This window comes from Paraburkholderia sp. Clong3, assembly GCF_050436485.1.
GTDB lineage: Bacteria > Pseudomonadota > Gammaproteobacteria > Burkholderiales > Burkholderiaceae > Paraburkholderia > Paraburkholderia tuberum.
Genome location: NZ_JBNDMH010000002.1, coordinates 3,325,749 through 3,381,682, shown reverse-complemented (window position 1 = coordinate 3,381,682; position 55,934 = coordinate 3,325,749). Strand labels below are relative to the sequence as shown.

53 protein-coding genes and 1 pseudogene (2 of these 54 cut by a window edge) are annotated in these 55,934 nt (G+C 64.8%); 20 read left to right on the top strand and 34 right to left on the bottom strand.

The window, feature by feature from the left end; genetic code table 11:
• On the top strand, positions 1-8 hold the final stretch of the coding sequence (gene hppD, locus OKW30_RS19660; RefSeq protein WP_429347415.1) for a 4-hydroxyphenylpyruvate dioxygenase. Its footprint begins 1,090 nt before the window's first position; 8 of the gene's 1,098 nt are visible here — the last part of the coding sequence; its start codon lies off the left edge, out of view; its stop codon occupies positions 6-8.
• A gap of 138 nt (positions 9-146) precedes the next feature.
• On the opposite strand, the gene OKW30_RS19655 is transcribed toward hppD, so the two are convergent.
• Positions 147-332, bottom strand: a complete 186-nt coding sequence (locus OKW30_RS19655) for a hypothetical protein (RefSeq protein ID WP_184056361.1) — start codon at positions 330-332, stop codon at positions 147-149.
• A 388-nt stretch (positions 333-720) separates the two neighbouring features.
• Here OKW30_RS19655 and OKW30_RS19650 point away from each other — a divergent pair, with 388 nt between their 5' ends.
• The gene (locus OKW30_RS19650; RefSeq protein ID WP_429347414.1) at positions 721-4,317 is read left to right on the top strand and encodes an indolepyruvate ferredoxin oxidoreductase family protein; all 3,597 of its coding nucleotides are present in this window, start codon (positions 721-723) and stop codon (positions 4,315-4,317) included.
• A gap of 159 nt (positions 4,318-4,476) precedes the next feature.
• Here OKW30_RS19650 and OKW30_RS19645 read toward each other — a convergent pair whose 3' ends face one another.
• Positions 4,477-6,759, bottom strand: coding sequence for an NADP-dependent malic enzyme (locus tag OKW30_RS19645; RefSeq protein ID WP_184073528.1), 2,283 nt, complete (start codon positions 6,757-6,759; stop codon positions 4,477-4,479).
• A gap of 360 nt (positions 6,760-7,119) precedes the next feature.
• Entirely contained in the window at positions 7,120-8,364 is a 1,245-nt protein-coding gene (locus tag OKW30_RS19640) for an MFS transporter (protein ID WP_429347413.1), read from the bottom strand.
• 312 nt (positions 8,365-8,676) lie between these two features.
• Between OKW30_RS19640 and OKW30_RS19635 the strand changes: the two genes are divergently transcribed.
• Positions 8,677-9,363: an orotate phosphoribosyltransferase gene (locus tag OKW30_RS19635; protein WP_184073530.1), complete on the top strand. Its 687-nt coding sequence runs from the start codon at positions 8,677-8,679 to the stop codon at positions 9,361-9,363.
• 144 nt (positions 9,364-9,507) lie between these two features.
• On the opposite strand, the gene OKW30_RS19630 is transcribed toward OKW30_RS19635, so the two are convergent.
• Positions 9,508-10,197: a response regulator gene (locus OKW30_RS19630; RefSeq protein WP_187630271.1), complete on the bottom strand. Its 690-nt coding sequence runs from the start codon at positions 10,195-10,197 to the stop codon at positions 9,508-9,510.
• 269 nt (positions 10,198-10,466) lie between these two features.
• Between OKW30_RS19630 and OKW30_RS19625 the strand changes: the two genes are divergently transcribed.
• The 5 genes and pseudogenes from OKW30_RS19625 to OKW30_RS19605 all read left to right on the top strand — a co-directional run.
• Positions 10,467-11,063: a YbhB/YbcL family Raf kinase inhibitor-like protein gene (locus OKW30_RS19625; protein ID WP_429347412.1), complete on the top strand. Its 597-nt coding sequence runs from the start codon at positions 10,467-10,469 to the stop codon at positions 11,061-11,063.
• Between the two features lie 91 nt (positions 11,064-11,154).
• Positions 11,155-11,727, top strand: coding sequence for a flavodoxin family protein (locus OKW30_RS19620; RefSeq protein WP_026225500.1), 573 nt, complete (start codon positions 11,155-11,157; stop codon positions 11,725-11,727).
• A 250-nt stretch (positions 11,728-11,977) separates the two neighbouring features.
• Positions 11,978-12,925, top strand: a complete 948-nt coding sequence (argC, locus tag OKW30_RS19615; protein ID WP_184034699.1) for an N-acetyl-gamma-glutamyl-phosphate reductase — start codon at positions 11,978-11,980, stop codon at positions 12,923-12,925.
• 133 nt (positions 12,926-13,058) lie between these two features.
• Entirely contained in the window at positions 13,059-14,084 is a 1,026-nt protein-coding gene (locus OKW30_RS19610; protein ID WP_184074570.1) for an IS110 family transposase, read from the top strand.
• 318 nt (positions 14,085-14,402) lie between these two features.
• Positions 14,403-14,678: pseudogene (locus OKW30_RS19605) on the top strand (OmpW family outer membrane protein); the annotation flags it as partial.
• Positions 14,679-14,920: 242 nt separating this feature from the next.
• On the opposite strand, the gene OKW30_RS19600 reads toward OKW30_RS19605, so the two are convergent.
• A complete protein-coding gene (locus OKW30_RS19600) occupies positions 14,921-15,556 on the bottom strand; it encodes a LysE family translocator (protein ID WP_429347411.1) in 636 nt (211 codons plus the stop codon).
• A gap of 106 nt (positions 15,557-15,662) precedes the next feature.
• Positions 15,663-16,532 (bottom strand): NAD(P)-dependent oxidoreductase, encoded by an 870-nt coding sequence (locus OKW30_RS19595; protein WP_184034705.1) that lies wholly within the window; start codon positions 16,530-16,532, stop codon positions 15,663-15,665.
• A 93-nt stretch (positions 16,533-16,625) separates the two neighbouring features.
• Here OKW30_RS19595 and OKW30_RS19590 point away from each other — a divergent pair, with 93 nt between their 5' ends.
• Both OKW30_RS19590 and OKW30_RS19585 read left to right on the top strand, forming a co-directional pair.
• Positions 16,626-17,384 (top strand): Mut7-C RNAse domain-containing protein, encoded by a 759-nt coding sequence (locus tag OKW30_RS19590; RefSeq protein ID WP_429347771.1) that lies wholly within the window; start codon positions 16,626-16,628, stop codon positions 17,382-17,384.
• Positions 17,385-17,437: 53 nt separating this feature from the next.
• Entirely contained in the window at positions 17,438-17,713 is a 276-nt protein-coding gene (locus tag OKW30_RS19585) for a hypothetical protein (protein WP_018418694.1), read from the top strand.
• A gap of 151 nt (positions 17,714-17,864) precedes the next feature.
• On the opposite strand, the gene OKW30_RS19580 is transcribed toward OKW30_RS19585, so the two are convergent.
• Positions 17,865-18,074 (bottom strand): hypothetical protein, encoded by a 210-nt coding sequence (locus OKW30_RS19580; protein ID WP_184056380.1) that lies wholly within the window; start codon positions 18,072-18,074, stop codon positions 17,865-17,867.
• A gap of 265 nt (positions 18,075-18,339) precedes the next feature.
• Positions 18,340-19,092, bottom strand: coding sequence for an IclR family transcriptional regulator domain-containing protein (locus tag OKW30_RS19575; protein WP_018418696.1), 753 nt, complete (start codon positions 19,090-19,092; stop codon positions 18,340-18,342).
• Between the two features lie 236 nt (positions 19,093-19,328).
• Between OKW30_RS19575 and OKW30_RS19570 the strand changes: the two genes are divergently transcribed.
• Positions 19,329-20,258, top strand: a complete 930-nt coding sequence (locus OKW30_RS19570; protein WP_429347410.1) for a DMT family transporter — start codon at positions 19,329-19,331, stop codon at positions 20,256-20,258.
• A gap of 79 nt (positions 20,259-20,337) precedes the next feature.
• Here OKW30_RS19570 and OKW30_RS19565 read toward each other — a convergent pair whose 3' ends face one another.
• The 5 genes from OKW30_RS19565 to OKW30_RS19545 form a co-directional block, all read right to left on the bottom strand.
• The gene (locus OKW30_RS19565; RefSeq protein WP_184034717.1) at positions 20,338-20,589 is read right to left on the bottom strand and encodes a hypothetical protein; all 252 of its coding nucleotides are present in this window, start codon (positions 20,587-20,589) and stop codon (positions 20,338-20,340) included.
• Positions 20,590-21,367: 778 nt separating this feature from the next.
• Positions 21,368-22,285, bottom strand: coding sequence for a DUF2242 domain-containing protein (locus OKW30_RS19560; protein WP_429347409.1), 918 nt, complete (start codon positions 22,283-22,285; stop codon positions 21,368-21,370).
• A gap of 195 nt (positions 22,286-22,480) precedes the next feature.
• Entirely contained in the window at positions 22,481-23,173 is a 693-nt protein-coding gene (locus tag OKW30_RS19555; protein ID WP_429347408.1) for a lytic transglycosylase domain-containing protein, read from the bottom strand.
• A 125-nt stretch (positions 23,174-23,298) separates the two neighbouring features.
• On the bottom strand, positions 23,299-24,570 hold the full coding sequence (locus tag OKW30_RS19550) for a cytochrome-c peroxidase (RefSeq protein ID WP_184073589.1): 1,272 nt from the start codon (positions 24,568-24,570) through the stop codon (positions 23,299-23,301).
• Positions 24,571-24,593: 23 nt separating this feature from the next.
• The gene (locus OKW30_RS19545) at positions 24,594-25,829 is read right to left on the bottom strand and encodes an alkaline phosphatase family protein (protein ID WP_184034723.1); all 1,236 of its coding nucleotides are present in this window, start codon (positions 25,827-25,829) and stop codon (positions 24,594-24,596) included.
• 240 nt (positions 25,830-26,069) lie between these two features.
• Between OKW30_RS19545 and OKW30_RS19540 the strand changes: the two genes are divergently transcribed.
• The gene (locus OKW30_RS19540) at positions 26,070-26,330 is read left to right on the top strand and encodes a DUF6723 family protein (protein ID WP_184035068.1); all 261 of its coding nucleotides are present in this window, start codon (positions 26,070-26,072) and stop codon (positions 26,328-26,330) included.
• Positions 26,331-26,381: 51 nt separating this feature from the next.
• Here OKW30_RS19540 and OKW30_RS19535 read toward each other — a convergent pair whose 3' ends face one another.
• From OKW30_RS19535 to OKW30_RS19510, 6 genes are all read right to left on the bottom strand, one after another.
• The gene (locus OKW30_RS19535) at positions 26,382-26,981 is read right to left on the bottom strand and encodes a rhomboid family intramembrane serine protease (protein WP_429347407.1); all 600 of its coding nucleotides are present in this window, start codon (positions 26,979-26,981) and stop codon (positions 26,382-26,384) included.
• Between the two features lie 162 nt (positions 26,982-27,143).
• Positions 27,144-28,961 (bottom strand): glutamine--fructose-6-phosphate transaminase (isomerizing), encoded by a 1,818-nt coding sequence (gene glmS, locus OKW30_RS19530; protein WP_429347406.1) that lies wholly within the window; start codon positions 28,959-28,961, stop codon positions 27,144-27,146.
• Between the two features lie 59 nt (positions 28,962-29,020).
• Positions 29,021-30,382, bottom strand: a complete 1,362-nt coding sequence (gene glmU / locus OKW30_RS19525; RefSeq protein ID WP_429347405.1) for a bifunctional UDP-N-acetylglucosamine diphosphorylase/glucosamine-1-phosphate N-acetyltransferase GlmU — start codon at positions 30,380-30,382, stop codon at positions 29,021-29,023.
• A 141-nt stretch (positions 30,383-30,523) separates the two neighbouring features.
• Entirely contained in the window at positions 30,524-31,525 is a 1,002-nt protein-coding gene (ttcA, locus tag OKW30_RS19520; RefSeq protein ID WP_429347404.1) for a tRNA 2-thiocytidine(32) synthetase TtcA, read from the bottom strand.
• A 3-nt stretch (positions 31,526-31,528) separates the two neighbouring features.
• A complete protein-coding gene (locus OKW30_RS19515) occupies positions 31,529-31,924 on the bottom strand; it encodes a dihydroneopterin aldolase (RefSeq protein ID WP_090802589.1) in 396 nt (131 codons plus the stop codon).
• Between the two features lie 91 nt (positions 31,925-32,015).
• Positions 32,016-32,843 (bottom strand): SDR family oxidoreductase, encoded by an 828-nt coding sequence (locus OKW30_RS19510; protein ID WP_184065800.1) that lies wholly within the window; start codon positions 32,841-32,843, stop codon positions 32,016-32,018.
• A 13-nt stretch (positions 32,844-32,856) separates the two neighbouring features.
• On the opposite strand from OKW30_RS19510, the gene OKW30_RS19505 reads away from it, so the two are divergent.
• Positions 32,857-34,059, top strand: a complete 1,203-nt coding sequence (locus tag OKW30_RS19505) for a class I SAM-dependent methyltransferase (RefSeq protein ID WP_090805533.1) — start codon at positions 32,857-32,859, stop codon at positions 34,057-34,059.
• 31 nt (positions 34,060-34,090) lie between these two features.
• A complete protein-coding gene (locus tag OKW30_RS19500; protein WP_018418711.1) occupies positions 34,091-34,285 on the top strand; it encodes a DUF2905 domain-containing protein in 195 nt (64 codons plus the stop codon).
• Positions 34,286-34,335: 50 nt separating this feature from the next.
• Here the strand turns inward: OKW30_RS19500 and OKW30_RS19495 are convergent, their stop codons facing one another.
• The 4 genes from OKW30_RS19495 to OKW30_RS19480 all read right to left on the bottom strand — a co-directional run bounded on the left by OKW30_RS19495 (position 34,336) and on the right by OKW30_RS19480 (position 39,249).
• Positions 34,336-35,568, bottom strand: a complete 1,233-nt coding sequence (locus OKW30_RS19495; protein WP_429347403.1) for a multifunctional CCA addition/repair protein — start codon at positions 35,566-35,568, stop codon at positions 34,336-34,338.
• Positions 35,565-36,218 carry a glutathione S-transferase family protein gene (locus OKW30_RS19490; RefSeq protein ID WP_429347402.1) on the bottom strand — a complete coding sequence of 218 codons (654 nt, stop codon included), beginning with the start codon at positions 36,216-36,218 and terminating at the stop codon, positions 35,565-35,567. The genes OKW30_RS19495 and OKW30_RS19490 overlap by 4 nt, the downstream gene beginning before the upstream one ends.
• A 27-nt stretch (positions 36,219-36,245) precedes the next feature.
• Positions 36,246-37,199, bottom strand: a complete 954-nt coding sequence (locus OKW30_RS19485) for a complex I NDUFA9 subunit family protein (RefSeq protein ID WP_429347401.1) — start codon at positions 37,197-37,199, stop codon at positions 36,246-36,248.
• Between the two features lie 82 nt (positions 37,200-37,281).
• Positions 37,282-39,249, bottom strand: a complete 1,968-nt coding sequence (locus OKW30_RS19480; protein ID WP_429347400.1) for a transglycosylase SLT domain-containing protein — start codon at positions 39,247-39,249, stop codon at positions 37,282-37,284.
• A gap of 77 nt (positions 39,250-39,326) precedes the next feature.
• Between OKW30_RS19480 and OKW30_RS19475 the strand changes: the two genes are divergently transcribed.
• The gene (locus OKW30_RS19475) at positions 39,327-39,869 is read left to right on the top strand and encodes a 5-formyltetrahydrofolate cyclo-ligase (RefSeq protein ID WP_262421584.1); all 543 of its coding nucleotides are present in this window, start codon (positions 39,327-39,329) and stop codon (positions 39,867-39,869) included.
• A 51-nt stretch (positions 39,870-39,920) separates the two neighbouring features.
• On the opposite strand, the gene OKW30_RS19470 is transcribed toward OKW30_RS19475, so the two are convergent.
• The gene (locus OKW30_RS19470; RefSeq protein ID WP_184073558.1) at positions 39,921-40,433 is read right to left on the bottom strand and encodes a winged helix DNA-binding protein; all 513 of its coding nucleotides are present in this window, start codon (positions 40,431-40,433) and stop codon (positions 39,921-39,923) included.
• Positions 40,434-40,643: 210 nt separating this feature from the next.
• On the opposite strand from OKW30_RS19470, the gene pxpB reads away from it, so the two are divergent.
• From pxpB to OKW30_RS19445, 5 genes are all read left to right on the top strand, one after another.
• Positions 40,644-41,297, top strand: a complete 654-nt coding sequence (gene pxpB / locus OKW30_RS19465) for a 5-oxoprolinase subunit PxpB (RefSeq protein ID WP_184073560.1) — start codon at positions 40,644-40,646, stop codon at positions 41,295-41,297.
• Complete coding sequence (locus OKW30_RS19460) at positions 41,294-42,346, top strand: biotin-dependent carboxyltransferase family protein (RefSeq protein WP_090802578.1); 1,053 nt, start codon at positions 41,294-41,296, stop codon at positions 42,344-42,346. Before pxpB ends, OKW30_RS19460 begins: the two co-directional genes overlap by 4 nt.
• A gap of 20 nt (positions 42,347-42,366) precedes the next feature.
• A complete protein-coding gene (pxpA, locus tag OKW30_RS19455; RefSeq protein ID WP_429347399.1) occupies positions 42,367-43,119 on the top strand; it encodes a 5-oxoprolinase subunit PxpA in 753 nt (250 codons plus the stop codon).
• A 278-nt stretch (positions 43,120-43,397) separates the two neighbouring features.
• A complete protein-coding gene (locus OKW30_RS19450) occupies positions 43,398-44,165 on the top strand; it encodes a DUF969 domain-containing protein (RefSeq protein WP_184065840.1) in 768 nt (255 codons plus the stop codon).
• Positions 44,162-45,118, top strand: coding sequence for a DUF979 domain-containing protein (locus OKW30_RS19445; RefSeq protein ID WP_429347398.1), 957 nt, complete (start codon positions 44,162-44,164; stop codon positions 45,116-45,118). Before OKW30_RS19450 ends, OKW30_RS19445 begins: the two co-directional genes overlap by 4 nt.
• Positions 45,119-45,183: 65 nt before the next feature.
• Here the strand turns inward: OKW30_RS19445 and OKW30_RS19440 are convergent, their stop codons facing one another.
• The 10 genes from OKW30_RS19440 to ahcY form a co-directional block, all read right to left on the bottom strand.
• Positions 45,184-46,434, bottom strand: a complete 1,251-nt coding sequence (locus tag OKW30_RS19440; RefSeq protein WP_184073596.1) for a TraB/GumN family protein — start codon at positions 46,432-46,434, stop codon at positions 45,184-45,186.
• Positions 46,427-47,446, bottom strand: coding sequence for a peptide ABC transporter ATP-binding protein (locus OKW30_RS19435; RefSeq protein WP_090802569.1), 1,020 nt, complete (start codon positions 47,444-47,446; stop codon positions 46,427-46,429). The genes OKW30_RS19440 and OKW30_RS19435 overlap by 8 nt, the downstream gene beginning before the upstream one ends.
• Complete coding sequence (locus tag OKW30_RS19430) at positions 47,443-48,447, bottom strand: ABC transporter ATP-binding protein (RefSeq protein WP_429347397.1); 1,005 nt, start codon at positions 48,445-48,447, stop codon at positions 47,443-47,445. Before OKW30_RS19430 ends, OKW30_RS19435 begins: the two co-directional genes overlap by 4 nt.
• Before the next feature lie 2 nt (positions 48,448-48,449).
• Positions 48,450-49,367 carry an ABC transporter permease subunit gene (locus tag OKW30_RS19425; protein ID WP_429294098.1) on the bottom strand — a complete coding sequence of 306 codons (918 nt, stop codon included), beginning with the start codon at positions 49,365-49,367 and terminating at the stop codon, positions 48,450-48,452.
• 6 nt (positions 49,368-49,373) lie between these two features.
• The gene (locus OKW30_RS19420) at positions 49,374-50,384 is read right to left on the bottom strand and encodes an ABC transporter permease subunit (RefSeq protein ID WP_184073570.1); all 1,011 of its coding nucleotides are present in this window, start codon (positions 50,382-50,384) and stop codon (positions 49,374-49,376) included.
• 155 nt (positions 50,385-50,539) lie between these two features.
• Positions 50,540-52,171 carry an ABC transporter substrate-binding protein gene (locus OKW30_RS19415; RefSeq protein WP_184073572.1) on the bottom strand — a complete coding sequence of 544 codons (1,632 nt, stop codon included), beginning with the start codon at positions 52,169-52,171 and terminating at the stop codon, positions 50,540-50,542.
• Positions 52,172-52,376: 205 nt separating this feature from the next.
• Positions 52,377-54,035: an ABC transporter substrate-binding protein gene (locus OKW30_RS19410; protein WP_260336672.1), complete on the bottom strand. Its 1,659-nt coding sequence runs from the start codon at positions 54,033-54,035 to the stop codon at positions 52,377-52,379.
• Between the two features lie 166 nt (positions 54,036-54,201).
• A complete protein-coding gene (gene metF, locus OKW30_RS19405; protein ID WP_184073600.1) occupies positions 54,202-55,032 on the bottom strand; it encodes a methylenetetrahydrofolate reductase [NAD(P)H] in 831 nt (276 codons plus the stop codon).
• A gap of 11 nt (positions 55,033-55,043) precedes the next feature.
• A complete protein-coding gene (locus tag OKW30_RS19400) occupies positions 55,044-55,397 on the bottom strand; it encodes a phage holin family protein (RefSeq protein WP_090805530.1) in 354 nt (117 codons plus the stop codon).
• A 173-nt stretch (positions 55,398-55,570) separates the two neighbouring features.
• Positions 55,571-55,934: the final stretch of an adenosylhomocysteinase gene (gene ahcY, locus OKW30_RS19395; protein WP_184073574.1), read on the bottom strand. It continues 1,055 nt past the right edge of the window; only the last 364 of its 1,419 coding nucleotides appear in the window; its start codon lies off the right edge, out of view; its stop codon occupies positions 55,571-55,573.

The following is a 55,934-nucleotide window of genomic DNA, read 5'->3' as shown; positions in this document are numbered from 1 at the left end:
AGACCTGACCACGGAGACTCGCGCCTGATCGGCGCGCAGAAGAAAAAAGGGCGCGGATCGCAGGATCCTCGCCCTTTTGCGTTGCAACGCCGCCGCTCTCTTCGGAACGGCGGCCGGTCGTCACTAGACGCGCGCGATGCGGTGCGTCATGAATTCTGCCTGTACAGATCGCTGCCGATCGCACCGTCGACCCGCGCCGGCGCCACCTGCGCCGTGCGGATGATCGCGTTCGACAGTGCCCCCGTGCTGCCCGGATTCGAGCGCACCGGCGCGCTCATTGCGAAGAAAGCGGCGGAAACCATCAGGAAGGTCTGGATGTTTCTTGTGTTCATGCGTACTCCTTTTCTAACTGCCCTGCTGTCCAGAAGCTGCACAGAATGCGCGGCGTTCGGCATTGCTCGCAGGTCGGGGTTAGACAGTCGTTTTCACTGCGGTTCCGCAAATTTGTAGGTTTTACAGCTTGTTACACGCGCAGGCGCAACACAACTCCATTCCGGCGGAAATCCGCGACAACTGCTGACAACACGTCGGCAACTCGTCGCGAAACCGGCCGAAATCAGATCGTGCGCGGGGCGATTTTTGATCCGCTGCGGCGGGTTTCCACCAGTGCTACCATCGCTTAAAACCCGTCAATATGACGACCCCGGCCCCAGCATTCACGAGATGCCGGGGGCCAGAAAAGTTTTGGTGATCCCAAGCTGAAGTGGAGGAGTACACATAATGAATGCCCCGCTAGACGCAGGTCAGCGAGCCTCGCTCGAAGCCGCGTTGTCTTCCGTCACGCTCGACGACAAATACACCCTCGATCGCGGCCGCGCGTACATGAGCGGCATCCAGGCGCTGGTGCGTCTGCCGATGCTGCAGCAGGAACGCGACCGCGCCGCCGGCCTCAACACGGCCGGCTTCATCTCCGGCTACCGCGGATCGCCGCTCGGCGGCCTCGACCAGTCGCTGTGGAAAGCGAAAAAGCATCTGTCCGCGCATCAGGTGGTGTTCCAGCCCGGCGTCAACGAAGACCTCGCGGCCACCGCCGTGTGGGGTTCGCAGCAAGTTAATCTGTACCCGAGTGCCAAATACGACGGCGTGTTTTCGATGTGGTACGGCAAGGGCCCCGGCGTCGACCGGTCCGGTGACGTCTTCAAGCACGGCAACTCGGCCGGCTCGTCGCGGCACGGCGGCGTTCTCGTGCTCGCCGGCGACGATCACGCGGCCAAATCCTCGACACTCGCGCATCAGTCCGAACACATCTTCAAGGCATGCGGGCTGCCGGTGCTGTTTCCGTCGAACGTGCAGGAATATCTGGACTTCGGCCTGCACGGCTGGGCGATGAGCCGCTACTCGGGCCTCTGGGTCGCGATGAAGTGCGTGACCGACGTGGTCGAATCGTCCGCATCGGTCGATATCGATCCGCACCGCACCAACATCATCCTGCCGGAAGACTTCGTGATGCCCGACGGTGGGCTGAACATCCGCTGGCCCGATCCGCCGCTCGTGCAGGAAGCGCGTCTGCTCGACTACAAGTGGTACGCGGGCCTCGCCTACGTGCGAGCGAACAAACTCGACCGCGTCGAAATCGATTCGCCGCATGCGCGCTTCGGCATCATGACCGGCGGCAAAGCTTATCTAGACGTGCGCCAGGCGCTGACCGACCTCGGTCTCGACGACGAAACCTGCTCGCGCATCGGCATCCGGCTGTACAAGGTCGGCTGCGTGTGGCCGCTCGAAGCGCAAGGTGCGCAGGCCTTCGCACGCGGTCTCGACGAAATTCTGGTGGTCGAGGAAAAGCGCCAGATCCTCGAATACGCGATCAAGGAAGAGCTGTACAACTGGCCCGACGCGCAGCGCCCGCGCGTATTCGGCAAGTTCGACGAGAAGGACGGCGCGGGCGGCGAATGGTCGGTGCCGATGGGCAACTGGCTGCTGCCGGCGCACTACGAGCTGTCGCCCGCGATCATCGCGAAGGCGATCGCCACGCGGCTCGACAAGTTCGATCTGCCATCGGACGTGCGCGCCCGCATTGCCGCGCGCATCGCGGTGATCGAGGCGAAGGAAAAGGCGCTCGCGCGGCCGCGCGTCGAAGTCGAGCGCAAGCCGTGGTTCTGCTCGGGCTGCCCGCACAACACGTCGACCAACGTGCCGGAAGGCTCGCGCGCGATGGCCGGCATCGGCTGTCATTACATGACGGTCTGGATGGATCGCAGCACCAGCACGTTCAGCCAGATGGGCGGCGAAGGTGTCGCGTGGATCGGCCAGGCGCCGTTCACGAACGACAAGCACGTGTTCGCCAATCTCGGCGACGGCACCTACTTCCACTCGGGGCTGCTCGCGATTCGCGCGGCGATCGCGTCGAAGGCGAACATCACCTACAAGCTGCTGTACAACGACGCGGTCGCGATGACGGGCGGCCAGCCGGTCGACGGCGTGCTGAGCGTGCCGCAGATCACGCATCAGCTCGCCGCCGAAGGCGCGGCGAAGATCGTCATCGTCACCGATGAGCCGGAGAAGTACGCGGCAAACGTCGGCCTCGCGCCCGGCGTCGACATTCACCACCGCGACCAGCTCGACGACGTGCAACGTCAGCTGCGCGAGGTTCCGGGCACCACGATCCTGATCTACGACCAGACCTGCGCGACCGAAAAGCGCCGTCGCAGGAAACGCGGCGCGTATCCCGATCCAGCACGGCGCGTCGTGATCAACGAAGCGGTGTGCGAAGGCTGCGGCGACTGCTCGGTGAAGTCGAACTGCCTGTCGGTCGAACCGCTCGATACTGAGTACGGCACGAAGCGCCAGATCAACCAGTCGACCTGCAACAAGGACTTCTCGTGCGTGAACGGCTTCTGCCCGAGCTTCGTCTCCGTTGAAGGCGGCCAGTTGCGCAAGCCGAAGGCGGCGTCGGGCGCCGGCGCCGAAATGCCGCCGGTGCCGGATCCCGAGTTGCCGTCCATCGACCGTCCGTACGGCGTTCTGGTGACGGGCGTCGGCGGCACGGGCGTCGTCACGATCGGCGCGCTGCTCGGCATGGCCGCGCATCTCGAGAACAAGGGCGTCACGGTGCTCGATGTCACCGGCCTCGCGCAGAAAGGCGGCGCCGTGATGAGCCACGTGCAAATCGCGAAGCAGCCCGCCGACATCCACGCGACCCGCATCGCAATGGGCGAAGCGAGCCTCGTGATCGGCTGCGACGCGATCGTCACCGCCAGCGACGAATGCGTGTCGCGGATGCACGCGGATCGCACGCGCGTCGTGCTGAACAGCGCGCACACGCCGACGGCCGAGCTGATCAGGAACCCGAACTGGCGCTTCCCCGGCAGCAGCACCGAAGCCGACGTGCGCGCCGCGGCCGGCGATGACAATGTCTCGACCGTCGACGCGAATCACTTCGCCGTCGCGCTGCTCGGCGACGCGATCTACACGAACCCGTTCGTGCTCGGCTATGCGTGGCAGCGCGGCTGGGTACCGCTCACGCACGAGTCTCTGATTCGCGCGATCGAGCTGAACAACGTGCAGGTGGACAAGAACCGCGCGGCGTTCGAATGGGGCCGGCGTGCCGCGCACGATCTGGCTGCGGTACGCAAGCTCGCGCAAACGCAGGGACGCGGCGATCCGGCCGACAGCGCGGACGGCAAGATCATCGCGCTGCATACGCCGAAGGCGCTCGACACGCTGATCGACAAGCGCGCCGACTATCTGACCGCCTGGCAGAACCGTGCGTACGCGGAGCGCTATCGCGCGCTGGTGTCGCAGGTGCGAGCCGCGGAAGAAGCGCTCGATTCCGCCGACGGCCAAATGCCGCTGACCGAGGCGGTCGCGAAGAACCTGCACAAGCTGATGGCGTACAAGGACGAATACGAAGTCGCACGTCTGTACAGCGACCCGGCGTTCATCGAAAAACTGAACGCGACGTTCGAAGGCGACTGGAAGCTGCACCTGCATCTCGCTCCGCCTACGCTATCGAAGAAGGACGCGCACGGCCATCTGGTGAAGAAGAAGTACGGCCCGTGGATGTTCCGCGCGATGCACGTGCTCGCGAAGCTCAAGTTCCTGCGCGGCACCGCGTTCGACGTGTTCGGCAACACCGGGGAGCGTCGCACCGAGCGCGCGCTGATCGGCGAATACGAGGCATTGGTGCGTGAGCTGATCGGCGGGCTGACTTCTCAGAAACGCGATCTCGCGGTCGAGCTCGCGAATCTGCCCGACGGCATCCGCGGCTATGGGCATGTGAAGGAAAACAACCTGAAAGGCGTGCGCATCAAGTGGAACGAGCTGCTCGCGCGTTGGCGTTCGCCGGATGCGGGCAAGACGCAGCACGCGGCTTGATCGACTCTCCCAGCTGAACCGAAAAGCGGCGGTCTGCACGGACCGCCGCTTTTTTTCAGGCGCAAAAAAGCGCTACGGAACCGGGGTTCCGTAGCGCTTCTGCCCAGGCCGCCGCGCGCGCGTTACTGCTGCGCCCACGCCAACCTCACGTGATACACGTTACTTCGCGTTCACCGACTCGCGCGCGTTCGCCGAGGCAACCGCCGTCATGTTGATGATCCGGCGCACGGTCGCGGCCGGCGTCAGGATATGCACCGGCTTTTCCGCACCCAGCAGGAACGGCCCGACCGTCACACCCTCGCCGCCCACGACCTTCAGCAGGTTGTACGCGATGTTCGCCGCTTCGACGTTCGGCATGATCAGCAGATTCGCTTCGCCGGCGAGCGTCGTGCCCGGGAACGCGGCCTTGCGGACCGCCTCCGACAGCGCCGCGTCGCCGTGCATTTCCCCGTCGATTTCGAGCGACGGCGCGCGTTGCGTGATCAGCTTGCGCGCCGCGGCCATGCGCTGCGACGACGACGACGGCGCGCTGCCGAAGTTCGAGTTCGACAGCAGCGCGACCTTCGGCGTGATGCCGAACTTCTCGATTTCGCGCGTGGCGAGCATCGTCATGTCGGCAAGCTGCTCGGCGGTCGGCACTTCGTTGACGTACGTGTCGCAGATGAACAGGTTACGGCCCGGCAGCATCAGCAGATTCATCGCGGCGAAGTTCTCGACGTCGTCGGCCTTGCCGAGCACCTGCTCGATGAAGTTCAGATGCGTGTGGTACTGGCCGATCATGCCGCAGATCATGCCGTCCGCTTCGCCAAGGCGCACGAGGATCGCGCCGATCAGCGTGTTGAACTTGCGCATCGCGGCCTTCGCGACGTCCGGCGTCACGCCTTCGCGCGCGCCGAGTTCGTGATACGCCTGCCAGCACTTGTGATAGCGCGGATCGTCTTCCGGATCGACGATCTCGACGTCTTCACCGCACTTGAGCTTCGAGCCCATCTTCTTCAGACGCATCTCGATCACCGACGGACGGCCGACCAGGATCGGCTTGGCGATCTTTTCGAGCAGCACGAACTGCGCGGCGCGCAGCACGCGCTCGTCTTCGCCTTCCGCGAACACGATGCGCGCCGGTGCCGACTTCGCCGCCGCGAACACCGGCCGCATCACCATGCCCGAGCGATAGACGGTCGCGCCGAGCTGTTCGCGGTACGCATCCATGTCCTGGATCGGGCGGGTCGCGACGCCCGAATCCATTGCGGCCTGCGCGACGGCCGGCGCGATCTTGATGATCAGGCGCGGATCGAACGGCTTCGGAATCAGGTATTCGGGACCGAATTCGAGCGAATGGCCTTCGTAGGCCTTCGCGACTTCATCGCCCTGGTCGGTTTCCTCGGCCAGTTCGGCAATCGCGCGCACGCACGCGAGCTTCATTTCTTCGGTGATCGTCGTCGCGCCGACGTCGAGCGCGCCGCGGAAGATGAACGGGAAACACAGCACGTTGTTGACCTGGTTCGGATAGTCCGACCGGCCGGTCGCGATGATGCAGTCCGGGCGCACCTTGCGCGCTTCTTCCGGACGGATTTCCGGCTCGGGGTTCGCGAGCGCGAGAATCAGCGGCTGCGAGCCCATTTCGGCGACCATCTCCGGCTTCAGCACGCCGGCGCTCGAGCAGCCGAGGAACACGTCCGCGCCGCGGATCGCATCGGCGAGCGAGCGCGCTTCGGTGTGCGCGGCATAGCGCTCCTTCGACGGATCGAGGTTGCCGCGCCCTTCGTAGATCACGCCCTTCGAGTCGGCGACGAGAATGTTCTGCTTCGACAGACCGAGATTGACGAGCAGATCCAGACACGCAATGGCCGCCGCGCCCGCGCCCGAACAGACCAGCTTCACTTCGTCGAGCCTCTTGCCGACCACCTTGAGGCCGTTCAGGATCGCCGCCGACGCGATGATCGCGGTGCCGTGCTGATCGTCGTGGAAGACCGGAATCTTCATACGTTCGCGCAGCTTCTTCTCGATGTAGAAGCACTCGGGCGCCTTGATGTCCTCGAGGTTGATGCCGCCCAGCGTGGGCTCGAGCATCGCGATCGCCTCGACGAGCTTGTCCGGATCGGATTCGCTCAGCTCGATGTCGAACACGTCGATGTCCGCGAACTTCTTGAACAGACACCCCTTGCCTTCCATCACCGGCTTCGCGGCAAGCGGGCCGATGTTGCCGAGGCCGAGCACAGCGGTGCCGTTCGTGATCACGCCGACGAGGTTGCCGCGCGACGTGTACTTCTGCGCGTCGAGCGGTTCCTCGTGAATTGCCATACAGGCTGCCGCCACACCCGGCGAATACGCGAGCGACAAATCCAGCTGGTTCGACAGTGCCTTGGTAGGCGTCACCGAAATCTTGCCAGGTTTCGGATTCTGGTGATATGCGAGAGCGCTTTGCTTGAGTTGTTCGTCCATTTCTAGGCCTGCGAGACGTAAGTGATTGGGCCCGGCGACACACATCGTTGCAGCGCTTTCATCTGTCGGACGGATAGACGACCGAGGCGGTTTTCGCACGCGCCCGGTCAGGCGCGACGGCTTACCTCGACGAACACGGGACGATGTGGAGTGCTTCGCGGGTCGATCAGTGTACACCCCGGACGTGTCGATGCACTGAGTGGTTAACAGGACTCGCCATTAGCGAAACAGGCGCTCAGGACGCTGCGTCGCCACGACCCGGCCGTGCTTTTCCGCCACGCGGCGAGGCGCCATGCGGGCCGCATGGTCCACGCATTCGCAGTATTCGAAGCGATTGAAGGACGCGCTTCGTCGACGCGGTCAGTCGAGTTCGGCGCCGCGTCGCTCAGGTATCAGAACCAGGGTCGCGAGGATGTCGAGCAGGTAAATCGACGCCAGTAGCGCGAGCGCCGCGCCGAACGAGTAGCGCGCCGCCAGCGCGCCCACGACGACCGGCCCAAAGCCGCCCACCGCGCGACCCGCGTTGAACAGCACGTTTTGCGCGGTGGCGCGCGCATCGGTTGGATAGAGCTCCGAAATCAGCGCGCCGTAGCCGCCGATCATGCCGTTGACGAACACCCCCATCGCCGCGCCGCCGATCAGCAACGCCATCGGCGTCGTCAGTTGCGCATAGACGAACACCATGACGACGGCGCCCGCCTGGTAGAACAGGAACGTCGGCTTGCGGCCGAAGCGGTCGGCGGCGATGCCGAATAGCCAGATGCCGGCCGCCATGCCGAGAATCGTCGCGGCGGTCCACAGCCCCGATTTGGTCAGCGAGTAGCCGAAGGTCTTCGACAGATAGCTGGGTAGCCAGATCATCAGCCCGTAATAGCCGAAGTTCTGCACCGAGCACAGGATCGTGACGCCGAGGCTCGCGCGCGTCGTGCGTCCATCGACGAACAGCAGTTTCAGCGGCAGCTTGCGCATGCCGCGCGCGACGCGTTGGTTGAAAATCGCCGGCTCCTCGACGCGGCGCCGCACGAAGAACGACACGACCGCCGGCAGCAGCCCGAGCGCGAACATGCCGCGCCAGCCGATCACCGGCAGCAGCAGCGGCGTCAGCAACGCGGCCGCCAGCACGCCAAGCTGCCAGCCGAGCCCGACATACGACGACACCCGCGCCCGCTGCGACGCCGGCCACGCTTCGGCGACCAGCGTCATACCGATGCCGAATTCGCCGCCCAGCCCGATCCCGGCGATGGTCCGATAGATCAGCAGGTCCGTGTAGCCTTGCGCGAGCGCGCACAGGCCGGTGAACACCGCGAAGATCAGGATCGTCCACGTCAGCATGCGCACGCGGCCGAAATAATCGCTGAGCACGCCGAAGAGCACGCCGCCCGCCACCGCACCGATGAGCGTCCATGTGACCAGCGCACCGGCCTGCGAGGAACTCAGATGCAGGTCGGCGGCGATCACCGGCAGCATGAAGCCGAGAATCAGCAGATCGAAGCCGTCCATCGCATAGCCCAGCACCGACGCAAGCAGCGCGCGGCCCGCATAGCCCGGTTCGACGGCGGAGCGGGTTTCGGTGGCGGAGGCGGAGGCGGGTGGAGCGGCGTTCATTGAAAGCATTCCGTAGGTCTGAAGGCGGCTGGGTGGGAAGCGTCCCGGGAAAGTCGCGTGAGTGTAAAGGCGGCCTCACCCGGTCACAAGACGATGCGCGCGCCAAAGCGCCCGCCGGCTGCGCCGCCGCGCACGACGGCCTCCTCGGTGCGACCCATTTCAGGTAAAATAGCGGCCCACGCGCGCAGCAAAAGCCGGTCTGTGCTCTTCCCCCGGCCGCGTATCCCGCCCAGCATGGCGCGGCATACCCCGCTTGCTGCGCCACCGGGCCCAGCGCCCGCTTCTCCCCCGCTCACTCCGAAGGATCCGCCCATGACAGGCTTCGATCGCCAGACGATCTCCGACACCACCGCCAAGATGCTGCTCGAAGTGCAAGCAGTGCATTTCAATGCGGAGAAACCGTATATTTTCACGTCCGGCTGGGCGAGCCCGGTGTACATCGACTGCCGCAAGCTGATCTCGTATCCGCGTGTGCGCCGCGGCCTGATGGAAATGGCCGAAGCGACGATCCTGCGCGACGTCGGCTATGAGCAGATCGACGCGGTCGCCGGCGGCGAAACCGCGGGCATCCCGTTCGCGGCATGGCTGTCCGACCGCCTGATGGTGCCGATGCAGTACGTGCGCAAGAAGCCGAAGGGTTTCGGCCGCAACGCGCAGATCGAAGGTCTGCTGACCGAAGGCCAGCGCGTGTTGCTCGTCGAAGACCTGACAACCGACAGCCGCAGCAAGATCAACTTCATCAACGCGCTGCGCGCCGCCGGCGCGACGGTGAACCACTGCTTCGTGCTGTTCCACTACAACATCTTCAAGGAAAGCGTGTCGGTGCTGAAAGACATCGACGTCGATCTGCACGCGCTCGCCACGTGGTGGGACGTGCTGCGCGTCGCGAAGCAGAACAACTACTTCGACACGAAGACGATCGACGAAGTGGAAAAATTCCTGCACGCGCCGGCCGAGTGGTCCGCTGCACATGGCGGTGCGACGTCTACGCCGCAATAAAGCCATCGCGCTAAGGCAGTGACAATAAAAACGTAGCCGCTTTATGCGGATTGAATGAAAAAGCCGCCTGTTTCGCAACAGGCGGCTTTTTTTATCGCCGATTGTTTATCGCCGATTACCAGGCGGACGAAACGAGGCCCGATATCAGGACTGGTTCGCGATGTCCTTACTCGAGTTTGACGAAAGATTCAGCAAACCATTGCTCTGCGCATACTGGAATAGTTGGGAGTCGCGATCGATTCCGAGCTTGCGCATGGCCGCGTTTTTTTGTGTGCTGATCGTCTTGATGCTGCGATTCAAACGCTCCGATATTTCCTTGATCGTCATACCCGATACGAACAGGCGCACGACTTCGAGTTCGCGCCGCGACAGCTTCGAGTCGTCGCGCTTGCCGGCTGAATTGACCCGCAACCCATCGAGCACCGTTTTCACCGACGGACTCATATAGGTCATACGACGGCCCACGTGTTGTACCGCAAGCGCAATATGGCTGAGGTCGTCCGATTTGTTCACGACCGACGTCACGCCAAGTTCCTTGAGCCGTTTGAGCAATGCGGCGTTCTCGAGCATGGTGAGCACGACGATCGGCAGATTCGGGAAATTGCGGCGCAAATAGTCGATGAGTTGCAAGCCGTCGCCGTACTGACCGCCCGGCATGGCCAGGTCGGTGACGAGCACGTCGCATTCGGTGGATTGCAACATTTTGATAAGTTCAGTCGACTGCCTTGCGCGCCCAACGACTTGCATACCGGGAAATTTGAGCAGCGCATTTTCAGCGCCAAACAGAATAACCGGATGATCGTCTGCCACCATGACCCTGAGTGAAACTTGCATCGTCCTCCTCTGGACGGATAAACCGGTCTCCACAACTTCTAACACTGCTTTTGACGCTCGCTATTTAAACGAGTCAAATGCAGTAAGGGTCGCGCGACAACCCCCTTACTATAGCTGATTTCCTGTCTGCGAATTCCGCGGCACGCGAACATATTGCGTCGCAGAGCTAATCAGCGCTGATGTTAGACTTGATTCGACCGTGGGGCACAATTCAGGACAACGACAGTCGCGAGCACCCGCGCCTCGCGCCCTTACAGGAGAACCGGCATATGCGCGTGCGTTGCCTGGTTGTTTCGCTGGCTTCATCTTGGCGGCATCGATCGCTCGCCGTCGGCGCGATGCTCGCGCTATTCGCAGCGCATAGTGCCGGTGCGCGGGCCGACGAGCCGTTCACGCTGACGAGCGCGAGCGTACGCGCGGGCGGCACCGTGCAGAATGCGCAGGTGTTCGACCGGAACGACTGCAAGGGCGGCAACCGTTCACCGCAGCTCTCATGGCGCGACGCGCCGGCCGGTACGCGCGGCTTCGCGATCACGATGTTCGACGAGGACGCGCCGGGGCGCGGCTGGTGGCACTGGGCGGTCGCGGGCATCCCCGCCACGGTCGACAGCCTGCCCGAGAATGCGAGCTCGTCCGGTTTCCTGGGCAAGCTCGGCGCGGTCGAAGCGCGCAACGACTTCGATACCGACGGCTATGGCGGCCCGTGCCCGCCGCCCGGCAAACCGCATCGCTATATCATCACCGTGTACGCGCTGAACTCGGCCGATCTGCGTCTCGCGCAAGGACGTCCCGCGTTGATGTTCGATCACGAGATCGGCACGGCCGCGATCGGCAGCGCGCGGCTCGAGGTCAATTACGGGCGCTAGTGGCGGCCGTCGCGGTCGTGATGGGGCGCCGCCGCGCCGCATCGCCTGGCTTGCGCCGTTCGCCTTCCCGATCGCTTTGCTGGAGCACTTCATGTCGAAGATCGTCATCGTTTATCACAGTGGCTACGGCCACACGAAGAAGGTCGCCGAAGCCGTGCTCGCGGGCGCGCTGGAAGCCGGTGCGCAGGCGAAGATGATGCCGGTCGGCGACCTCGACGACGCCTCGTGGGACGAACTCGCCGCCGCCGACGCGCTGATCTTCGGCGCGCCGACCTACATGGGCGGCCCGTCGGCCGACTTCAAGAAGTTCGCCGACGCCAGTTCGAAACCGTGGTTCGCGCAGGCGTGGAAAGACAAGATCGCAGCCGGCTTCACGAACTCGGCGACGATGAACGGCGACAAGTTCTCGACCATCCAGTACTTCGTCACGCTGGCGATGCAGCACAGCATGATCTGGGCCGGCACCGGCATGATGCCGTCGAACACGAAGGCCGCGACGCGCAACGATCTGAACTTCGTCGGCGGCTTTACCGGACTGCTTACGCAATCGGCGGCCGATGCGTCGCCCGACGAAGCGCCGCCGCCGGGCGATCTCGAAACCGCGCGCCTGTTCGGCGCGCGCATTGCGGGCGTCACCGCGCGCTGGATCGCGCCGCGCGGGTAGCGCCGCGCGGGTAGCGCCGCGCGGGTAGCGGCGCGCGGCTAATGGCTGAACGGCGCCGAAACGACGTCGCGGCTCATCGGCGGTTCATCTTCGGTCATCAGCCCGCATTCGCCGCGCAACGGGTCACGCCAACATCACGTTGTGCGCGCATCGTCGTTTTTTCGCGCTGCACCGCACGGTCGCGGCGATGACGTCTTAAAATAACGTTCCGGCGCGGCGTCGCGCCCCGTTTCCAGCGAGTGAGATCGAGATGAGCACGAAAGTTTTTGTCGACGGACAGGAAGGCACGACCGGCCTGAAAATTTTTGAATACCTGTCGCAGCGCGCCGACGTCGAAATCCTGCGTATCGAAGAAGCGAAGCGCAAGGACCTGGACGAGCGCCGTCGTCTCATCAACGCGTCGGACGTCACGTTCCTGTGTCTGCCCGATGTCGCCTCGCGCGAGTCGGCCTCGCTCGTCGAGAACGACCGCACGGTGCTGATCGACGCGAGCACCGCGTTCCGCACCTCGCCCGACTGGGCCTACGGCCTGCCCGAGCTGGCTCGCTCGCAGCGCGAGCGCCTGCGCACCGCCAAACGCATCGCCGTGCCGGGCTGCCACGCCTCGGCGTTCGTGCTCGCGATGCGCCCGCTCGTCGAAGGCGGCGTCGTCGCGCCCGAGTTCGCCGCGCACGCCTATTCGATCACTGGCTACAGCGGCGGCGGCAAGAAGATGATTGCCGACTACGAAGCCGGCGGCAACGACAGACTCAAGAGCCCGCGCCCGTACGCGCTCGGCCTCACGCACAAGCACCTGCCGGAAATGGCCACGCATACGGGCCTGAAGTCGGCGCCGATCTTCACGCCGATCGTCGGCGACTTCTACAAGGGCCTCGCGGTCACCACGTACTTCTCGCCGGGCCAGCTCGCGAAGAAGACGACGCCGCAGGACGTGCAGGCTCAGTTCGCCGAATACTACGCGGGCGAAGCGTTCGTGCACGTCGCGCCGTTCAACGCCGACGCGAGTCTCGACAACGGCTTCTTCGATGTGCAGGCGAACAACGACACCAACCGCGTCGACCTGTTCGTGTTCGGCAACGAAGAGCGCTTCGTGACCGTCGCGCGGCTGGACAATCTCGGTAAGGGCGCGTCGGGTGCGGCGATCCAGTGCATGAATCTCGCGATCGGCGCGGCCGAAGACACCGGTTTGAAACGCTAGGCGAGTCGACCCGCATCCGCGGTGCCACGAAAAAAGCCGGTCTTTGCAGACCGGCTTTAATGAGATGGTCAGCCTGACCGAAACAGCCCGATCGGCTTACGCTGATCGGGCTGTTTCCTTATGGGAGATCGTCATGGACACCATCTCGTTGATTGGAATCGATCTTGGCAAGCATTGCTTTCACCTGCACGCACAGTCCGCATCGGGCCACATGGTGTTGCGCAAGAAGCTGACGCGCAACCAGATGTTCACACTGCTTGCCCGTGTTCCGAGCTGCACGGTGGTCATGGAAGCCTGTGCCGGCGCTCACTGGGTCGCCCGTCGCCTCCAGGAACTTGGGCACCACCCGAAGCTGATATCCCCGCAGTTCGTCAAACCTTTCGTGCAAGGCAACAAGAATGACTTCGCCGACGCGCAAGCGATCTGCGAGGCCGCGTCACGTCCCAGCATGCGGTTCGTCAGTCCGCGCAACGAGGTGCAGCAGACGATCTCAGCGCTGCATCGGGTACGCGAAGCGCTGGTGCGCGACCGTACCGGCACGGTCAACCAGATTCATGCCTTTCTACTCGAGTTCGGCGTGAGCCTGCCCAAGGGGATGGGCGTCATCCGCCGACTTCCTGCCGTGCTGGCCTCGCATGATCTGCCGCCGCGACTAGTCGCGCTGCTCGAGCGTCTGCAGGCACATTTCAAGTACCTCGACGAACAAGTCGCGCAACTCGAAAGCGAATTGATCCGGCAACTGCGGGAGGACGAACGCAGCCAGCGCCTGTTGGAAATTCCCGGCATCGGCCCAATCACGGCCAGCGTGCTGGCAACCGAATTGGGCGACGCCCACCAGTTCGCTTGCGCTCGCCAGTTCGCCGCATCCATCGGGCTGGTTCCACGCCAATACAGTACCGGCGGCAAGCCCACGCTGCTGGGAATCAGCAAGCGCGGCGATAAGAATTTGAGGCGACTGTTAGTCCAGTGCGCGAGAGCGCTCATGCTGCACATCGAGCGGCACGCCGATCGCCTGGGGGCCTGGGTCCGCGACCTGCTGGCCCGACGGCATTCCAACGTGGTCGCTTGTGCGTTGGCCAACAAATTGGCGAGGATCGCCTGGGCCATCCTCGCCCGCGGAACACACTACCAAAGTGCTCAGGCTGTGGCCGCAGCCTGACTGTGCGCCGCCTACGTTACTCCTTCTGACCCAAGTCACTTCCTGGTTTTGCGACGCGAGATACGTGAAGACATAAACGGCTCAACGGCCGAGCAAGCAACCTGGCAAAGCAAATAGTATTCCGATACTGCGGCTTTTTTAAGGTTTGCCCGGCGCGGCTCTCATCATGGGGCGGGAACCTGTTCCCACAACGACCCCGGATAGATTTGCGCAAGCCCAATTTACGTCAACACCACCTCGCTTGCAAAAGTCAGGCTGACCATAGATTTTGTTTTAAAGCCCGCTCATTAAAATTGATACAAGACATTTCTGCCTGGTAGCCTCGGCGCCATACTCGCCGCCGGTGCGGGCAAGCCGGGGCTGACGCAGGTGTCGGCGAAGGCGTCGTCGTCGTGGGCGCCGGTGTTCAACGCGGGCCTTGCGTACAACATCACCGAGCACTGGGGGCTCGTTGCGTCGGTCACGTATATCGCGCTGAAGACGACGTCGTCGGTCATCATCAAGGCGGCCGATGGGACGGAGCTTGGCGTGTCGAAGGCGGATCTGGGCGCAAACCCGATCATTTCCTTCCTGGCCGTGTCGTATAAGTTCTGAATTTGATTTTCCGCGGTCGCGGCGCCGCTTTGGGCGCGCGGCGAATTCCGGGCAAAAAAAAGCCCACCTAGGTTGGCGGGCTGAATCCATATCAGAGGAGACATGGAGGAGACAAGACGAACTATAGCAGACCGCTTGGTGCGTTGCAACATGAAAATTAGGGTTGACCCTCAATGTTGCAGACATACAACGGTCACATGGGTACGGCTCAGTTTTCCCTTGTCTGCCGACACGCGCGGTGCTTAGTGCCTCACCAGCGCCATCATCGCGCCGAAACCGACGAACACACCGCCCGTCAGCCGGTTGAACATCCGCGCGACGCTGCGGCTCTTCAACCTGGCGCCGATGCGCGTGCCAAAACCCGCATACACGAGATACCAGCTGACCTCGATCGACGCGAACGTCGCGAGCAGCACGCCGAACTGCGGCAACTTCGGCTGGGTTGCATCGATGAATTGCGGCAGCAGCGCGGCCGCGAACAGGATCGCCTTCGGATTGCTGCTCGCGACCAGAAAGCCGTTGCGAAATAGCGCGAAGCGCGAGCGCGCGGGCCGGGCTGTCAGGTCGTCGACGTTGTGCGCGGCGGTTTCGTCGGCCGGCGCGCGCCATGCCTTGATGCCCAGATATACGAGGTAGGCCGCGCCGATCATGCGCAGTGTATTGAACATGGTCGGCCATGCCGCCAGAAACACGCCGAGCCCCGCCGCCGATACCGCCAGCATCAGCACCAGCGCCGACAGACAACCGGCCATCGTCGCGCTCGCGCGACGCAGGCCGTGCTGGGCGCCGTGCGTCATCACGAGCAGCATGTTGGGACCGGGAATCGCGGAAACGACGAAAACGGTGGCGGCGAACAGCCACCAGGTATGCAGAGTCATCGAAATCGGGTGTAGGGGGATCGGGCGGCTATTATGCCTTGCCGCCCAGCGTGACTCATGCGGCCACGCTGCGTCGATCGCTCGCGTCGGGCGATCGACAGCGCCGTCAGCGGCCGGCCCGGCGCGTCGCGACCTGACCCAGCACCGCGAAATCCTTCTCGCCGTCGCCGTGCGCGATCGCCTCGATCAGGCTGTCGCGAACCACGCTCGCGACCGGCATCGGCGTCGTCACCGCATCGGCGGCGGCGAGCGCGAGGCGCACGTCCTTCAGTCCCAGACGCGCCTTGAACAGCGCCGGCTCGAAGCGCTGCTCGGCGATCAGCTTGCCGTAGCCCGAGTACACCGGTCCCGGGAACAGACCGCTCGTGATCACGTCGAGAAAGTCCTGCATCGCGAGGCCGTGGCCCGTCACGAGCGCGGCCGCTTCGCCGAGCGTCTCGATCGCCGCGCCGAGCATGAAGTTCGCGGCCAGCTTCATCACGTTCGCCTGCTGCGGCAGCGAGCCGATGCGCCAGGTCTTCTGGCCGAGTGCGTCGAAAATCGGCTGGATCCGGTCGATCGATTCGGCCGGGCCGCCGGCGACGATCGTCAGCTTGCCCGCGGCCGCGACGTCGGGCCGCCCGAGCACCGGTGCGGCGACGTAATGCACGCCGCGCGACGCGTGCGCGGTCGCCAGTTCCTCGGCGAGCGCCACGGAAATCGTCGCCATATTCGCGTGGATCAGCCCGCGCGGCGCATGTTCGAGCAACGACGCGGTGATGACTTCGCGCAGCGCGGCATCGTCGGCGAGCATCGAGAACACGGCGTCGCCCGCAAACGCTTCAGCCGGCGTCGCGACGACTTGCGCGCCCAGCCCGGCCAGCGGCTGAGCCTTTTCCGGTGAGCGGTTCCACACGCGCACCTGGTGCCCGGCTTTCAGAATGTTTGCAACCATCGCGGCGCCCATCTCGCCGAGACCGATAAAACCGATGTCCATCTATCGCTCCGTCTTCTAAAGAACCTGAAGTAGAGCACACTCATGCGACAAGCGCAGGACAACGCGCAACCCGAGCGGTGCGATACTGAAGGCATGGTCACCGCGACATTCCGCTTCTACGAGGAGCTGAACGACTTCATCGCCCGGCCGCTGCGCCGGCGCGCGTTCACCTGCGTCTGCGCGCGCGGCGCAACGACCAAGCACATGATCGAAGTGCTCGGTGTGCCGCATACCGAGGTCGAGCTGATACTGGTGAACGGCGACTCGGTCGGTTTCGATCATCCGCTCGCCGACGGCGACCGCGTCGCGGTCTATCCGAAATTCGAGACGCTCGACATCCAGCCGCTGCTGCGCGTGCGCGAGCGGCCGTTGCGCGTGATGCGCTTCATCGCCGATGCGCATCTCGGCGGCCTCGCGCCGCTTCTGCGGCTTGCGGGCTTCGATACGCTGTACGACAACCACTTTCCCGACGCCGATATCGAGGCGCTCGCCGCCGCGCAGCAGCGCATCGTGCTGACGCGCGACCGCGAGTTGCTCAAACGCCGCAACATCACGCATGGCTGCTACGTGCGCGCGCTGCGGCCGCGCGAGCAGTTGCGCGAAGTGTTCGAGCGGCTCGATCTCGCGCGCAGCGCGCAACCGTTTCGGCTATGCCTCGTATGCAACGCGCCGCTGCGACGCATCGCACGCGAGGAAGCCGGCCCGCGCGTGCCGCGCGGCGTGCTGCAGCGGCACAGCCGCTTCGTGACCTGCGATGTATGCGGACGCGTGTTCTGGGAAGGCACGCATTGGCAGAGGATGCGCGCGTTGATGGACAGCGTCTCCGCCGGCGCACCGGACGGTGTCGGCTGACGCCCCGCGCTTGCGTACAATGCGGGTTGATCTATTTGGCAGAGGCCTTTCCGATGATGAAAAAAACCGACCTTGAAAAGAACAAGGCGCTGAAACTGGGCAACGCGATGAAACAGGCGACCGCTAACCGCGGTGGCAAGAACGCGGCGACCGAGCCGAAGATCGACCGGCGCGAGCAGCGCAAGCTCGATCAGGCGCAAGGCCTCGTCCCGTTTGCGTGCAAGCTCAACGGCGAGCTGGTGGAGGAGCTGAAAACGCGCGCCGCCAGTCATCCGGACGGCCTGAACGGGCTGCTGGATGAAGTGATCCGGCGCGGGCTCGCGGGCTGATCTTCCCGCGCGCAATATCCGCCGCAACAGCAAAAAGGCCAGAGCGCGAGCTCTGGCCTTTTTGCTGGCAACGCATCTGCCGTCACCGGCTGCACCGACCGGCAACCGGTGCGGCGCAGCGCTACGTCGCGCCCAACGAGCGCGCGTTGGCTTAGTTCTGCACGCCCTTGTCGTTCGTGCCTGCTGCCGAAGCTGCGGCGGAAACGTGTGCCTTCTTGCCGTGGGTCTTCAGCTGCTTGACGTGGTGCTTCTTCGGTGCGCTTGCTGCTTCCATAGCAGCGGCATCCGATGCCTGCGCGAAAGCCTGAACGGAAACGAGTGCGATCGAAGCGGCTGCGAGCGAGACGATAACTTTTTTCATGTGTTGATCCCCAAACCAGACGACTGAGTCAATGTGAATGAATACAGCTGCACGGTAGAGCGGCTGGACTTCGAGGTGCCTTGTGCTCCCCGCGGGAGAGTATTACCCAGGCGTAGGCGGTTTGTCATGCGCAAAACTCGATATGTATTTTCCGGGAGACAGCCTGCTTTCAGCGTGCTTTCATCTACCTGCAAGCCGCAGCGGGGACCCTGCCAGGTCCCCGTGAAGCCGCGGCCCGCGCGCCTCGCCGACCGCTTCGCGGCGCTCAAACCAGGTTCCGCAGCAGGCTCGCGGTCTCCTGCAGCGCCGGCAAAACGCGGTGCAGCGCGGCGTTCGCCGACTCCTCGCCGATCGGCATGCTGACGCTGATCGCCGCGACCACCGTACCGTGCCGGTCGCGCAGCGGGACCGCGACGCCGCGCACACCGATCTCGAGCTGCTGGTCGGTGACCACGTAGCCGTTGCGGCGGATTTCGCCAAGCACTTCTCTGAGCCGTTCGACGGTCGAATAGGTGTACGGCGTGAAAACCTTGATCGGATACGACGCGAGCCACGGGTCGATGCTGTCGGGCGGCTGGAACGCGAGCAGCACGAGCCCCGCCGACGATAACGGCGCCGGCGCGCGCGAGCCGGTCACGAAGCCGACCGCCATCGCCCGATTCACGCCGTTGCGCGCGACGTAGACGACGTCGTGTTCGTCGAGGATCGCGACCAGCGCGGTTTCCTGCACGGTCGCGGTGATCCGCTGCAGGAACGGTTGCACCGTGCGCGGCAGCCGCGCCGAATCGAGGTAAGACTGGCCGAGCCGCAGCACGCGCGGCGCGAGCCAGAACAGCTTGCCGTCGGTGTCGACGTAGCCGAGCTCGCGCAGCGTCAGCAGATAGCGGCGCGCAGCCGTGCGCGACAGGCCGGCGCGCGCGGCGACCATCGTTGGCGTCATGCGCGCGTGCTCTTCGTCGAATGCTTCGATGATCGCGAGCGCCTTCGCGGCGCCCGCGATCCAGTCCTTGTCGTCCATGTCGTTTGCTCGTGGAAGGAGCGGGGGATCGCGGTCCGATCCGCAAGTCGCTTGATCACCGCGATCCGCAGGCCGGCGACCGCACGGCCGTTGCGCGATTATCGCGCGACTCGCGGGGTTTGCCTGCCCGGCGCGCAACGCCCGCGTATCATGTGAGCGATTCCTTACCGGCTGAGCACCGCGTGGCGCGCCTGCGCGGCTTCCCAGCGCGATCCCAAGACAAATCAGAAGAAATCTTGAATCCCGATACCCGCCAACACCTGCGCGCGAACGTGCTGATGCTGATCGCCGCGATGATCTGGGGCTCCGCGTTCGTCGCACAGCGACTGAGCCTCGATACGATCGGCCCGTTCCTGTTTACCGGCTTGCGCTTTCTGCTCGGCGCGCTCGTCGTGCTGACGATGATCGTCTGCGTGCGCCGCGCGGCGCTCGCCGAGCTGACGAAGCGCGCGCCCGGCGGAGCCCGCGAACTGCTTGGCGCGGGCGGGCTGCTCGGCGTCGTGCTGGCCGTGTCGATCTCGCCGCAGCAGATCGGCCTGCAGTACACGAAGATCGCGAACGCGGGCTTCATCAGTTCGCTGTATGTGGTGATCGTGCCGCTGCTCGGCGTGCTGTTTCGCCACCGGACTGGCCTCGGTACGTGGCTTGGCGCGCTACTGGCGGCCGTTGGCATGTACTTCCTGAGCGTCGACGAGCACTTTTCGATGCTGTACGGCGACTGGTATCAGCTCGCCGGGGCGCTGGTGATTTCCGCGCAGATGATGCTGGTCGGTCGCTTCGCGGCGCGCCACGACACGCTGATGCTCGCACTCGCGCAGTTCGTGACCTGTGGGCTCGTGTGCCTGTCGATCGGCCTTGCCGTCGAACCCTTTAGCGCCGCGATAATTGCGCGAGCCGCGCCGACGATCGCGTACGGCGGTGCGTTATCGGTGGGCGTCGCGTATACGATCCAGGTGGTCGCGCAGCGCTACGCGGCGCCCTCGCATGCGGCGGTGATTTTCAGCATGGAAGGCGTGTTCGCGGCGTTTGCGGGCTGGCTCGTCCTCGGCGAAACGCTGACGACTCGCGCGTTGTTCGGCTCTGCGCTGATGCTCGCGGGATTGATCGTGTGTCAGATACTGCCGGGCTGGAAACGCGCCCGGCAGCGTGCGCCGCAGGTGATGTGATTTACAGCGTTATAAAACGATTCGACGCCAACGCTCGGTGCGCGATGCGCGCCGACAGGCGTCTTGCCCCTTCGCCCAACTATGCCGCGCGCGGATGAGCGAATGGGCTCGGCGTATCGGCGGTTGGCGGAAACACGCACCAGCAGCCGTCGTCGTGGCGAAAGAAGAACAAACCCCGCCCGCCCTGTTCCGGCGACGTCTCCACCCGCACATAGCGCCGCCCGCCCGCACGTGTGCGGCTGAACTCCGTCACGTGAACCGGCTCGGCCGGCGATGGCGAAAGCCACTTCTCGACCAGAAACCGCAACGACTGTTCGCTCGCGGCTCTCATGATCTGCTCCGGAACAGCTTGTCGCGCTGCGCATCGCGCGTGGACTCGGGACTGTCGTCGTCGCGAGCGGCGTCGCCGTTCTCGGCGGCCTCGGCGGCTGCCAGCGCCATCATCCGACTGGTCGCGACCGCGCGCAACGAGCTGCAATGGGCCGCATGTCGAAGGTCCGACAGAAGACGGACTAGCTGTCGTGCTGATCTGCGTTTCATACATCCCCCGCACTGCACCAGAAACCTCACAAAGCACTTTAACTCTATGCCGGATTGTTCGCTGGGCAAATGGTTTTGACTAAATAGCAACAGTTGCGCTTGCAATAAGACGGCGTGCAATCTTCGTACCGAGTTATCAATGTGCGCGTTCGGTGGGCGGAAATCTGTGCGTTGGCGAGCCCTTCGCGTCGCGCGAGCCGTCGATGCGGGAGCAACGGGAAGTGTCGGTCGGAGGCGTGGTTATCCACAGCGACCTCTGAATAACTTCGGGTTAGCGCGACGAACAGCCTGTGCGCGAAATCTTGATAAAGATCAGGGTCGGCAAACGGTGTTCGAACTTATCCCAGTTATGTAGTTTTTCTACCGACGTGTTCCGCAGGGTTATAGGTTTCGCATGATGTTGAAGCGGCGCGACATTTGCGACTTATCCACAGAATCGGTTAACCCTTGTTAACTACTACGTATGTATACGTATCAAGTAAACACCATAAGGTGAATATCGCTGCGCGCCTGAATCAGAGGCTGATCGGACCTTGATCAGCCTCGATGCGAAAGCCGCTGCGCCGCTGTCACGGCACCAGAGGCGCCGTGCCGCTCGCGGGTTCGATCGCTGCAGCCTGGCCAATCGGGTCGGCGGGTTGGACCGGCGAGGATGTCGACGGTGTCGTCAACGGAACCGGTGCGGGTGCGGTTAACTGCTCTGGCGCGGGCGCTGACTCGACCGCCTGAGCCGCAGCTGGTGGCTTCACGGCGACAGGCTTGTCGGTCGTCGGTTGGGCGGGCGCTGGTGACGTCGTCTGAACCGGCACGGTCGGCGTCGCTCGAACTGCAGCGGAGGTGGTCGCCGCTACCGGCTCGGGCACCGGCTCAGGGATCGTCAGTTGAAGCGGCGCTGCTACCGGCATCGGCAGCGTCCGCGTCTCGATCGGGCTGCTCGTCACCGGCTGCGTGCGCACGACCGTCTGCAAGTAATGATCGACGAGACCGAAAAAGCGGTCATAGAACTTGCCCGACGGAATCGTCTCGCTCGAGATCTTCACCATCGCGTCGCTATTCGAGCGAATCGGCAGCGACAGCGAACCGAGCACGCTGAGCCCGACGCTCGCCGACGTATCGCTCTTCTTCAATGCGAAGCCGTTCTGCACCGCGTTCACGTACACGATGCTGGTATCGGCCGCCTCTTCGCCGGGCGTGCACACGACGTGAAATTCGACGACCACGTGCGAATCGCCGGTCGGCTGAAAATTCTTCGTGCCGTCGACGGTATCGGGACGCGACATCGTCGTCAGATAGCCTTGGCTCAGCAATGCGCGGCGCGCGGCTTCGCAGCTATCGCCCGTACTCGAATTGAAATTGCGCGCGTACGGGCTTGCGCCGGTTTCGAACAGTTCCTGGGTGAATTGGGGTTGCGGCGTGCTGCTGCATGCCGTGAGCGCGACCAGCCCGAACAGGGCCGCGGCGGTGGTGCGGGAAAAGGGGTTCTGCATGATCGGTTGCGAGAAGCGCCTCGTGAGCGCGAATGGAAATGCATTGTAGAGCGGGCAGCGTCACGTGCGTAAAAAGCGTGCAAGGTACAGCCCGGACCCTATTACAGCGGGAAACAGGGCGTCAACTTGAAGCACGCCGCCGCGCCCTCGCAGTGCAAACGGGCGAAAATGCGAGAAGAGACCGCGCGTGCGTGCCTAGTTCGACGTCGTGCGCGCCGAGCCCACCGTCGCGGCCGAAGTCGACCCAGAGGTCGCGGCCGACGATGCCCCGGCTGCCCCGCTCGCGGCGGGCGCCGCGGATGCAATGAGCGCCGCCGGCACGCTGAACGCGTCGGCCCACGGGTTCGCGCTGGCGCAACGATCCGCCTCGCACGACGCGGGCCGCCCAGCGGCCCCGGAAGCGCCGTCAGCGGGTGTCGCAACCGCCGCGAAATCCTCCACGCGCAGATTCACCTTCTGCGCATAGGCCTTCGAGCCGCCATAGCTCTTGAGCGCGGTATTCAGATCGCCGTTCGCCGAGCGCATGTAGCCGTACAGAATCGCCGAGCCCGCTTCGATGTTCGCACCCGGCTCGGTCAGATCCTTCACGTTGCGCAGCAGGCCGCGGTGCGCCTGCGGCACGACCTGCATCAGCCCCGTCGCGCCATTGGCGCCGCGGGCTTTTTCCTTGAAGCGGGATTCGATCGAGATGATGGCGAGCAGCAGCGCCGGAGGAAGGGAGTATTTGTTGGCGGCGGATTGCACCGCGTCGGAGATCTTTTGAGCCTTTTCTTTGCCCACACCGAACTTCTGCGTCAGGTACGCCGATATTCGGTCGGTGTTTTCGTCGGCCGCCGCGGTTTGCGCGAGGCCGAGCGAAAGCACGATCAGGCAAAGTAACCGGCTCATAGTGGACGTCGGAGGAAGCAAAGATCCGCGCATTATAGCGCCGCTGCATCGGGCGGCGCCTTTCCTCGGCAATTTTTGTCTTTTAAATCAAGGGTGAGCGGAACTCGTCCCGCTTTCCGATGGGTTCATTTGACCGCTTTTGACTTCAGGTCATAGCCGTCGCTCAGCGTCGCGAGGAACGCGGCGACGTCGTCGATATCACGCTCGGACCAGACCGGACGCTCGCCCGTTTTGCGCGTCAGCGGCTCGTTGGTCGTATCGACGTTCACGCGCAGTGCGACCGGCAGATCGTTGAATTTGTCGACTTTGCCGTGCGCATCCCTTGGATACCACTTGTCCGGGTTCGTATCGCGTTGCACGTAGAAACGCAAGGCCTCTTTCAGCGTGTGGAAGCGACCGTTGTGAAAAAACACGTGACGCGTCGCGGTATTGCGCAGCGATACCGACTTGAACAGTCCGCAGTTCAGCTTGTCGCTCTGATCCGTACGCAATGGTCCGCACAGGCCCATGTCGAAATACTTCGGATCGGCGTTGACCTTCAGTTCAGCGTTGCGCGGCACGCCAAGCGCCTGAAAGTTGAAGTCGGTGAAAAGCGGATGAGCGCCGTTCACGCCCGACTGGTCGATATGACAGGATGCGCAATTGCCGCCGGCGGGGTCGTCGAACAGTTTTTTGCCGCGCAACTCTTGTGCAGTTAGTTGCACTTTCCCGTCCAGGTAGTAGTCGAACTTGCTCGTGTACGGATGAAAACTCGGGTCTTCGAGCTCGAAGCGCTCGATCGCGTACATCGCCTGGGTGAACGCCTTGGTCGGATCGGCAAAAATGTTCTGGCCGAATACTTCCTTGAAGCGCGCAGCGTATGGCGCGCGCTGCATCTTCGCGAGCAATGCGGCCGGATCCTTGTTGGCCATCTCGTTCGGATTGAACAGCGGGAAGTTCGCCTGATCGTGCAGATAGTTGAAGCGCCCGTCCCAGCCGAAGCCGCCGACCGGCGCGTTGTCCGTTTCGCTGAGCCGCTCGGACAGGCTCGCCGCCTGCGCATGCGTCCAGATCGGCGTACGGTTCAGCACGTAGCGCAGGCTCGGCACCGCGCGCGTGCCCTGCTGATGCAAGTCCACGCCGCCCAGTTGCGCGGCGAGACCGTTGGGCGGCCCGTACGCGTGCTCGGGACTGTGACAGCTCGCGCACGACATCTTGCCCGAAGCCGACAGCGCCGGATCGAAGAACATCAGTTTGCCGAGCGCGGCGGCGTCACTATAGACGGGCTTCGCATCGGCGGATGCCGGTGTCGCATTCGACGCAACAGCGCGCGCCGCACCGGCGCCCCCCAGTAACGCGCCGCCCATCAGGGCGGCGAGCGCTATCCGACGCGCGCTCGCGCGCGCCGTGAATCGCATGACAGAAGACAGCATCGAGTCTTTTACAGGTTCGTGAAGATGTCGCTGCCGAACCCCACCAGACCGGCCTGTCCCGCATACCCGAGGTGGTCCAGCTGGAAGATGTCCTCGATGCTCTTCAGCATCGAATAGTGGTTGTACGGCACCGTGGACACCGTACCCGGCTTGATGAACTTCGAGATCATCACAGCGCCGGTCTGGTCGCCGCCGTAGCTCGACTTGGTCAGGTTGATCGTGATGCCGTTATAGGCGAGCGACGAAGTCTCCGGGAACGACGGCAGGTTCGGGCCGGGTTGCTGGCTACAGCAGGTCGTGCCCGCAAATACCAGATCCTCGCCCGACGCGGACTGCGTGACCGTCGCGTAGCTGCTTTCGTCGAAGTTGATGATCAGCAGGCCATCCTTCTGGAACGCCGGCGATGCGGTGATGATCGGCACCCACTTCTGCAGGAACGTGTTCGCGCTCGTCAGGCCGCCCGGCTGGCCGTTCACGCAAGGTGCGTCGTGGCCGTCGTCGCACAGGTTCGGCGTGATCAGGTTGAAGTTCGCCGTGGTCGAGACCGATTGCAGATCGTTCTGCAGGTTATTCAGATTGACGACGTGCTGTCCGCAATCCGGCGAATCGATGATCGAGTGGAAGTACATGAACGGATTGTGGCGCGTCGCATACTGGTCGCCGAGCGGCACGGCCGCGCTCGGCGCTTCGGCCGACTGCGTGAGGTCCGTCGTGTTCAGCGTCGGATGGCCGCAGGTAGCGGCTTCGCGCGACGGATCGTTGCCCATGTCGCCTTCATAGCCCTTCCACGTATAGCCCGCTGCCTTCAGCTGGTCCGGCAACGTCTTCACGCTCGCCGGATACACGCAGCCCGAGCCGATCGCCTGGCCATCGGACGTCATGCCGGTCAGCTTGAAGTCCTGATAGGTCATGCAGTCGTTGTCGGTCTCGTTGGTCGGCGACTGGCCGCTGATCATCGAGATGTAGTTGTCGAGACTCACGTGGCCCGTGCCGTAGTACTGCTGCACGAGCGCGCCTTGCGATGCCAGCGTTTGCGCGAGATACGGCGCTTTGGTGTTGGCGCCGAATGTGGTCGCGTAGTTTTCGTTTTCGAGCGTGATCACGAAGACGTGGCGAATCTGCTGCTGTCCGGTCAGTTGCAGCCCGCCGGACGAAGAAGACGAGCCGCAGGCGGCCACGATCAAAGCGATTAAAGCCGCGCAAGCGGCCATGATGAGTGCGCGTAGCCCAATGCGGTGTGACATGTTCGTTGCCCTCTGTTGCTGTCTCTTTGTTGCCCTGTCGGGGATGCGGTTTTATTTGCGGGCAGACTTTATGGAGCGCCTATGACATTGCCGTGAAAGTTGACGTTCGTTCACCGATAAAACCATTGGCGAACCAGCGGGTTGCCGACTCGATTCACGCTTCGCGCCGATTTGAGACAATGCGCGTCGGCGGCGCGCATCGTTGCGCGCCGCCTCAACGAACAACCGATGTTTTCAGCTATGAGCAAGACCGCGTTTATTCCCAGCGTCCCCGGCACGTCGGAGGACGACTTCGAGATTTCGGCGAGCGCGAAAATGGCCGGCTACCGGCGCTTCTTCGGCGTGTTGAAGGTGCTGCGCACGACCGACGGCCGCGTGCTGTTTCCATTCGATGGCGCGCCCGAACTGGGCCCACACGCGAGCCGACTCGAAGCGCTCGCGGCCGCGCAGGTGTATGGCGAACACATCGTCGCGAGCGATCTGGCGCGGCCGGAGTTGTAGGTTTCGCCGATCACCCGGCGATATGCCGATACGCGAAAAAATGCGGGTGGGTCAACGCACGCGTACCCGGATTGCCGCGCCGGCCCCCGCACGCGCGGCGAGCACCCCACCGAGCACGCCGCCGACATGGCTCTGCCACGACACATCCGGATAGATCGGCAGTACGCCGAACAGCAGGCTCAGACCGTAGCTGCTGACGACGACCAGGGCCACGAGGATCGACACGAGATTGCGCGTGTAGTAGCCGCGGGCGACCAGGTAGCCCGCATAGCCGAACACCAGCCCACTCGCGCCGATATGCACCGAATACGACGCGCCGAATAGCCACGCGCAAAGACCGGCGCCGAGCATCGCGCCGATGGTCGCGCGCCAGAAGCCGGCGATGTTCGGCCACGTACACAGCCAGCCGAGTACGACGAGCCCGCTCGTGTTGGCGGCGATGTGTCCGACGCTCGCATGCAGCCACGGTGCGAACAGGATGCCCTGCAAGCCGTCGAGCGACCGCGGCACGACGCCGTGTTCGCTCAGATGCAGGAACGGCAACGCAACCGACAGAAAGAACACCGCCCACATCGAACCGACGAACAGCGCGATTAGCACGACGCGTGACTTCAGCTTTTCGGTTAGCGTGTTGGGAGATGAGGTCTTCATGATGACGAGGCCACGTGGGATGTCGACAGAGGGTAGTCGATGTGGCGTCGTCACGTCGAGGCATCGTGGAAAGACAGATGCCGATGGTGTTTCGTCCGCCGGACCGCATGGCGGCGCGGCGGAATGCGTGAGCTTGCGGCCCGGTTTGCCGCTACGTCTTCGTCACTCCACCGTCACCGACTTCGCCAGGTTCCGCGGCTTATCCACATCCGTGCCACGCGCACAAGCGGTGTGATACGCGAGCAACTGCAGCGGCACGACGTGCAGGATCGGCGACAGCAAGCCATAGTGCTCTGGCATCCGGATCACATGCAGCCCTTCGCCGTTGACGATCTTCGTATCGGCATCGGCGAACACATAAAGCTCGCCGCCGCGCGCGCGCACTTCCTGGATGTTCGACTTCAGCTTTTCGAGCAGCGCGTCGTTCGGCGCGACCGTCACCACCGGCATCGCTTCGGTCACGAGCGCCAGCGGCCCGTGCTTCAGCTCGCCAGCCGGATACGCCTCGGCGTGGATATACGAAATCTCCTTGAGCTTCAGCGCGCCTTCGAGCGCGATCGGATAGTGCATGCCGCGTCCGAGGAACAACGCGTGTTCCTTGCGCGAAAACTCCTCCGACCACGCGATGATCTGCGGCTCCAGCGCGAGCACGCTGTTGAGCGCCGCCGGCAGGTGGCGCAACTGCTTCAGATAACTCGCTTCCTGGTCGTCGTTCAAACGTCCGCGCAGCTTCGCGAGCGTTGCCGCCAGCGTGAACAGCGCAACCAGCTGCGTCGTGAATGCCTTGGTCGACGCGACGCCGATCTCGCGGCCCGCGTGCGTGAGGAACGACAACTCGGTCTGCCGCACCATCGCGCTCGTGCCGACGTTGCAGATCGCGAGCGTGTGCTTGTGGCCGAGCTCCTGCGCGTGCTTGAGCGCCGCGAGCGTGTCGGCGGTTTCGCCCGACTGCGAAATCACCACCACCAGCGACTTCGGATTCGGCACCGACTCGCGATAGCGATACTCGCTCGCGATCTCGACCTGAGTCGGAATCTTCGCGAGCGATTCGAGCCAGTACTTGGCGGTGAGCCCCGAATAGTAGCTGGTGCCGCACGCGAGAATCAGCAGGCTGTCGATGTCCGCGAACACCTGGCGCGCGTCTTCGCCGAAGATCGACGCATCGAACGCGTCGGCCTGCGGAATCGTGTCGGTGATCGCGCGCGGCTGCTCGAAGATTTCCTTCTGCATGAAGTGGCGATACGGGCCGAGTTCGACCGCGCCGCCATAGGCCGCGACCTGGCGCACCTCGCGTTGCGCGGCCTCGCCCTGGCGATCGGCGATGCGCACGCCATCGAGCGACAGTTCGCAGACGTCGCCTTCCTCGAGGAAGATGAAGCGCTCGGTGCTGCCTGCGAGCGCGAGCGCGTCCGATGCGAGGAAGTTTTCGCCGTCCCCGAGCCCGACCACGAGCGGCGAGCCCTGACGCGCGCCGACCACCGTATGCGGCTGATCCTTGTGCAGCACCGCGATCGCATACGCGCCGTGCAGTTGCGCGATCGCCTCGCGCACCGCAGCGAACAGGTCGCCGCGATACAGGCTATGGACCAGGTGCGCGATAACCTCGGTGTCGGTCTGCGAGACGAACTCGTAACCCTTGCCGCGCAGCATTTCGCGCAAGGTCTCGTAGTTTTCGATGATGCCGTTGTGTACCAACGCCAGCGCATCCCGCGAGAAGATCGGGTGCGCGTTGTCGGTGACCGGTGCGCCATGCGTGGCCCAGCGTGTATGCGCGATGCCCGTCACGCCTTCGAGGTGACCGTCGCGCACCTGGCCTTCGAGGTCGGCCACGCGCGCGACGCTGCGCGCGCGGCTCGGCCCGCGAGCGCCGAGCACGGCGACGCCGCACGAATCGTAGCCGCGATATTCGAGGCGCCGCAGTCCTTCGACCAGGACGGGAACGATATTACGTTGCGCAACCGCGCCGACAATGCCGCACATGGTGTATTCCTTTTCAGTGCCGGATTCAGTGAGCGCGCCTCGTGGGCACGCCGTATCGATCAGCTTTTCTTTTTGACAGGGCGCACATAGCCCGTCTTGCTCGTCTGGGTTTTATCGTTCAACACCAGCGCGTCGGCGGCGACGTCCTTCCACACCGTGGTACCGGCCGCGATCGTCGCGCCGCGCTGCACGCGCACCGGTGCGACCAGTTGCGTGTCCGAGCCGACGAACACGTCGTCCTCGATCACGGTGCGGAATTTGTTGGCGCCGTCGTAGTTGCAGGTGATCGTGCCCGCGCCGATATTCACGCGCGCGCCGACATCCGCATCGCCGATGTAGGTGAGGTGGTTGGCCTTCGAGCCATGACCGAGCACCGCGTTCTTGATCTCGACGAAGTTCCCTACATGAGACTCGTCTTGCAGCGCCGCGCCTGTGCGCAAGCGCGCATACGGACCGACAACGGCCTTCGCGCCGACTTCCGCGCCTTCGATGTGCGTGAACGCATCGACGCGCGTACCGGCGCCGATACTCGCGTTGCGAATCACGCAGTTCGGCCCGATGCTGACGTTGTCGGCCAGCGTCACACGGCCTTCGAACACGCAGTTGACGTCGATCGACACGTCGCGGCCGCATTCGAGCGTGCCGCGCACGTCGACGCGCGCCGGGTCGGCGAGCGTCACGCCCGCGACGAGTAGTGCGTCGGCGACATTGCGCTGATGAATCCGCTCGAGCTCGGCGAGCTGCTGCTTGCTGTTGACGCCGAGCGTTTCCCACTCGTCGTCGGGCTGCGTGGTGACGACTTGGAGGCCGGCTTCGATCGCCATTTCGACCGCGTCGGTCAGATAGAACTCGCCTTGCGCGTTGTCGTTTTTGAGCGCCGCGAGCCAGCCGGCAAGGCGCGCGGTCGGCGCGACGATGATGCCGGTGTTGATTTCGGCGATCTTCAGCTGCTCGGTACTCGCGTCCTTCTGCTCGACGATGCGTTGCACGCTGCCGTGCTGATCGCGCACGATGCGGCCGTAACCGGTCGGGTCGTCGAGCGTGACGGTGAGCACGCCGTAGCCGTCCAGGCCGGCACGCCCGGTCAGTGTGCGCAGCGTTTGCGCACGCGTGAGCGGCACGTCGCCATAAAGCACCAGCGTGGGCAACGATGGATCGAGCAGCGGCAGCGCCTGCTGCACCGCGTGGCCGGTGCCGAGCTGTTGCTCCTGCACCGCGAACTGGATATCGGGCGCCGCGACGGCTTCGCGCACGGCTTCGGCGCCGTGGCCGATCACGACGATCAGGCGGGCGGGCTTCAGCGCGCGGGCGGTGTCGATGACATGAGCGAGGAGCGGCCGGCCGGCCAGAGGATGGAGCACCTTGGGAAGCGCGGACCGCATGCGCTTGCCGGTACCTGCCGCCAAAATGACGATGTTCATGGCGTCGGCAAATAGACGAGTTTGGAGCGGACGATTCTATCATGCTGCACCTGCAAAAAAGGCCGCAGACGCGGCCTCGGCAGGGTTTGCAAGCCAGCGGAAAAGCGCCGGAATGCCGCCGGAACAGGCACTTTTCGCTCGTTACAGGTCGTCGAACTGGACCAGCGAAATGGTCTTCGCACTGGTGAGCGGCGCGCCTTCGTCGCCGCTCGAACATGGTTCTTCGTCGAACGCGATGTCACCTTGCGGGTCGGCTTCGCCGCTCGCGCGCAGCCCCGCGAACGCAAACAGCTGGTGATCCATCAGATGCGACGGCACCACGTTCGACAACGCATTGAACATGTTCTCGATGCGGCCCGGGAAACGCTTTTCCCAGTCGCGGACCAGCGCCTTCATTTCCGCGCGCTTAAGGTTTGGTTGGCTACCGCACAGATTGCACGGAATGATCGGGAATTCACGCAGCTCGGCGTACTTCTCCAGATCGGTTTCCTTCACGTAGGCGAGCGGCCGGATCACGATGTTCTTGCCGTCGTCCGATTGCAGCTTGGGCGGCATGCCCTTCAACTTGCCGCCATAGAACAGGTTCAGCAGCAGCGTTTGCAGGATGTCGTCGCGATGATGGCCGAGCGCGATCTTGGTCGCGCCGAGCTCGCCGGCGACGCGATACAGGATGCCGCGCCGCAGCCGCGAGCACAGCGAACAGGTGGTCTTGCCCTCCGGCACGAGCCGCTTGACGATGCTGTAGGTGTCCTGATTCTCGATGTGAAACGGGATGTCGAGCTGGGTCAGATACTCGGGCAGCACGTGCTCGGGGAAGCCCGGCTGCTTCTGGTCGAGGTTTACCGCGACGATGTCGAAATTGATCGGCGCGCGCTCGCGCAGCCGCATCAGGATCTCGAGCATCGCGTAACTGTCCTTGCCGCCTGACAGGCACACCATCACCTTGTCGCCGTCCTCGATCATGTTGTAGTCGCCGATCGCCTGGCCGACCTGGCGCGCGAGACGCTTGAAGAGCTTGTTGTTCTCGTACGCTTCCTTCTGCTCGCGGCGCGTGAGCGGCGATTTCGAGGCGCGGGCGGCGCTCGGTGCCGCGGTGGCGTCAGCGGCTTCGTTGTCTGCGGTCAGGATTTCCGGTGCGTTCATCGCTCAGTCCTCCTTGATGCGGAAGACTTCGACGCCGACCGCATCGCAGTCCGGATACACGTCCGGCTTTTCGGTCGACACGCGGGCGCCGCGCACCTGCGGATGTTCGAGCATCGCGCGCACGAGGTCGTCGCACAGCGTTTCCTGCAGATGAATATGGCCTTGCGAGACGCGCCTCGCGATCGTCGAGCGCATGAAGTCGTAGTCGACGACTTCGGTGAGCTTGTCGTGCACCGGCGTGGACATCGCGAGCGGCACGAACAGTTCGACGTTGATCACGACGCGCTGCTCGCCGCGCTTTTCGAAGTCGTGCACGCCGATATTGATGTGCACTTCGTAATTGCGCAGAAAAAGCCGGCGGCAATCGGCGAGCCGGGGGTGCGAAAGAGCGGCAAACATGTTCGTTCCAGTCCAAAAAAGCGTGCGGGGCACGCAAAGGGGCGCTTCGCCACACGCGATGGCCGCCTCGAAGGCCGGCCACGCGCGCGGGTCAGGCGCCCGTCAAAAACATCACGTCGCGCGGCAGCGGCACGAGATGCTGCCCGCCGTCGACCACCAGCGTCGTTCCGGTAACGCCGGCTGCATCCGCGAGATACAGCGCGGCGGCGACGATATCCTCGGGCCGCGACGCACGGCCAAGAGGCGTCATACGGTGAGCGGCCTCGAACCCGTGCTGGGTCTGGTCGCCCGATTGCATGGTCAGCCCGGGCGCGAGCCCGACCACCCGGAGCTTCGGCGCGAGCGCCTGAGCGAGCGCGACCGTCGCGGTCTGCAGCGCCGCCTTCGACAGCGTGTACGACAGATAGTCCGGGTTCATGTTGTACAGCTTCTGATCCAGCACATTGATGACGACGCCGCGCTGGCTTTCGTCGCGCAACGCCGCATCGGGCGTCGCGTCGTAAAGCATGCGCGCGAGCACGAGCGGCGCGCCGACGTTCATCGCGGTCAGCTTCAGCAGCAGCTCGTAGCCGACGTCGCGCGCCGTGTCTTCCTCGAAGCGCGACGCGTTATTCACGATGCACGACGGCCGCCCGAGCGCAGCGGCGCAGTCCGGCAGCAGCCGGGCGACCTGCGCCTCGTCGCCGAGCTCGGCGTGCAGCGCGACCGCGCGGCGGCCCAGCGCGACGATCTGCGCGACCACTTCGTCGGCGTCCTCACGCGAGGCACCGTAGTGCACGGCCACGTCCCAGCCGCGCGCGGCGAAGCCGAGGGCGAGCGCGCGCCCGATGCGGCGCGCGGCGCCCGTAATCAGCACGACGCGGGGCGTTTCGGGCGGCAGTTCAGCCGCGCGGGCAGCGATGTCCGGAGAAACGGTCATTTACAATGCGGGGATGAATCCCAAAGCTCACCAACCCGATAGTTTACCTGCTCCCGGCCCGAGCGCGCTCGCGCAGTCCGACGCGCTCGTCGCCGAGATCCGCGCGCAGCTCGACGCGGCCGGCGGCTGGCTGCCGTTCGACCGCTACATGGAGCGCGCGTTGTACGCGCCGGGTCTCGGCTACTACAGCGGCGGTGCGCGTAAATTCGGCCTGCGCGCCGACGACGGCAGCGACTTCGTCACCGCGCCGGAATTGTCGCCGCTGTTCGCCGCGACGCTCGCGCGCCCGCTCGCCGAAGCGTTGGAGGCGAGTGGCACGCGCGATGTGATGGAGTTCGGCGCCGGCACCGGCAAGCTCGCCGCGGGCTTGCTCAATGCGCTCGACACGCTCGGCGCCGGGTTCGACAGCTATTCGATCATCGATCTATCGGGTGAGCTGCGCGAGCGGCAGCGCGAAACGATCGCGGCGGCCGCGCCCGCGCTGCTCGCGAAAGTGCGCTGGCTCGACGCGTTGCCGCAGCGCTTCGAAGGCGTGGTGATCGGCAACGAGGTGCTCGATGCGATGCCGGTGCGGCTCTTCGCGCAAAACGGCGGTGTCTGGCGCGAGCGCGGCGTGGTGTGGCGCGACGGCGCCTTCGCGTTCGACGACCGGCCCGTCGCGGCCGCCGCGGACCTCGCGCTGCTGACCGAAATCGATGCGACCCGCGAACCGGCCGGCGACGACTACGTGACAGAAACGCACGAAGCCGCGCGCGCCTTCACGCGCACCATCTGCACGATGCTAGCGCGCGGCGCGATCTTGCTGATCGACTACGGTTTTCCGCGCCACGAGTACTACCACGACCAGCGCGCGCAGGGCACGCTGATGTGCCACTACCGGCACCGCGCGCACGGCGACCCGTTCCTGTACCCCGGTCTGCAGGACATCACCGCGCACGTCGAATTCACCGGCATCGCCGAGGCGGGCGTCGAGACCGGCGCGGACCTGCTCGGCTTCACATCGCAAGCGCGCTTTCTGCTGAACGCGGGCGTCACCGAGGTGCTCGGCGAAATCGATCCCGCCGACGCCGCGCGCTTTCTTCCCGCCGCCAACGCGGTACAGAAGCTGCTGTCCGAGGCGGAGATGGGCGAGCTCTTCAAGGTAATCGCGTTTTCGCGTGGACTCGACGATACGCTGCGCGCCTTTTCGAGCGGTGATCGTTCGCATACGCTGTGATTGTGAATCCGCTCTGGCTCGAGGACTCGCGATGATTCGCTGGCTTTTGACGACCTTCGTTGCCGTCGCGGTGCTGTCGTCGTGCTGGCCGTGGCTGAGGAAGCTCGGCATCGGCCGGATGCCCGGCGACGTGACCTTGCGGCTGTTCGGCCGCGAGTATCCGTTTCCGTTCATGTCGACGCTGGTGCTGTCGATGCTGTTGTCGCTGTTGGCGCGGGTGTTGTAGGCGCCGTCGCGCGCTACCGCCGTCGCGCGCTACTTTACGCCCGCGCGACCTCAAGCCAGCGCAGCCTCTACCGCACGCACGCGCTCCTCATGCACGGCGTCCTTGATGCCGGCCGGCGCATCGGCGAGCCGCTGCGCCACTGCCCCTGCATCCACGCCTCGCGCGGCCACCAGTGCAAGCCTCAGCCGCTCGGCCTGCGGGTACTCGCTCATCTCGAGGCCGAGCCGCCCGCGTGCATCCGACTCGCAGGCCTGCAGCGCCTCGGCGAAGCGCGCCGGCTTCCTGATCGCGTCGCTGCGCTCGAGCAGGCGCACCAGAGCCGCCGCCCCCATCTCCATCACGCGATGAATATTGCCGTGCTCGCGCGCGACCAGCACCGCCAGATCGCGGCACTCGTTCGGCACGCGCAGCCGCTCGCACAGCGGCTTCAGCAGATCGACGCTGCGGCCCTCGTGGCCGATGTGCCGCGGCAGCAGGTCCTCCGGCGTGGTCGCCTTGCCGAGGTCGTGCGTCAGCGCCGCGAAGCGCACCGGCAGCGCGTAGCCCTGCTGCGCGGCATGGTCCAGCACCATCATCACGTGGACACCGGTATCGACCTCGGGGTGATAGTCGGCGCGCTGCGGCACGCCGAACAGCGCGTCGATCTCCGGCAGAATCCGCGCGAGCGCGCCGCAGTCGCGCAGCACGCCGAACATCCGCGACGGCTTCTTCTCCATCAACCCGCGCGACACCTCCTGCCACACGCGCTCGGCCACCAGCGCATCGGCTTCGCCGTCGGCGACCATCTCGCGCATCAGCGCCAGCGTTTCCGGCGCGACCGTGAAATCGACGAAACGCGCCGCGAAACGCGCGATGCGCAGAATCCGCACCGGATCTTCGAGGAACGCGGCGCTGACATGGCGAAAAAGCCGCGCCTGCAAGTCAGCCTGGCCGTTGAACGGATCGATGACCGGGCCGGTCAGCTCGCCGTCCGGGCGCACCTCGCGCGCCATCGCGTTGATCGTCAGATCGCGGCGCGCGAGGTCTTCTTCGAGCGTCACGTCGGGCGCATAGAAAAACTGGAAGCCGTGATAGCCGGCCGCCGTCTTGCGCTCGGTGCGCGCGAGCGCGTACTCCTCCTGCGTCTGCGGATGCAGGAATACCGGAAAGTCCTTGCCCACCGGCCGATAGCCCTGCGCGACCATCTGCTCGGGTGTCGCTCCCACCACCACGTAGTCGCGGTCCTGCACCGGCACGCCGAGCAGCTCGTCGCGGACCGCGCCACCTACTGCATAGATGTTCATGGGCATTCGTCTTGATAGGCGATCGCGTGCGTTTCGCGGCGCGAGGCGTCGATCCATGCATTGACAGCGGGCAGCTCGGCGAGCCGCTCGACATAGGCGGCTGCGGTCTCCGACAACGCCGGCTTCCACGTGTTGAAGCGCATCGCGGCCGGCGCGAACATCGCGTCGGCAATGCCGAATTCGCCGAACAGGAACGGACCGCCGTAGGTCTCGAGGCAGTCGCGCCAGATCGTCTCGATCCGCGCGATATCGGCGAGCGCGCCCGGCGTCGCGTTCTTGCCCGGGAACGACGCACGGATGTTCATCCACATCTTCGAGCGCAACTCGCCGAACCCCGAATGCATCTCGGCGCTGACGCTGCGCGCATGCGCGCGCGCCGCCGCGTCTCGCGGCCACAGCGCGTGTTGCGGGAAGCGCTCGGCGAGCGTTTCGGCGATCGCCAGCGAATCCCACACGGCCTGCCCGGCGTCGTCGATCAGGCACGGCACCTTGCCCGGTCCACGCGGCGCCTGAGCGCGGATCTTCGCATTCGTGTCCGCTTCGTCCAGCAGGATCAGTTCCTCGTCGAACGGAATGCCGAAGTGCGTGAGCAGCAGCCACGGACGCATCGACCACGACGAATAGTTCTTGTCACCAATCAGCAGTTTCATACTTGTTATCAGGTAGAGGGAAAGGCTTCAGCGCCCGGCGTTGGCGCGGAACGTGTCGAGTCGCGAACCCGAGGCAGCACCGCTCAGGTACGTCGGCACGATCGCTTCGATGCTGACCGGTTCGAGTCCGAGCTCGGGCGCGAGCGGCCCGCTCAGAATGTTGGCGACCTTCATCGAATCGAGATTGTCGCGCGAAATCACCGGTTCGCCCGGCGCCAATTCGAAGCTCAACGCCTGCAGGCGCGCGAGCGGCTCGGGCAGACGGATGATGCGCGCATGCTTGCCGATTACGTCGCCGCAGTACGAAACCAGGTCTTCGAGCGTGTAGACGGTCGGGCCGCCAAGCTCGTAGGTGCGGCCGCTCGCGCCATCGAGATCGAGCACGTTGACGATCGCCTTCGCGACGTCGCCGACATAGACCGGTTGGAACTGCGCGTCCGGCATCGCGAGCGGAATGGCCGGAAACACGCGCTGCAGGAACGCGAACTTGTTCAGAAACGCGTCCTCGGGTCCGAACACGACGGACGGCCGGAAGATCGTCCACGCGACGTTGGCCGCATGCACGGCCTTCTCGCCGTCGGCCTTCGAGCGCGAATACATGCTCGGGCCGTTCGGATTGGCGCCTAGCGCGCTCAGATGAATCAGCCGATGCACGCCCTTGCCTTCGCAGGCGGCGACGATGCGCGTCGGCAGCTCGACGTGCGCATGCGCGAACTCCCGCCCATAGGGCTTGCCGCGTTTGCCGTTCAGGATACCGACGAGATTGATTACGCAATCCGCGCCCTCGACGAAGCGCGCGAGTTGCACCTGATCGAACACGTCGGTTTCGAGCACGTCGATCGGCAGCATGGTCAGATGTCGCGCGTTGTAGCGTCGCCGTGTGGCGACGCGCACGTCCTTGCCCATCTCGACGAGCGCGTTGACGAGGTAGCTGCCGATGAACCCTGAACCGCCGATGACCGCGATGGCTTGATGTCGCATTTTTCGACTCCCTGATGGAAGCCGCGGCAACGGCTGGCGAAGCGCGCCGCAACCTCGAAGCGAGATTGCGGCGCCAAGGCGCTTACGGTGCGATGTAACCCAGGCGCGCCTTCAGCGATTGCGGACGGCCTTCGAACAATGCCGCGTAGTAGACCGTGTTGGACAACACATTTTTCACGTAGTCGCGAGTTTCCTGAAACGGAATCGCCTCGGCGAAGACCGCGCCTTCGACCGGGCGCTGCAGCGACTGCCGCCAGTTGCGCGGACGGCCCGGACCTGCGTTGTAGCCAGCGGTGGCCAGCACGGCGGACCCGTCGAACTGATTGTAGATCATCGCCAGGTAGTTCGTGCCGAGCAGGATGTTGGTGTCGATGTCGTTCATCTGCTCGCGCGACACCGGTCCCAGACCGATCTTCTTCGCGACCAGTTGCGCGGTGGCGGGCATCAGCTGCATCAGTCCGCCCGCGCCGACGCCAGAGCGCGCGTTGATGATGAAGCGCGACTCCTGGCGAATCAGCCCGTACGCCCACTCGACGTCGAGCCCGCTCGACTGCGCGTCCTGCTCGACGATGTTGCGGAACGGCGATAGATAGCGCAGCGAAAAATCGTGCTCGCTCTTCGTGCGGTCCGCGGTGTTGACGGTGCGGTCGTACAGCTCGATGCGGCGCGCGTACTCGGCGGCGGCGAGCAGTTGCCGGTCGGACATGTTGCGCAACGGCCAGTTCCACTCGCGATTGCCTTCGAGCCGCAGATTCAGCCCATAGAAGCGCTGCGCGAGATCGAAGCCCGGCGTGGTGCCGGCTTGCTGCACTTCTGCGTCGGTCACGGTGGTTTTCGGCGGCACGGTGATCTTCTGGCCGAGCTCTTCGAGCGCGAGCTGGCCGTAGAAGTTGAAGTTCGACGCGATCGACTGGAATTCCTGACTGGCCGTGGCCGTGTCGCCGGCCTGCTTCAGCGCGCGCGCGTGCCAGTACACCCACGACGATTGCTTGCGCAGCGACTCGGGCATCTGCTCGATCGACCAGCGCACCATGTTCCAGTCGCCTGCGAGCAGCGCGCTGCGTGTGCGCCATTCATACGCGGGATTCGACAGCGGCGCGTTGGCCGACAGCCGGAACCAGTCGACCGCGCCAGGCATCTGCTTGAGCGCGCCCTGATAGCCGATCGTGCCCCAGCCGATCGCGCGTTCCGGCGAATTCAGCGACGGCGCGACCGACGCGAACGTGGCCGCGGCCATGGCCGGATCGTTGCGCGCCATGCGCGTGATGGCGAGCAGCGCCAGCTGGTGCGATTGCGCATCCGGTCCGACGCCGCGCGCGAGCAATAGCGGCGGCGTATTGGTCGCCTGGCTGAACAGCACCGGGTCGGGCGGCTGGTCGCCGAGCGCGTCGACGAGCTTGCTGCCGGTGCTCGTGTAGTTCTGCTCGTACGCGAGACGAATTTGCGCCCAGATGTCGTCGGCGCTGAACTGGTGGTTCACGCCGAGCACCGTGATCAGATCGACGCAGCCGTCGCCGTACCACTTCGGCTCGACGAGCAGCGCGCGCGCCGCGTCCGCGACGTTCTCGCCGCGCGACGCGCGCGATTCGAGCGCGTAGCACTTGACCTGAGTGTCGTCGTCGAGCACGAACTTCGCGTACTGCTGGTCGAAGTTGCTCCAGTCGTGACGCGTGCCGAGCACCGTCAGGTAGTCGTTGCGCATGCGATCGGCGATCGCCTGGCCGTCGTACTTCTGCAGGAACGCGAGCACGGGCGCGTCCGGCGCGTCGATGCGCGCATGGCCGGTCGAATCGAACAGCTGCGGCTTGATCTGGAAGTACTCCAGATACGAGGGCGCCGGATAATTCGGGATCATGCTCGCGAGCTGGGCTGCGCGCGCCGCGTCGTTAGTACGCGCGGCTTCGCGAAGCTGGACGAAAATCTGGTCGTCGTTCGTGAGTTGCGAGATCGGAAGGGGCTTGACGGCCGAGGCAGTGCTGCAGGCCACGAGTGCCGCTGCGGCAAGCGCGATACTGGCCGCGCGATATACTCGAAAAAGGCGTTTTGACATCGTTGTTTCTGGAGCGCGAATTGGACCCAAGCATAGCATGCAACCCTGTCCCGGCAACGAAAAAGGCGCTGCGCCGGATGTTGCTGGAAAGCCGTATACAAGCGGCTTGCGAGCCGGCGAAGAATGCCGCGCTCGGGCGTCGGATGCTCGACGCGCTGAAGCACTACGCGGTACGCAGCGCGGGATTCTACTGGCCGCTTGCCGGCGAGTTCGACGCGCGCGGGGCGATTTCGATCTGGCTTGCCGCGGACTCGCACCACGAAGCCAGTCTGCCAATCATTAAAGAACGTGGCATGGCGCTCGAATTCCATGCCTGGACGCCCGCGACGCCGATGAAAACCGGCCATCACAAGATTGCCGAGCCCACCTCGGGGCGCGTGGTGCTGCCCGAGCTGCTGTTCGTGCCCTGCGTGGGTTTCGACTCGGACGGCTACCGCCTCGGCTACGGCGGCGGCTATTACGACCGCACGCTGGCCGGCTGGCCGGCGGCGCACAAGCCGATCACGGTCGGCATCGCCTACGAAGCGTGCCGCACCGACACGCTGGAACGCGAGGCGCATGACATTCCGCTCGATCTGATCGTCACAGAGGCAGGGTTTCATCCGGCGCTGCCGGGCTGAACGCGCGATGCGCGGCGTGTGACGCGCCGGCGCTTGCGCGGTGTTTCGTCGTTACAGCGAAGCCGCCGCGCGCGCCGCCGTGTCGTACAGGCCCGACGCATTGCGCATCAACTGCGCGGCCTCGCCGATCTGCTGGTTGGTCAGGCCGCTTTCCTTGAGCGTCGAGATCAGGCAGTTTTCGCGCACCTCGCGATACTTCAGGCATAGTTCGCGGCCCGCGTCGGTTGCGGAAAAGAACACTTCCTTGCCGGTCTTTTCGCTTTTTACGTACCCTCTAGCTACGAGCTTTTTCAACGCGTACGTCGCGACGTGCGTGTCCTCGATGTTCAGCACGAAGCAGATGTCCGCGAGCTTCTTGCGGCGTTCGCGATGGCTCACGTGGTGCAGCAGCGACACCTCGATCGCGGTCATGTCCTTGTCGCCGGCCGCCGACATGCAGCGCACCATCCAGCGGTTGAACGCATTGCCCGCCATGATCAGCGCGTATTCGAGTTCCGAGAGTTCCGCGCTGTTCTCGGAGACGAGATGTTCCGACGAAACGATCTTGGTGGGATGACGCGTCATACGAGGTTCCCGTGACGAAAATGGGCTGAAAAAGTGTCGCAAGTGTACGACGATGCTCGCCACCGACGAGCCTGGCAAAAACGCTTATTGGTAAATCGTCGATATTTTATTGATAATGTACGCTCCAAACGTCGCCGACTTCGCGCCGGGCATGCGCCAACGCACCGCGCTGTCCGCCTCATCCTCCGACTCGATCCGGGCCGCCCAGTCATGAGCCAACCACGAATTTTTCCCCTCGGCGATGCCGCGCTCGTCTGCGAAGCGCCGCCGCCCGCCACGCTGGAGTGCCAGCAGCGCGTGTGGGCTGCGGCCGAAGCCGCGCGCGACTGGCCGCAGGTGCTCGAAGTCGTGCCCGGCATGAACAATCTGACGCTCGTGTTCGACCCGCTCTCGACCGACGCCGACGCGCTCGGCGAGCAGTTGCTGACGGCCTGGAACGCAGCGGCCAAAGCCGTCGCGCCCGGGCGCGACGTCGAGATTGCAGTGCAGTACGGCGGCGCATTCGGCCCCGATCTGCGGGCGGTCGCCGAACATACGGGCTTGAGCGCGCGCGAGGTCGTCGAACGTCATGCGGGCGGCGTCTACGTGGTGTTCTTTCTCGGCTTCCAGCCCGGCTTCGCCTATATGGGTGGGCTCGACGCCGCGCTGCACACGCCGCGCCGCGCGTCGCCGCGGCTCGAGGTGCCGGCGGGCTCGGTCGGCATCGGCGGCGAGCAGACTGGCATCTATCCGGCGGTGTCGCCGGGCGGCTGGCAGCTGATCGGCCGCACCGAGGTGCCGCTGTTCGATCCGGCGCGCCGTCCGCCCACGCTGCTGCAGCCCGGCGACCGGGTGCGCTTCACGATCGCGGGGATGCACGCATGATCGACGTGATCCGCGCGGGTCTCCAGACCACGATCCAGGACCTCGGCCGCCACGGCTATCGGCATCTCGGCGTCGCGATGGGGGGGGCGCTCGACCGGCTGTCGCTCGAAGTCGGCAACCGGCTGGTCGGCAACCGCCCCGACGCGGCCGGCCTCGAAATCACCTTCGGCCCGACCGCGCTGCGCTTTTTGCGCGCGACGCGCGTCGCGATCACCGGCACCGAGTTCGGCGCGACGCTCGACGGCAAACCCGTCTATTCGTTTTGGAGTCTGCCCGTGCAGGCCGGCCAGGAGCTCGTGCTGCACGCGGCGAAGCGCGGCATGCGCGGCTATGTCTGCGTGGCGGGCGGCATCGACGTGCTGCCGATGCTCGGCTCGCGCAGCACCGACCTTGCCGGCCATTTCGGCGGACTCGGCGGCCGCGCGCTCAACGACGGCGACCGTCTGCCGGTCGGCGCGCCGCAGCAGCGCGGCCACCTCGGCTTCACGCCCGAGGCGCCCGAGTTCGGCGTGAAGGCGCCCGCGTGGTGCAAGTTCGTGCTGGTCAACGAGCCGCTGCGGCGCGGTCGTCATCCGTCGGGCGTGCCGTGGGCCATACCGATCCGCGTGCTGCGCGGCCCCGAATACGACAGCTTCACCGCGGATGCACAGCAGTCGTTCTGGTCCGACGAGTGGCTCGTGACGCCGAACAGCAACCGCATGGGCTATCGCCTTGCCGGCACCGAGCTGAAGCGCACGCACAAGACTGACCTGCTGTCGCACGCGGTGCTGCCCGGCACGATCCAGGTGCCCCCGAACGGTCAGCCGATCGTGCTGATGAGCGACGCGCAGACCACCGGCGGCTATCCGAAGATCGGCGCGGTGATTCAGGCCGATCTGTGGAAGCTCGCGCAGGTGCGCCTGAACGGTGCTGTCCGTTTCATCCCGACGACGCCCTACGAAGCGCGCCAGGCTTTGCTGGAAGAACGCACGTATCTGCGGCAGATCGATGCCGCGATCGCGATGCATGAAGAGCGTTGCGCGCGCCGGGTGGCGCTCGCGGCGCTGTGACACTAAGTAAAGGAATCCCCATGGAAATCGATCTGAACGCCGATCTCGGCGAAGGCTGCGGCTCCGACGAGGCGCTGCTCGACCTCGTGAGCTCGGCCAACATCGCATGCGGCTGGCATGCGGGCAGCCCCAACGCGATGCGCGACTGCGTGCGCTGGGCCGTGCAGAAAGGCGTGTCGATCGGCGCGCATCCGAGCTTCAACGATCCCGAGAATTTCGGCCGCAAGGAAATGGATCTGCCGGCGGGCGAGATCTACGCGGGCGTGCTGTATCAGCTCGGCGCGCTGTCGGCGATCGCGCAGGCCGAGGGCGGGCGCATCGCGCACGTGAAGCCGCACGGCGCACTGTACAACCAGGCCGCACGCGAGGCGAAGATCGCTGACGCGATCGTCTCCGCGGTGCACGATTTCGATCCGTCCGTGGCGGTGTTCGCGCTCGCCAACAGCGGGCTCGTGAGCGCCGCGCGCAACGCGGGCCTGACCGCGATCGAGGAGGTGTTCGCCGACCGCGGCTATCGCGCCGACGGCTCGCTCGTGCCGCGCAAGGAGCCGGGCGCGCTGCTCGACGACGAGGACGAAGTGCTCGCGCGCACGCTCGTGATGATCCGCGAGCAGCGCGTGAAAGCCGTCGATGGACAGTGGGTGCCGTTGAACGCGCAGACCATCTGCCTGCACGGCGACGGCCCGCATGCGCTGGCGTTCGCGCGACGCATTCGCGGCGCGCTCGCCGAGGCTGGCATCGAAGTGCATGCGGCGGCCGCCGCGCGCGTCTGAGCGTTCGCATCACCGTCCTAGCCACTGCGCGCGTCGCTCCGATCCGGCGCGCGTGACCGATCCAGCGCCCCGCACCCATGCGGGGCGATTGCCAGCCGCGGCATCAATCGCGATGCCCGCTGCAAACCCACGGATGCCGACGCGCATTCACGGGGCAGGTAAAGAGAGTTCGACGCGGCCGCAGAGCCGCGGCAGCACGCCGGCGCATGAGGCCGCATGCACCGGTTCACGTCAGCCGCCACCCGCGGCGAAGTTGAATAGCCTCTTTGGAGATCCTGATGCAGACAACTGTCAGTCTATGGCCGCTCATCGGTGTGGCCGTCATCATCGTTGGCTTTCTGTTGCGCTTCAATCCGATGCTGATCGTGGCCGTCGCCGCGATCGTCACCGGTTTCGCGGCGCACTTCCCGCCGGAAAAAATCCTCGCGCTGATCGGCACCGGCTTCATCAAGACGCGCAACATCCCGCTGATCATCCTGCTGCCGCTCGCGGTGATCGGCCTGCTCGAACGACACGGCCTGCGCGAGCGCGCGCAGGCGTGGATCAGCAGCATCAAGGCGGCGACCGCCGGACGTCTGTTGATCGTCTATCTGCTCGTGCGCGAGCTGACCGCCGCGGTCGGCCTGACCGGGCTCGGCGGCCATCCGCAGATGGTGCGTCCGCTGATCGCGCCGATGGCCGAGGGCGCGACCGAGAACCGCTTCGGCAAGATCGGCGACGCGGTGCGCTTCCGGCTGCGCGCATTCTCGGCCGCAACCGACAACGTCGGCCTCTTTTTCGGCGAGGACATCTTCGTCGCGTTCGGCGCGATCGTGCTGATGACGACTTTCCTGAAGGAAGCGGGCATCGTCGTCGAGCCGATTCACGTCGCCGTGTGGGGCATTCCGACCGCGATCAGCGCGTTCATCGTGCATGGCTTCCGGCTCTGGCTGCTCGACCGCCGGCTCGAGCGTGAATTGCGCGGCAAGGCGCCGGGCGGCAGTTCGAGCGCGACCGCCGCATCGACGCCGCCGTCGGCCACGCGTGCTACCGGAGACGAAGCATGACCTTCACGATCACCTATCTGTTCTGGTTGCTCGGCATCGTGCTGCTGATCGTCGGCGGCATGATCGTCACGGACCGCGAGCATCCGCGCCGCCTCACCGCGGGCGGCTTCTGGATTCTTTACGCGCTGATCTTCCTGATCGGCGACCGGCTGCCGCCGGCCGTGGTCGGCGGCGCGGTAATCGCGATGGCGCTGATCGCGGGCTTCGGCGGCGTCACCGCGGGCAAGCCGAAGACGCTGTCGCTCGAAGCACGTCAGGCGAGCACCGCGCGACTGCGCAACAAACTGTTCGTGCCCGCGCTGACGATTCCGGTCGTCACCGTGATCATCACGCTCGCGGCAAGCCATCTCGTGTTCGGCGGTGTGCCGTTGATCGAGAAGGCCAACCTCACGCTGATCGGCTTCGGTCTGGGCTGCGTGATCGCGCTCGCGATCGCCTGTGTGATCACGCGCGACACGGTCGGCCAGTCGATGAAGGAAGCGCGCCGCCTCGTCGATGCGCTCTCGTGGGCCGCGGTGCTGCCGCAGATGCTCGGCATGCTCGGTCTGGTGTTCTCGGACGCGGGCGTCGGCAAGGCGGTCGCGCACGTGACCACGTCGTATATCAGCCTCGAGTACCGCTTCGTCGCGGTGGCCGTGTACTGCATCGGCATGGCGCTGTTCACGATGGTGATGGGCAACGGCTTCGCCGCGTTTCCGGTGATGACGGGCGGCGTCGGCGTGCCGATCCTCGTCGGCGTGTTCCACGGCAACCCGGCCGTGATGGCCGCGATCGGCATGTTCTCCGGCTACTGCGGCACGCTGATGACGCCGATGGCCGCGAACTTCAACATGGTGCCGGCTGCGCTGCTCGAATTACCCGACAAGAATGCGGTGATCAAGGTGCAGATTCCGACGGCGTTGATGCTGCTGGTGATCAATATCTTTCTGTTGAATTTCTTGATGTTTTTGTAGGGCTGCTGACAAGCGCGTCGTTTTGACAACCGGGATGTGAGCAGACGCAGACGGTCTTGCGCCGATCAACCCGCCTCAACCACGAAGCCGTGCTGCCGCAACAGCTGCAGCACGCCCTTCGGCCCACCCAGATGCAGCGCGCCGATCGCGACGAACAGCGGCTTGTTCGGCGCGGCGAGCTGCAACATTCTCGCGACGAAGCGGCGATTGCGCTCGTAGACGATCCGGTTGTCGATCGAATTGGAGACGCGCGGGTCGCGCGCGAGCTTCTCCGATTTGGCAGCCTGCCACGCGGCGATCGCATCGGCATCGCCGACCCGCCACAGCCGGTGCAGCGTGCGCACGTCCTCGACGTTCTGCGCGGGCGTCTGCACCAGATCCTGCGCGAGCATCTCCCGCTGCTGCGCGGCCGACAGTCCGGTGAACGCGCGCATCTGTTGCGCGAGCGTTTCGAGTCCGACGATCTTGCCGCGCGTCTTCAGATAGACGTTCTGCAATTGCGCTTCGGTGCCGTATTCCGTTTGCAGCCCCGCGGACAGCGAGTCGTAGGTCTCGACCACCAGCGACGCGAGCCACGGCCGCATCTTTTTGATCGCATCGAGCGCGGCCGGGTTGCCGCGCAGCCGCAACGCGAGCTTGTGCCACAGCGGCTCGGGCAGCAGACCCGGCAGGCAGTCGTGCTTGCACACGCCGTACTTCGACACGTCGTCCTGCGACACCAGCAGCTCGTCGGGCGACAGTTCGAGCGCGAGCGTCGGCGACGCGGCGAGCGCCGCGAGGATCGGCGCGCGGAACGGCTGCCCCGCCGGATAGTCGGCGGGATCGCCGACGTGCAGCGTGCCGAGCACGTAGATCGTCGTACTGCCGCGCGTCGCGACATAGAACGGCATGCGCGCCGGTTGCTGGCGCACCGGGCCGCTCGCCGTGGTGCCGGGGATCGGGGGCGGCGCAATCGACGGCGGTGGCGGGCTTGGCACCGTGACGGCAGGACGGGCCGCCTGGGCTGGCGCCCTGGCCGCCGCGCCGGCCGCGTGAGCGATGCAGGGTACGGCCGCGCCGACCGACAGCGCGCAGCCTACGCGAAATAAAGCGGACAGCGACGCGGGAAGAAATACGGAGAAAAAGGCGCGCGCGAGCGCATGAACAAACGCGCAGAGAAACGTGCGAAAAAACTTGCCGGCGAACCTTCCAGCAAATGCGCCGCAGGGCGCGGCGCCTCCCAGCGCACGCGCCCCGCGGCGCCGCGCGAAGACGGCTATCCAGCCGCCCTCACACAAGCGGCGCGCAAGACGACGCGCCGCCACCACATCAGGCATCCACGTCCCCCACCTCTTCAGCGCGGTGACAGGAGACCAGGCGGCCATCCACTTCTCGCAGCTTCGGCTCCTCGCTGCGGCAGCGGTCGATCACGTACGGGCAGCGCTGATGGAACGTGCAGCCCGACGGCGGATTCAGCGGCGACGGCATTTCGCCTTGCAGCTTGATCTTGATCGTGCGGTCGGCCTCGAAGATCGACGGGGTCGCCGACATCAGCGCACGCGTGTACGGATGACGCGGCTTCGAGAAGATGCGCTGCTTGTCGCCGAGTTCAGCGACGCCGCCGAAGTACATGACCATCACGTCGTCGGCGATATGCTCGACCACCGACAGGTTGTGCGAGATGAACACGTAGCTCGTCTTGAACTCGTCCTGCAGGTCCATGAACAGGTTCAGGATCTGCGCCTGGATCGAGACGTCGAGCGCCGAGACCGGTTCGTCGGCGACCACGATCTGCGGATCGAGGATCATCGCGCGCGCGATCGCGACACGCTGACGCTGGCCGCCGGAGAACATGTGCGGATAGCGCTTCGCGTGCTCGGGCCGCAGGCCGACCGTGCGCATCATCTGCGCGATGCGCTCGGCGCGCTCGGTCGCGCTCATCTGGGTGTTGATCGCGAGCGGTTCGCCGAGCGTCTGCTCGACGGTCTTGCGCGGATTGAGCGACGCAAACGGGTTCTGGAACACCATCTGCACGCGGCGCCTGAGCGCCGCGATCTTCTCGTGATTCGCGCCGGCCACGTCCTCGCCGTCGATCAGCAGGCGGCCCGCGCTCGGCGTTTCGATCATCGTCAGCTGACGCGCGAGCGTCGACTTGCCGCAGCCGGACTCGCCGACTACCGCCAGCGTCTTGCCGCGGTCGAGCGCGAACGACACGCCGTTCAGCGCCTTCACCGTGCCGTGCGCGAACATGCCGCGCTTGACCGTGTAGTAGCGCGCGAGCTGGTCGGCGACGAGCACGTGATCGCCAGTACGATCCGACTGGCGACGGGTTTCGGGTACTGCGCTCATCGGGCGCCTCCTTGCGTGTGAACGTTGGCGTCCTTCTCGAGGTTCAGCGGCTTGATGCAACGCACGCGCGTGAGCTCGGCGTGCGCGGGCAGCGGCGCGAGCGCGGGGCGCGCCTTCATGCAGTCGTCGACCACGTACTTGCAGCGCGGCGCGAACAGGCAACCCCTGGGCCGGTCGTCGCGGCCCGGCACCATGCCCGGCAGCGCCGCGAGTCGCACCGCGCCGATGTTGTGCTCGGGAATCGCGGCCAACAGCGCTTCCGTGTACGGATGATGAGGCGCGGCGAAGATGTCCGGCACCTTGTTCGTCTCGATCACCTCGCCCGCATACATCACGGCGACGCGCTGCGCGACCTCGGACACCACGGCCAGATCGTGCGAAATCAGCACGAGCGCCATGCCGCGTTCCTTCTGCAGGCGCATCAGCAATTCCATGATCTGCGCCTGGATCGTCACGTCGAGCGCGGTGGTCGGCTCGTCGGCGATCAGCAGCTTCGGGTTGCAGGCGATCGCCATCGCGATCATCACGCGCTGGTTCATGCCGCCCGACATCTGATGCGGAAACGAGCCGATACGGTTCTTCGCGTCCGGAATGCCGACCTGATCGAGCAGTTCGAGCGCGCGTTTGTCTAGCGCGCTGCCGCGCAGGCCCTCGTGCAGCTTCAGCACTTCCTTGATCTGGTAGCCGACCGTGTAGCTCGGGTTCAGGCTCGTCAGCGCGTCCTGGAACACCATCGCGATGTCCTTGCCGATGATCTTGCGGCGTTCCCTCGCGGAGGCCTTCAGCAGGTTCTTGCCGTCGAACGTGATTTCGTCGGCAGAGACCTTGCCGGGCGCGTCGATCAGGCCCATCAGCGCCATCATCGTCACGCTCTTGCCCGAGCCCGATTCGCCCACCACGCCGACCACTTCACCGGCCGCAACGTCGAGATTGATGCGGTCGACCGCCGGCAGGCCGCCGAAGTTGACCGCGAGATTGCGGATGGTCAGTAAGTTGCTCATGGTCAGGCCATCCGTTTCAGTTTGGGGTCGAGCGCGTCACGCAGCCCGTCGCCGAGCAGGTTGATCGCAAGCACCGAGATCAGGATGGACAGGCCGGGCATCGTGACGATCCACCATGCGCTGTCGATGTAATCGCGCGCCGACGCGAGCATTGCGCCCCACTCCGCCAACGGCGGCTGCACGCCGAGGCCGAGGAAGCCGAGCGCGGCGGCATCGAGAATCGCCGACGAAAAGCCAAGGGTTGCCTGCACGATCAGCGGCGCGGTGCAGTTCGGCAGCACCTGCGAGAACATCAGCCGCAACGTGCTCGCACCCGCGACGCGTGAAGCGGTCACATACTCCTTCTGCAACTCGCCCTGGGCGGACGCGCGCGTCAGACGCACATAGCCCGGCAGCGCGACGATCGCGATCGCGAGCATCGTGTTGACGAGACCCGGACCGATGATCGCGACCACCGCGACCGCAAGCAGCAGCGACGGCAGCGCGAGCAGCACGTCCATGATGCGCATGATCGGCGTGTCGGCCCATTTCTCGAAGAACGCGGCGACGAGGCCGAGCACGACGCCCGGAATCAGCGCGAGGACCACCGAGACGAAGCCGATCCAGAACGACAGCCGCGCGCCGTACATCAGACGCGAAAGGATGTCGCGGCCCGCTTCGTCGGTGCCGAGAATGAACTTCCAGTTGCCGCCGTCGAGCCACGCCGGCGGGATCTTCACGGAGTCGCGGTATTGCTCGATCGGGCTGTGCGGCGCGATCAGCGGCGCGAAGATCGCGATGAAGACCAGCACCAGCACGATGATGCCCGCGCCGACCGCACCGCGGTTGCGCGAGAAGTTCGCCCAGAATTCGCGTGCCGCGATGCCGCGGCCGCTCGGCGGGGTAACCGCTTGGGGGACGGTGTTTTGAATGTCAGCCATCGTGATTTACCTCGTATGGCGAATGCGCGGGTTGAGCACGCCGTACATCAGATCGACGACGAGGTTCACGACGATCACCAGCGTGGCGATCAACAGGATACCGCCCTGCACGACCGGATAATCGCGCCGGCCGATCGCGTCGATCAGCCACTTGCCGATGCCCGGCCATGAAAACAGCGTTTCGGTCAGCACCGCGCCCGCAAGCAGTGTGCCGACCTGCAGGCCGATCACGGTGACGACCGGAATCAGCGCATTGCGCAGCGCATGCACGACGATCACGCGTCCCGGCGACAGCCCCTTCGCGCGCGCGGTGCGGATGTAGTCCTCGCGCAGCACTTCGAGCATCGACGAGCGCGTCATGCGCGCGACGACCGCGAGCGGAATCGTGCCGAGCACGATCGCGGGCAGGATCAGGTGGCTGAGTGCGGATTTGAACGCGCCTTCGTCGGTGGACATCAGCGAGTCGATCAGCATGAAGCCGGTCACGTGCGGAATGTCGTATTCGACCGCGATGCGGCCCGACACCGGCGTCAAGCCGAGCTTGACCGAGAACACCATGATGAGGATCAAGCCCCACCAGAAGATCGGCATCGAGTAGCCGGTCAGGGCGGTGCCCATCACGCCGTGATCGACCACCGTGCCGCGCCTCAGCGCCGCGAACACGCCCGCCGGCAGGCCGACGATCAGCGCGAACAGCATCGCGCAGAACGACAGTTCGACGGTGGCGGGAAAGCGCGCGAGGAATTCGCCCATCACGCTCGTGTTGGTGATGATCGAAGTGCCGAGGTTGCCGTGCACGGCACGGACGATGTAGTGGAAGTACTGCATTGGCAAGGGCTCGTCGAGCCCGAGGCGGTGCATCGCGGCCGCATGCATGGCCGGATCGACGCCGCGCTCGCCCATCATCACTTCGATGGGGTCGCCCGGGATCAGGTGAATCAGCGCGAACGCGAGGATCGTGATGCCGATGAACGTCGGTATCACCATGCCGATGCGGCGCAAAACGAAGCGGAACATGGTTCGCTCCCATGGTACTGGTGATGAAAAAACGCAACCGGCGACGAGGGCTCGTGACCCCGGTCGCCGGACCATTTCGACCAGTTTTCTAACCGTGCGAAAAGTGTACTGTGTTGCGGCGTACTGTATTGCGGCCTACTGCGCGAACTTTACGATTACTTGACGCTGACGCCGTCGAAGCGCGCGTAGCCGAGCGGTTCGATGCGCATGTCGACCACCTTCTTGCTGACCGGCTGATAGACGGTCGAGTGCGCGATCGGCGAGAACGGCAGTTGCTGCGCGAAAATATATTGCGCTTCGCCGTAGATCTTCGTGCGCGTCGCCACGTCCGAAGTCGTGCGGCCCTTCTGGATCAGATCGTCGAACGGCTTGTAGCACCACTTCGAGAAGTTGTTGCCGTTGATCGCCTCGCAGCCGAGCAGGGTGCCGAGCCAGTTGTCCGGATCGCCGTTGTCGCCGGTCCAGCCGATCAGCATCGTGTCGTCTTCGCCCGCGTGCGCGCGCTTGATGTACTCACCCCATTCGTACGTGACGATCTTCGCCTTCACGCCGATCTTCGCCCAGTCCGCCTGGATCATTTCCGCCATCAGACGCGCGTTCGGGTTGTACGCGCGCTGCACCGGCATCGCCCACAGCGTGAGGTCGAAGCCGTTCGGGTAGCCCGCCTTCGCGAGCAGATCTTTCGCCTTGGCCGGATCGTACGAGGCGGCCGGCAGGTTCTTGACGTACGACCATTGCGTCGGCGGCATCGGGTTCGTGGCCAACTGGCCCGCGCCCTGGTAGACCGACTCGATGATCGCCTTCTTGTTGATCGCCATGTCGAGCGCCTGACGTACTTCGAGCTTGTCGACCGGCTTGTGCGTCACGTTGTACGCGAGATAGCCGAGGTTGAAGCCCGGTTGCGACGGCATGTCGATGTTCGGCTCGGCCTTCAGCGGCGCGATGTCGGCCGGGCGCGGATAGCTCATCACCTGGCATTCGTCGCGCTTGATCTTCTGCACGCGCACGCCGGCATCCGGCGTGATCGAGAAGATCAGCTTCGAGATCTTCACCGCGCCCGGCTTCCAGTAGTCGGGATTGCCGTCGAAGCGGATCGTCGCGTCCTTCGTGTAGCTGCGGAAGATGAACGGACCAGTGCCGACCGGGTACTGATTGATGTCGGCGGCCTTGCCTGCCTTGAGCAGCTGATCCGCATATTCAGCCGACAGGATCGACGCGTATTCCATCGCCAGATTCTGGATGAACGGCGCGTTGACTTCCTTCAGCGTGAACTTGACCGTGTACGGGTCGACTTTCTCGACGCTCGTGATCAGCTTGTCGAGGCCCATGTCGGTGAAGTACGGGAACTGCACCGGATACGCCTTGCGGAACGGCTGGTTCGGGTCGAGCATGCGCTGGAACGAGAAGACCACGTCGTCCGCGTTGAATTCGCGCGTCGGCTTGAAGAACGAGGTGGTCTGGAACTTCACGCCATGACGCAGATGGAACGTGTAGGTCTTGCCATCGGGCGACACGTCCCACTTCTCCGCGAGGCCGGGCTCGACCTTGGTGCCGCCGCGTTCGAACTCGACGAGGCGGTTATAGACGGTGAACGTGTTGGCCGTGAAGTCGACGCCCGTCGTGTATTGGGCCGGATCGAAACCCGCGGGACTGCCTTCCGAGCAGTAAACGAGGGTTTTGTTCGGGATCCCAGCGGCCTGCGCGCTCGTGACGCCAAGCAGGGATGCCGCTGCGGCAGCGACGAGCGTGGACCTACGCGCGACGCGCAACAGATTGTTTTGCTTCATGTTTCCTCCAGGTTCAGGGCCGGCTTGCGCCGGCGTAGCGGGATATTACTTGAGCTTGGGCCGGCTACCAAGCGGAGCAAAATCCCTCTGTTGACGACAGGAAACACTTCGTGCAAACGTTTGACCACGGTTTTGTCACGGGCCGGGCGGGCCCATTCGAGCCGCCCGGCGACGAATACGGCGCAAAAAAGCGCGCCGCGCCCGCTTATTTCACCCCAACCCCCAGGAATTGCGTCGGCCCGAACGGATCGATCTTGAAGCCCGTCACGTTCTTGCTGATCGGCTGATAGACGGTCGAATGCGCGATCGGCGTGAACGGCACCTGGTCCTTGAAGATCTCCTGCGCCTGCGTATAGGCCTTGGTGCGATCGGCCATGTTGGTGGTGCTGCGGCCCTGCTTGATCAGATCGTCGTAAGGCTTGTAGCACCACTTCGAGAAGTTGCTGCCGTTGACCGCGTCGCAGCCGAGCAACACGCCGAGCCAGTTGTCAGGGTCGCCGTAGTCACCCGTCCAGCCGATCAGCATCGCCTGATGCTCGCCGGCGTGCGCGCGGCGAATGTACTCGCCCCATTCGTACGTGACGATATTCACCTTGACGCCGATCTTCGCCCAGTCCGCCTGCAGCATTTCGGCCATCAGGCGTGCATTCGGGTTATACGGGCGCTGTACCGGCATCGCCCACAGCGTCAGCTCGAAGCCGTCGGGGTAGCCCGCCTGCTTCAGCAGCGCTTTCGCTTTGTCGACGTCATAGGGCGCGTCCTTCAGGTTCTTGTCGTAACCCCATTGCGTCGGCGGCATCGGGTTCGTCGCGGCCTGGCCCGCGCCCTGGTAGACCGCCTCGATGATCGCCTTCTTGTTGACCGACATGTCGAGCGCGCGGCGCACGAGCACGTTGTCGAGCGGCTTTTTGGTCGTGTTGTACGCGATATAGCCGAGGTTGAAGCCCACTTCGCTTGGCATCGCGAGCGACGCATCGGCCTTCACGGTGGGGATGTCGGCCGGGCGCGGATAGGACATCACCTGGCATTCGCCGCGCTTCAACTTTTGCAGGCGCACGGCCGGATCGACCGTGATCGCGAAGATCAGCTTGCCGAGCTTCGCGACGCCCGGCTTCCAGTAGTCGGGATTGCCGTCGAAGCGGATCGTGTCGTCCTTCGTATAGCTGCGGAAGATGAACGGACCGGTGCCGACCGGGTACTGGTTGATGTCGGACGCCTTGCCCGCCTTCAGCAGCTGATCGGTGTATTCAGCCGACAGGATCGACGCGAACGGCATCGCGATCTGCTGCAGGAACGGCGCGTCGACTTCCTTCAGCGTGAAGCGCACCGTGTACGGATCGACCTTCTCGATTTTGGCGATGTTCTTCGCGAGACCGAGGTCGTTGAAATACGGGAAATTGACCGGATACGCCTTGCGGAACGGGTTCTCGGGATCGAGCATGCGTTCGTAGGTGAACACGACGTCGTCCGCGTTGAATTCGCGGGTCGGCTTGAAGTACGACGTGGTCTGGAATTTGACGCCGTGGCGCAGATGGAACGTATAGGTGAGGCCGTCGGGCGACACGTCCCACTTTTCGGCGAGTCCTGGCTCGATGTCCGTGCTGCCGTGCGCAAATTCGACGAGCCGGTTATAGACCGTGTACGAGCCGGCGCTGAATTCGACGCTGGTCGTGTATTGCGCGGTATCGAAACCCGCCGGGCTGCCTTCGGAGCAGAACACCAGCGTCTTGTCGGGCAGCGTGGCCGCCTGCGACGCGGCGGGCGCGAGGCCGCTCGTGGCGACCGCGAGCGCGGCGAGCGCCGGCAGGCAGAACTGGTGAAGCGCGAACAGCCGGTGTGCCGCAGTCTTTCTTGTCACTGTCATATCGTCCTCCGCACAGCAGCCGGGTTGGCTGCGTTTCGATGATAGACAGCCCAAAAATGCGCTTCAACAGGGACTTACCACGCTATCCAGGACGAGTTCGAGACACATTCCAGACTGGAAGAAGCCGCGCGGCCGTCACGGCCGCGCGGCTTGGCGGGCGTGCCGGTTACACGGCGAGCCGTTCGCAGATCGCCTTGGTCGACGCGGCCGCGTTCAGCGTATAGAAGTGCAGACCCGGCACTTTCGCGTCGAGGAGCCGTTGACACAGAGCCGTCACCACGTCGAGCCCGAACGCGCGGATCGACTCGCGGTCGTCGCCGAAGCTCTCTAGCCGGCGCGCGATCCAGCGCGGCACTTCGGCGCCGCACATTTCGGAGAAGCGCATCAGCTGCGAGAAGTTCGTGATCGGCATGATGCCGGGCACGATCGGCACGTCGACGCCGAGCTGGCGTGCATCGTCGACGAAACGGAAGTACGCGTCCGCGTTGAAGAAGTACTGCGTGATCGCCGAGTTCGCGCCGGCTTTCACCTTGTGCGCGAAGTTTTCGAGATCGTGACGCGGCGAGCGCGACTGCGGATGGTATTCCGGATAACCCGCCACCTCGATCCAGAACCAGTCGCCGAACTCGGCACGGATGAAGCTGACGAGCTCCGACGCATAGCGCAGCTCGCCGACCGCGCCCATGCCCGAGGGCAGATCGCCGCGCAGCGCGACGATATGGCGGATGCCGTACGCGCGGTACTCGTTGAGGATCGCGCGCAGGCTGTCCTTCGACGAGCCGATGCACGACAGATGCGGCGCCGCCTCGAGCCCTTCCTTCGCCATGTCGACGACGGTATCGAGCGTGCCTTGCTGGGTCGAGCCGCCGGCGCCGAACGTGACGGACACGAACTTCGGTTTGAGCGACACGAGTTCCGCGCGCGTCGCGCGCAGTTTGTCGATGCCTTCCTGCGTTTTCGGCGGGAAGAATTCGAATGAGAGTTCGATCGGATTCATAGTCAAAAAGGTCAACCGAGACTGCGGTTGCCGAAAATGAGCGCGGACAGTAGCCACGACACGATGCTGTACAGGATCGAGCCGAAGAACGCCGACCAGAAGCCCGACACCTCGAAGCCCTTCAGCAGCGACGCGCACAGCCAGAAGCACAGCGCATTGACGACCAGAATGAAGAGTCCGAGCGTGAGGATCGTGACGGGCAGCGTCAGCAGGATCAGCAGCGGCCGCAGCAGCGTATTGATGAGGCCGAGCACGATCGCGACGATCAGCGCGGTACCGAAGCTACGGATATGGATCGACGGAACGATGTAGGTGATGATCAGCAGCGCGAGCGCGTTGATGAGCCAGGTCAGCAGCACGGTCATGTAGAACTCCTTGTAAGCACCTGTGCGGAGAAGATGTCCAGCAAACGAAAAGCCGCGCTGGCGAACAAAGCGGCGCATTGCGCGCCGCCCCGAGATCGGACCGTCAAGCTTTTACCGCCGCCCGCGTGGCCGGGCGCGCGAACGCGCGCATCGAGCCGCGGACGGCCGCGTGCTTAATAGCGGTAGTGGTTCGGCTTGAACGGACCGCTCTTGTCGACGCCGATGTAGCCGGCCTGCGCGTCGGACAGCACGGTCAGGTTCGCGCCGATGCGCGCCAGATGCAGACGCGCGACCTTCTCGTCGAGATGCTTCGGCAGCACGTACACCTTGTTTTCGTACTTCGCGCCCTGCGTGAACAGTTCGATCTGCGCGAGCGTCTGGTTCGTGAACGAGTTCGACATCACGAACGACGGGTGGCCCGTCGCGCAGCCGAGGTTCACGAGGCGGCCTTCGGCCAGCAGGATCACGCGCTTGCCGTCCGGGAAAATGATGTGGTCGACTTGCGGCTTGATGTTTTCCCACTGGTACTGACGGGTC

Coding starts and splice junctions, on each gene's coding strand:
- OKW30_RS19410 (WP_260336672.1), bottom strand. CDS start 54,035: ATGACAGTGACAAGAAAGACTGCGGCACACCGGCTGTTCGCGCTTCAC.
- OKW30_RS19510 (WP_184065800.1), bottom strand. CDS start 32,843: ATGACCGTTTCTCCGGACATCGCTGCCCGCGCGGCTGAACTGCCGCCC.
- OKW30_RS19565 (WP_184034717.1), bottom strand. CDS start 20,589: ATGAGAGCCGCGAGCGAACAGTCGTTGCGGTTTCTGGTCGAGAAGTGG.
- OKW30_RS19590 (WP_429347771.1), top strand. CDS start 16,626: ATGGTCACCGCGACATTCCGCTTCTACGAGGAGCTGAACGACTTCATC.
- OKW30_RS19495 (WP_429347403.1), bottom strand. CDS start 35,568: ATGAACATCTATGCAGTAGGTGGCGCGGTCCGCGACGAGCTGCTCGGC.
- OKW30_RS19575 (WP_018418696.1), bottom strand. CDS start 19,092: ATGGACGACAAGGACTGGATCGCGGGCGCCGCGAAGGCGCTCGCGATC.
- OKW30_RS19400 (WP_090805530.1), bottom strand. CDS start 55,397: ATGACCGTGCTGCTGACCTGGCTCATCAACGCGCTCGCGCTGCTGATC.
- OKW30_RS19650 (WP_429347414.1), top strand. CDS start 721: ATGAATGCCCCGCTAGACGCAGGTCAGCGAGCCTCGCTCGAAGCCGCG.
- OKW30_RS19550 (WP_184073589.1), bottom strand. CDS start 24,570: ATGCGATTCACGGCGCGCGCGAGCGCGCGTCGGATAGCGCTCGCCGCC.
- OKW30_RS19540 (WP_184035068.1), top strand. CDS start 26,070: ATGAGCAAGACCGCGTTTATTCCCAGCGTCCCCGGCACGTCGGAGGAC.
- glmS (WP_429347406.1), bottom strand. CDS start 28,961: ATGTGCGGCATTGTCGGCGCGGTTGCGCAACGTAATATCGTTCCCGTC.
- OKW30_RS19620 (WP_026225500.1), top strand. CDS start 11,155: ATGTCGAAGATCGTCATCGTTTATCACAGTGGCTACGGCCACACGAAG.
- OKW30_RS19535 (WP_429347407.1), bottom strand. CDS start 26,981: ATGAAGACCTCATCTCCCAACACGCTAACCGAAAAGCTGAAGTCACGC.
- OKW30_RS19505 (WP_090805533.1), top strand. CDS start 32,857: ATGAATCCCAAAGCTCACCAACCCGATAGTTTACCTGCTCCCGGCCCG.
- OKW30_RS19595 (WP_184034705.1), bottom strand. CDS start 16,532: ATGGACATCGGTTTTATCGGTCTCGGCGAGATGGGCGCCGCGATGGTT.
- OKW30_RS19635 (WP_184073530.1), top strand. CDS start 8,677: ATGACAGGCTTCGATCGCCAGACGATCTCCGACACCACCGCCAAGATG.
- OKW30_RS19600 (WP_429347411.1), bottom strand. CDS start 15,556: ATGACTCTGCATACCTGGTGGCTGTTCGCCGCCACCGTTTTCGTCGTT.
- ttcA (WP_429347404.1), bottom strand. CDS start 31,525: ATGAACGCACCGGAAATCCTGACCGCAGACAACGAAGCCGCTGACGCC.
- OKW30_RS19470 (WP_184073558.1), bottom strand. CDS start 40,433: ATGACGCGTCATCCCACCAAGATCGTTTCGTCGGAACATCTCGTCTCC.
- OKW30_RS19450 (WP_184065840.1), top strand. CDS start 43,398: ATGCAGACAACTGTCAGTCTATGGCCGCTCATCGGTGTGGCCGTCATC.
- OKW30_RS19555 (WP_429347408.1), bottom strand. CDS start 23,173: ATGAGCCGGTTACTTTGCCTGATCGTGCTTTCGCTCGGCCTCGCGCAA.
- OKW30_RS19485 (WP_429347401.1), bottom strand. CDS start 37,199: ATGCGACATCAAGCCATCGCGGTCATCGGCGGTTCAGGGTTCATCGGC.
- OKW30_RS19610 (WP_184074570.1), top strand. CDS start 13,059: ATGGACACCATCTCGTTGATTGGAATCGATCTTGGCAAGCATTGCTTT.
- OKW30_RS19475 (WP_262421584.1), top strand. CDS start 39,327: ATGTTGCTGGAAAGCCGTATACAAGCGGCTTGCGAGCCGGCGAAGAAT.
- pxpB (WP_184073560.1), top strand. CDS start 40,644: ATGAGCCAACCACGAATTTTTCCCCTCGGCGATGCCGCGCTCGTCTGC.
- OKW30_RS19490 (WP_429347402.1), bottom strand. CDS start 36,218: ATGAAACTGCTGATTGGTGACAAGAACTATTCGTCGTGGTCGATGCGT.
- OKW30_RS19560 (WP_429347409.1), bottom strand. CDS start 22,285: ATGCAGAACCCCTTTTCCCGCACCACCGCCGCGGCCCTGTTCGGGCTG.
- OKW30_RS19425 (WP_429294098.1), bottom strand. CDS start 49,367: ATGGCTGACATTCAAAACACCGTCCCCCAAGCGGTTACCCCGCCGAGC.
- metF (WP_184073600.1), bottom strand. CDS start 55,032: ATGAATCCGATCGAACTCTCATTCGAATTCTTCCCGCCGAAAACGCAG.
- OKW30_RS19655 (WP_184056361.1), bottom strand. CDS start 332: ATGAACACAAGAAACATCCAGACCTTCCTGATGGTTTCCGCCGCTTTC.
- OKW30_RS19415 (WP_184073572.1), bottom strand. CDS start 52,171: ATGAAGCAAAACAATCTGTTGCGCGTCGCGCGTAGGTCCACGCTCGTC.
- OKW30_RS19445 (WP_429347398.1), top strand. CDS start 44,162: ATGACCTTCACGATCACCTATCTGTTCTGGTTGCTCGGCATCGTGCTG.
- OKW30_RS19500 (WP_018418711.1), top strand. CDS start 34,091: ATGATTCGCTGGCTTTTGACGACCTTCGTTGCCGTCGCGGTGCTGTCG.
- pxpA (WP_429347399.1), top strand. CDS start 42,367: ATGGAAATCGATCTGAACGCCGATCTCGGCGAAGGCTGCGGCTCCGAC.
- OKW30_RS19580 (WP_184056380.1), bottom strand. CDS start 18,074: ATGAAAAAAGTTATCGTCTCGCTCGCAGCCGCTTCGATCGCACTCGTT.
- OKW30_RS19630 (WP_187630271.1), bottom strand. CDS start 10,197: ATGCAAGTTTCACTCAGGGTCATGGTGGCAGACGATCATCCGGTTATT.
- argC (WP_184034699.1), top strand. CDS start 11,978: ATGAGCACGAAAGTTTTTGTCGACGGACAGGAAGGCACGACCGGCCTG.
- OKW30_RS19460 (WP_090802578.1), top strand. CDS start 41,294: ATGATCGACGTGATCCGCGCGGGTCTCCAGACCACGATCCAGGACCTC.
- OKW30_RS19515 (WP_090802589.1), bottom strand. CDS start 31,924: ATGTTTGCCGCTCTTTCGCACCCCCGGCTCGCCGATTGCCGCCGGCTT.
- OKW30_RS19545 (WP_184034723.1), bottom strand. CDS start 25,829: ATGTCACACCGCATTGGGCTACGCGCACTCATCATGGCCGCTTGCGCG.
- OKW30_RS19645 (WP_184073528.1), bottom strand. CDS start 6,759: ATGGACGAACAACTCAAGCAAAGCGCTCTCGCATATCACCAGAATCCG.
- OKW30_RS19435 (WP_090802569.1), bottom strand. CDS start 47,446: ATGAGCGCAGTACCCGAAACCCGTCGCCAGTCGGATCGTACTGGCGAT.
- OKW30_RS19480 (WP_429347400.1), bottom strand. CDS start 39,249: ATGTCAAAACGCCTTTTTCGAGTATATCGCGCGGCCAGTATCGCGCTT.
- OKW30_RS19585 (WP_018418694.1), top strand. CDS start 17,438: ATGATGAAAAAAACCGACCTTGAAAAGAACAAGGCGCTGAAACTGGGC.
- OKW30_RS19440 (WP_184073596.1), bottom strand. CDS start 46,434: ATGCCTGATGTGGTGGCGGCGCGTCGTCTTGCGCGCCGCTTGTGTGAG.
- glmU (WP_429347405.1), bottom strand. CDS start 30,382: ATGAACATCGTCATTTTGGCGGCAGGTACCGGCAAGCGCATGCGGTCC.
- OKW30_RS19640 (WP_429347413.1), bottom strand. CDS start 8,364: ATGAACGCCGCTCCACCCGCCTCCGCCTCCGCCACCGAAACCCGCTCC.
- OKW30_RS19430 (WP_429347397.1), bottom strand. CDS start 48,447: ATGAGCAACTTACTGACCATCCGCAATCTCGCGGTCAACTTCGGCGGC.
- OKW30_RS19420 (WP_184073570.1), bottom strand. CDS start 50,384: ATGTTCCGCTTCGTTTTGCGCCGCATCGGCATGGTGATACCGACGTTC.
- OKW30_RS19625 (WP_429347412.1), top strand. CDS start 10,467: ATGCGCGTGCGTTGCCTGGTTGTTTCGCTGGCTTCATCTTGGCGGCAT.